Source organism: Dyella acidisoli, from assembly GCF_030160295.1.
GTDB classification, from domain to species: Bacteria; Pseudomonadota; Gammaproteobacteria; order Xanthomonadales; family Rhodanobacteraceae; genus Dyella_B; species Dyella_B acidisoli.
The window spans coordinates 1-54,963 of the sequence record NZ_BSOB01000025.1 but is presented as its reverse complement, the minus strand read 5'-3'; the positions used below and the strand labels follow the sequence as shown (position 1 = coordinate 54,963).

The following is a 54,963-nucleotide window of genomic DNA, read 5'->3' as shown; positions in this document are numbered from 1 at the left end:
GCCCTTGCGGCACACCAAGCCCGGTGCCATCGATCGTAGCGGTCTGGCCAGGCGCGGAGGTCAAGGTGATGTAGCCCGCAGTCGCCGAACCCGAATGCGTGATCGTCACCAGTTCGTTATACGTACCACCCGCCACTTGCACTGTCGCACCAGCCGGCACTGTGTTCATCGCATGCTGGATCGTCCGCCAGGGCGCCGCAGCACTGCCACTCGCACTATCGCTGCCGGTGGTCGCGACGTAGTACATCGAACCACTATATGTGGATGCGGCCACCACCGCGGAGGCCGCGGCGGTCGACAGCGGCGCGGCTTCGGCTTGCGCCGTCACTGTCGCAGTAAATGACGTTGGTGCATTGGCCGGCGCGGTATAGACACCACTCGTCGAAATCGTGCCCAGACTCGGCGCTCCACCCGGCACACCGTTCACCAGCCAAGTCACGTTTTGATCCGTACTGCCCGTTACCGTAGCAGTGAACTGTTGCGCGCCATTTGCAGGCAGCGAAACTTGCGAGGGGGATACGGCTACGGTGACCGCAGCAATGGCGGGCGTGGTCAAGGCAAAAGCAGACGACATCATGGCGACCAGGACAGTCGCACGCAAAGCGGGGAATGTGCGCATACTTTCTTCGTCCTTACGAAAGTGGGGAATGATCTGGCGTTTAAGCGGATACAACTCGCGCACTATGAACTATGTCGGCCGCGCAAGCTGCGATGGTCTTCGCAATGGCGGAAGAATGCAGATCGAGTGTTGTTATCGCGTGTGAAAGCAATGTGACAACCATGCACATCAACTTGTCGGTGGGATGACAATCTCGGCAACAGGAAACTTGAAAGCGCTGGGATTAGCATCCCAGCCTACGCGCTAAAGCTTTCTAAGCATTTGCCGATCTATCTTCGTCAATCTCGGCCAGACCTCTTGCGCTCGCAGCCAGAGAGCAAGGCCTGCATTGACCGATACAGGCGGCACTCTAAGTTTGAGTACCAAAGAAAGAGCGATGGTCACAGCTTATCGCGTTTTACGTCACTGCATCGTTCTGATCTAAGTGTTCGTTCTGGGCAAAGCGCCCTGCCAATTTAAGGATGATCCAATGAAAAAGCTCATTACGCTGGCCGCCACGCTTATCCTGGCTCAATCAGCAAGCGCCAAGAGTCTCAACGGAAATGTGGACGCGACCTTCTCGACAGAAAATGGGAATGTCTTTTTGACATTGGTCAATAAGAAAACAGATACGCCGGCTACCGTAACGGGAGTTGATCTGCTCATTCCGCAAAAGAATAAGAAAGAAGCCCAAAAAGTCGTGATCTTCTCGGGTAACAACCCTATTGGCTCAGACACAAAAATTCCCCTCGGCACTGTCGAGAAATTGGTTTCTCTCCTATATCCAACTGCATCACAGGATCAAATCAAGGCTGCAGCACCAACAATTTCAGACGACCAGGCAGCAACCTGCACCAATTGTCGGCAGAAGATCGATGGAATTGGATTTCACCTCGCTCTTACCTACGGGAGCGGTGTGTCTCAAAGCATCTTGACTGGTTCGTTTCTTCACCTCACCCAACCGTTTAGTGTCAAAACTTTCGTCTTACCTGCACCAAATAACTAGCTGCCTACAGAGAAGCCTCGTAGCTGAATCACCGCCCGGCCAAATTATGGCTGAGCGCTAACCATAAATTGGCCACTCTCAGGCTCTTGGCCTTAGGTGTCCACACTCGTAGTGTGACTCTTTAGCCCGCTAAACCATTTATTGACCAGCTTGGGCTTAGACAATTTTATTCACGCTACTGGCGTGCGATCACCCAAAGAAGAAGGCGGCCAAAAGACCGTCTTGCTCCATTGAACACGCAGTCGAAAGCGAACATCGTACGTTTGCAGATCCAGCCAGTCCGACGTTTGCACGGTGAGCATGGCGCCCGCTTGCCTGAGCCTTCAGCGAGAATCGATCTCGCTGAAGGCCCCTTGTCGTCAAGAGCCGTGCATCACCACCCAATCGGCAATCATGCTCAGGGCAATCGTTGACATGGTCTCCTCGATGCTGGCGGATTCTGCTGGCGTTCCGATTTTGGCCGTCTGGAACATGTGGTTGATATTCGGTAGTTCGACAATCGTCGCACCTGGGTTGCCCTTCAAGGCCGCCTTGATGGCACTCAGATTGTCTTCGGGCGGCACGTAAAGATCGCGACTGCCATCAAGGACAAGGACCGGTGTCCGGAGGGCGCGAAGGGTCGGGATGGGGTCGTAATTGAAAGCCTGCCGCGCCCAAGGACTGGTGATCTGATGAGCGAGCGCGTCCTCATTTTCAGGTTGGATGAGCTTGTCGGTAACTCCCTGCGCAATATCCGCCTTGGCCACTGACAGCGCCGCAGTGTTGCTGGTCGCGGTCGCGAGGTCGGCATAGAGCTTGTTGAAAAAGGCGCTTCGCTTTGCGATCTGTTCCTCGGGAACGCCGGATGCCCTGGCAATTCGGGCGTCCTGTACATTCAAGAGCCGGCCGATGCGCATACCCGGTCCGGCCATGAGTACGGCGAATCGCGCTGCCGGATTGCGAACGGCAATCATGGGCGCAATGGCGCCACCCTCCGAGTGGCCGATAAGGCCGATATGGTTCGCCTCGATTTCTGGGCGTGACATCAGGAAGGTCATGGCCGCTTCGGCATCGGAGGCAAAGTCGGGGATCGTCGCCGCAGCAAAGTCACCACCCGATCCGCCAACACCTCGTTTGTCATAGCGCAACACAGCTATGCCGCGACGATTGAGGGCATCGGCGAGGACAACGAACAGTTTGTGGCCGAATACATTTTCGTCACGCGTTCCAGGTCCGGTGCCGCCGATCAGCACGACGGCCGGAAAGGGACCGGTACCATCGGGCACGCTAAGCGTGCCTGCCAGCTTTATCCCTGCCGCTGCATTGTCGAAGATGACCTCCTGCTGCCGGTAAGGACGAGGGCCGGCAGCAATGGCTTCTTCCTGTGGACGCTTCGGAAGCACGGCATCCGACGTCTTGCCAGTCATCCGGGTCAGAACAAGCGGCATGGTGGCGCCCTGCGCCCAGGTTCCGATCCAGCTCTTTTTGCCGGCGTCCCAGCGTCCCGCATAGGTGGCACTGATTTTGGGAAGAGTGAAACTCAAATGGTCGGAATCGGTCACGACATCAGCGGCGGATAGAACAACGCTTCCTTGATCGGGACTTTCGAGCGTCGCCGTGTAGTGACCCGATCCATCTTTGGCTACGTGCACCACGATGTGGTACTGGCCGGCCAGGAGGCCGCCCCAATCACCTGCTGCGTCTTCGGCCGATGCTGCGCAGACAGCCAGAGCCAACAGGCTTCCGACAGCAAATAGGCGTTTCGCCACCGATCGTTTCGTCCCATGCATGTTCACGGTCATGCCCCTCTGCAAGAACGCCGGATTGGCGTCAGACTTGCAGTCGAGGCCCGGACACGAGTCTTACAGCGCAGGCCACGATTTTTTTTTGCCTGCCTTGTAAGAAGATCCCGGCTCAAGCGACTAAGGCCCCCAAAGGGATGGGATACCAACGCCGTGCTGAGCCTCGAAGAGATCGTCGATAAGCACGCCGGCATGGTTCGCCGCATTGCGATGGTCTACGAGCGCCATCCCGACCGTATTGACGATCTCGTGCAGGAAGTCTGGCTGGCGGTCTGGCAGGCGCTGCCTCGCCTGGACAATCCGTCGATGCTCAAACCCTATATCGCTCGCATCACCCAGAACATTTGTGTCACCCATGTGCGTCGCGCACTTGTGCGCAAGGACGAGCCCCTAGGCGACAGCATTCCGGATATGTCCATGCCCGTCGATGAGGTGACCGACCACGCCAAACAGCTGGCCCGCCTGACCGAGGTGATACGTCAATTGCCAGAGCCTCTGAAGGCTGTGGCTGGCCTCTATCTTGAGGAGATCCCGATCAAGGAAATCGCGACGATCCTTGGCATCAGCGAAAGCAACACGTCCGTGCGGCTGCATCGCGCCAAAACTTTCATCCGGTTGAACTTCGGAGCCGAGACATGAGCGAGCCATCGCAAACCGACCCATTTGCCACGCTTTGGCAATCCACTCCAAAACCGGACACCCGGCAGCTCTTGCTGGACCTGCAGCGATTGCATAAAGCGCAGCAGTGGCACAGCCGAATCCTCATCATCATTCTCTGTGGCGTTGCATTGTTTTTGGTTTTCGAGGAAGCCACCGGGCGGTCCGGTACACACGGGCTCCTCAGCGCGCTGTGGATTGCCTTTGTTGCCGGTGCGATCGGATATCAGCGCGCGCGCTGCCGCGCCGTGGATCCGCTCGACCTCGATACGGTCAGCCTTCTGAAGCGCATGATCGCCCGGGCAGAGCGAGGACTCTTCCAGGCGCGCTGTCTTTATCTGGGAGCACCCATGGGCGCAGTGGCGGGTGAGGTTCTGATGAGGGTTCTGGCACCGAAGTCGGTGCCAGGCGGGCACGTCGTCCAACCCAGTCTGGTGTTGATACAAACGATCGTCGGCCTGATAGCCCTGGTCGCCATGATCATCGCGGGTCTCGCGCTGGCTCGCGCCAGACGGAGCCAACTCCATGAGCTCACTGGGAAACTGAAGTCATTGGAAGAAAGTTTGTAAGAAATCCCACGTGGCCGCGACTTTGGTTGCGACGGCTGAGACCAACACAGGTCGATCCGGCACCCACTCTTGGAGGAACCATGTCGAACGCCCGCATTGCGTCCATCCTTTTCGGTCTTGCCGCCGCCTGTGTCCTGATCGCCCTGGCTTGGTATCAGGCTCATGGTGGCCGGATGATTCTGTCGACATCCGGCGCTATCGCCGCCGTGGTGATGGTGCTTGCACTGACGCGCTTCATACCTGCACTGATTCGCTGCATGTCCAAGGAGAGCTGCGCCACGCGCCATTGCAGGATCAGGTGACTGGATTCTCGCATCGTTCAAACGCCGATATCTGGCCCTGTGTCCCTTTGGGTTACAGATTCAGCTGGTGGATGCAACACACTGAATCTAAAGCTTAGCGATTTACCAAGGAGCATTTCGGTATTTGGAAAGCTGATCAAGTACGCGTGGCTTTATGGCAGAAGACCAAACTCCATTGAGAAGTAGTCGGAACGATGGACTTTGCCTCGCCGCCAACTCAACTTGGCTCACACAATGCTCACCGTTGTAAACCAACAGATCTTCGAGCGGGCCCGCGGCCAGAACCTGAAAGTAATGGTCCGCCGGATCGGATGGAATCCTTTTGAGTATTTCCAAAATAGCTATTAAGCAGAGCTCCGGGTCGTCCCTTGGAATTTCGTTGTCCAAGCCAGACGCACGTGAATTTGCGGTATTAACTGCGTTGGCAAGCGACCACTTTTCGATCCACTCGATTGCAATGGAGACTGCTCGCTGGTCAGGTTCCATAAGAAATCCCATGGACAGATGTCTGCAAAGGGTCGAAGACGCAAGTGTCCTACTACTTTATGGTTCTGCCACGTCAACGCCCCACCGAGCGGCTAAGCGATCGCCTGCAACAGGAATAGCCGCATTCGGAAGATGTTTAGCAGTGCGTAAATCAGCGCGGGAAACATCCGCTCGGAAAGAGCGGACAATTTATGGTTTAACGTACAAAGGGGTAACGCCAAGAAAAAGATGGCGCGCCCGGAGGGATTCGAACCCCCGACCAATGGCTTCGGAAGCCACTACTCTATCCGGCTGAGCTACGGGCGCGTAGTGATGCGCTGACGCGGGTGATCCATGTGGGATGGGCGTCGAGCGGAAGGGGAGTATAGCGGAGGTGGGTGGGGATGCCCATGGTGAGCATCGCGCGAGGGTGGCCCCTCACCCCAACCCTCTCCCCGGAGGGGAGAGGGAGCAGATCAGGTCCCTCTCTCCTTAGGGAAAAGGGACCGTTGCGATGATCAACGCGCCTTGATGAGCTGACTCAAGGTATCCGGCTTGCTGGTATCGCGCTCAAGATGCGGATACTTCAGGCCACCGTGATAGTCGATGCGCACGGTCTTGTACTCATCGAAGTTCTTCACCAGCAGTTCCACTGGCTGATTGCTGTCCTTCGCAGAAGCGGTGACCGCATCTTTGATGGCATCCGAATCGTAGCTGCGACCGTTGACGGCGACGATGGTCATGCCGGGCGAGATGCCGGCCTTGAAGGCGGGGCTGTCCCACAAGACGTCGTTGATGGAGCCTTCCTTGCCTATGGACAGGCCGAGCGAATACATCAGGTCCGTGCCCTTGCGGAACGCTTCCACAGCTTTGACAGCGTCGGACGGCTTGTCGTTGTAAACCAGCTTCCAACCATGTGCTTCAACACCGCCGATCAGCGGACCGTGTCCGTCGAGGCGCGTGCGCAGGTAGCTCTTCCAGTCGTACGGCGCGATGCCGTTGAGCGTGTTCACCACATCTTCGAAGGTGTAGGGATCGACATCCCACGCACCCGGATTCACGCCGAAGAATGCCTTGGCGAAATCGTCGATGCTCTTCTTGTTGCCGCTGAGTTCGCGCAGCTTGGCGTCCACTTCCAACCAGATCATTTGGCCGGCGGAGTAGTAATCCTCACTGGCCTGGTAGTTGCGATAGGGCAACGGGCGACGCTGCGCGATGGTGGGATCGTTGGTGGTGTCCTGCACGTTGCGCCAGCTGGCCAGGCCCGGGCGGCCCTTGTCATACGTGGCAGCGACGGCGGCGAGCATGTCCTTGAACTGATTGTCGGTCCACAGGCCGGAACGCGCGGCAATGACATGGCCCCAGAACTGGGTCTGGCCTTCGTACACCCACAGCAGCGAATCGCCCATCGGCACGTTGAAGTTCGGCGTGGACAAATCAGCGCCGCGACGATACTTGCCATCCCACGAGTGATTGAATTCGTGCGAGAGCAGATCGCGCATAATCCAGCTCTTTTCCCACTCGGTGAAGTAGCCCGGCGGCGTGCCGTTTTCGCTGGAGCGATGATGCTCCAGACCATTGCCGCTCATCTTGTCGCTGAGCGACAGCAGGAAGTCGTAGTGGTTGTAGTGATGCGCGCCGTACAGCTTGTACATCTGCTGCACCAGCTGCTGATGAATCTTGATCTGCTCGGGCTTGATTTCCAGATACTTCGGATCATCCGCCACGATGTTCAGATGCACTGGTGTGCTTGCGCCCGGATCGAGATCGATCTGCTTGTAGTATTTGCCGGCGTAGATCGGCGAGTCGACCAAGTCATCGTAGTTGATCGGCTTGAAGTGCACGGTATCGCCGTCATGCGAGGCAACTTCCAGTGCGGAGCCGAACTGCCAGCCGGCCGGCAGCTTCACGCTGGGCTCGGTCTGGATCTGGCGTGCGTAGTAACCGGCCGGATAGAGGGCGACGGTGTTCCACTGCAGGTTGAGCATTTCCGGCGTCATCACCACGCGGCCCTGACGCATGTCCTGCGGCGAGAGGAACTGGAAATCCACTTCCACCGTCGTAGCACCCTGCGGTACGTCGACGTGGAAAGCGAAGACGTTGTACTCGTCGCGCGTCCACGGCAACGTCTGGCCATTCGCTTTCACGGTGAGGCCGGCAAACTTGTCGACCGGGCCGGTGGGCGAGTGATGGCCGGGAATCCATTCCGGATACAGCAGCGTCAACGGACCGGCCGCCACCGGGATCGTTTCATGCACGCGGAACACCCGACGGGCAACGTCGGTGGCATCCACATCGATCTTCAGCGCACCGGCGCTGTAAGGAACGTTCTGCGGAGCGGCCACGTCATCAGCGTGAACGACAAGAGCGGTGCATCCCAGCACGGTGGCAAGGATGGCGGCGGCAAGCGGAGTGCGTTTCAAAGGAGTCTCCCTGGTGCGACAAGGCCGCCAACATGAACGTGAAGGCGGCGTAAGCCTCGATCCTAGCCATGTGCACGTTCCCCGCTCCCCTGCCAGAGGTCACGCGCAGCGCCTGGGCTTCCTTGAAATTAGGACGCCAGGAGATGCCCTAAGCACGCCCATAAAACTGAACAGTCAAGTCCACTATTAAGACTCTGGAAAAGTTGGGTTCAGGACGGTTGTTACAATCTTGTTACGTTGCGTATCCCCGCGCGACCCCTCGCCCCGACTTCCCCATCGCGGCGACGGTCTATAACAAAAGAGATGGAGTCCTCCATGAATAAGCTAGCCCTGTCGGCCGCTGTGGCCGCTCTTGCCCTGTCCCCTGTGCTGAGCCAGGCCGCCCACGCGGATGACGCCGCCAGCACCGCCACCTACGGTTCGAATGTCAATCCGAACTGGCAAGACAACTTCTTCGTCGCCGGCCAGCTCGGCCAGACCAAGTACCGCACCGATCTGCTCACCCATGACAAGGGCACGTTCCAGAACGTGCGTTTCGGCTGGCGCTGGAACGGTATCGTCGGTGCGGAAATCGGTTATGCCTACCTTGGCCGCCCGAAGGCCGACCTCGGCAATGGTTTTGCCTCGCTGTCGACCAAGCCGAGCGCTGTCACCCTCGGCGTGAACGCCAAGTACAACGTGTATGAGAACTGGTTCGTGACCGCACATGCCGGTTACCTGCGTTCGCAGACCAAGTTCGCCTGGTCCGGCGCCATCGACAACCGCTACAAGACCTTCAACAACGGTCTGTACGCGGGCCTGGGCGTTGGCTACGACCTGACCAAGAGCTTCAGCGTCGGCCTGAACTACGACAACTACCGCATCAACAGCGGCAACAGCACCAGCGAGAACTACGTTGGCGTGGGCCGTAATCGCGTGAACGTGGCTGCATACTCCGCTTCGGTGGAATACCGCTTCTGATAACGCGTTACGCGTAGCTGCAAGCTGTTCGAGAACCCCCGGGGCAACCCGGGGGTTTTCTTTTGGGTCTTCGGGGAAATCAGGCGTTCCTAAAGTTTGTCCCGCGCAAGCCGATAGCGCTTCCTGGCTGCTCTTTCGACGCACACATCCCTTCCCCCTGAGGACTCATCTATGAAAACCGTACTCGCCGCGACCTTGCTGCTGGTCGCTCCTATCGCCGCCCATGCCGCCTGTGCCGCCAGCGATTTCGCCATCCAGGACGTCAAAGTCGCTGCGGTTGGCAGTGGTGTCGCCACTCGTCTGAGCGTCAAGGGCAAGCTGGTCAACAATTGCGCTTCCGCTGCCGCCGCGCAGGTTCGTCTGGATGCCAAAGATGGCTCCGGCAACGTGCTGGCCTCCAAGATGGGCTGGCCGGCAGGTACCACCAATGTCAGCCCCGGCCAGTCGGTGGAATTCGATCTGGGTCGCCTGCTGCATTACCAGGCGGATATGCAGAACTACTCGCTCAGCGTGGTCGATGTGAAATCCTGGTAAGACACTCCAATATCACTACTTGTTAGTGAATCTGCCGACGGCCCTCACGCCGTCGGTTTTTTTTGCGACGAAAACCATGCTTGTCGGTACACGCTGAGGATGGCCTGCAGTGCGATGACGCGTGCGCGGGCTGAATCCGAACATCTCTAAAGTTTCGTCCCACTCAGGCCGATAGGGATTACAAGCCGTGCTCCTGGCGATCCGACCCTGAGGACTGACACATGAGAACCGTACTCGCCGCGACCTTGCTGCTGGTCGCTCCCATCGCCGCCCATGCCGCCTGTGCAGCGACCGACTTCGCGATCCAGGACGTCAAAGTTGCTGCGGTCGGTAGCGGCATCGCTACTCGTCTGAGCGTGAAGGGCAAGCTGGTCAACAACTGCGCCGCAGCCGCTGCTGCGCAAGTGCGCCTCGATGCGAAAGACGGCTCCGGCAACGTGCTGGCTTCCAAGATGGGCTGGCCTGCCGGCACCACCAACATCAGCCCCGGGCAGTCGGTGGATTTCGACATGGGCCGCCTGCTGCATTATCAGTCGGACATGCAGAGTTACTCGCTCAGCGTGGTCGACGTGAAAGCCTGGTAAGCCATTTCAAGCATTACAACTTGCGTGTGAACCTGCCGACGGTGTTAGCCCACACCGTCGGTTTTTTTGTGTAACAGCGAAACGCAACCGGCTATTTCGGTGGCTTGGTGGACTTGAGCACCCAGAAGCGGACTTTGCTGAATTTCGGCCCGGCCCAGGCATCCCACACTGTCTTGTCGCCATCGCTCTTGGCACCCGGCCAACTTCCCAGCGCACGCGACATGGAACGCGCATACAGCCCATGCGAGCGCATGATCAGCGTCTTGCCGTTGGACGAATAAGCGTAGCCGCCAGACTCTTTCACATCCCCCGGATACACCACGAGCACGTGCCCGTTGGGATGATCCTCGCTGCCTCCCACCACCACCGCCCCCGCCTTGGCGAGATCGGCCATCGTGCGACTGTCGTTAGCATCCAGCTCTTCCCAGTCAGCACTGCGCGCCAGAAACTTCACCAGATCGTTGGCGACCATGTAAGGCTGATCCGGCACATAGGCTTGAATCACGTGCCAGACGAAATTGCTGCATGAGCGCAGCGAGTCAGGCATGTTGTAAGCGGCTTCCAGTACCGTTTTCAATTCCGGCATGTCATATCGTCCTTGGTGTATTCGTCGGTATTGTTCTGCGCGATGTAGGCATGCTGCGCGGGCATCCAATGCAATACAGGCAAGTCGTAATCCCCACCTACAGCCGGGTTGCTGACGTGCACGCGAATTTCGGCTGGCATGCCATCAAGCGGCGACCCATAGCGCAAGCTCAGGGTGCGCGGTTCGTCGAATGGAAACAGTTCCGGCAAACGCGCCAAGCAATGACCGTCGGCGGTGACGAGCAGCGGGCGAGGAAAATTCGGCCACGCCGTTTCAGCAGGATGATCATCCAGATAAGGCTGCGCGAATACCGTCAGCAACCATAGCTTGGCCGGCGCTTTCGCCGACGTTAGCGGGCACGCCCTGACATAGGGTTTATAGGTATCCCACGTTGCCGCCAGCGGTCCGTTGTAACCTGCTTTGGACGGCGGCGCGCATTGCGCCGGGGACAAAGTATGAAAGGAGGATTCGGGACTGGGCGATGCCAGAGCGCATGCCGTCAACGCCGCGCTCCAGACAACCAAGCATCCCTTCACCGCGCCTGATCTAACAAGCTGCCAGCACATCTCATGGTCCTTCACGTTATGCAGGCCTACAACTCTATCCGATAACCCCGCTCCCTGTGCAAGACCGTGCGCATCGGCGCATGTCGATGCGCCATGTCACATCAGTGCAACGTAAACAACTTATCGAACCCCGCCACCCGCAGCGTACCGCGCAACGCACTATTGGCATTGACGATACGGATCTCAGCCCGATCGCCACCGGCGTGTTCGCGCAGCAGCAGCAGCATGCCCAGTGCGGAGCTGTCCATGCTTTCCACTTCGCCCAGATCGATCACGTAGCTGCGCGATGGTTTGCGTGCGCCCAGGCATGCTTCGTGGAAATAGCGATGCACGCTGAAGTCGAAGTGATTACCGAGTTGTAGGGTGAGGCAGTCCTGCTCGGTGTCATGTTGAACGTTGAGACTCATAACGTCGACTCCTTAGAACAATTCGATCTCGCCAGCATCCATCGTGTTCTGCAAAGCAGGACCACGCGAACGGATACGGGCCTTTTCACGCTGCAGCGCCAGTCGCTCGCGCACGCGTTCGGAATGCTGACGCAATACCTGCGCGTCGAAGGCTTCGCAGGCCAGTGTTTCGATATCGCGCGTGGTTTCTGCCGCAACACCCTGCAGTTCCACCAAGCGCATGCGTGTCTGGTTGAGCAACTGGCTCAGGATGTCTTCGAACTGCAGCGAACGGATGGTGGTGGAGACGTCGTTGCCGAGGCCGCGGTTGATTTCCACCACTTGATCAGCCACGGCGCTGGTGCGTGCATCGCTTTCGGTGACGTGCGCCATCATGGCATCGATGCCGCCCTTGGCGGACAGCGCCACGTTCAGATCCTGCGAAGCAAGTTCACCGACCAGGCCACGCACTTGTTCCATAGCGATGCGTGCACGCTCCACGTGACTGCCGATCTGTTCGTTGAACTGATTGGAATGACTGGCGAGATTCCGGATCTCACCGGCCACCACTGCAAAACCGCGGCCCGCCTCGCCTGCACGCGCGGCTTCGATTGCCGCATTGAGCGCCAGCAGATTGGTTTCCTCGGCGATGGTGTTGACGTTCTTCAACAGCGTGAACACCGCATCCATTTCTTTCGACATGCCGTCGATGCGATAGACGATGCGCAAGCTCTCACGCGAAAGCTGCACGATCAGGCCCACGAAGTGCTCCAGCAGGTCGCCGGTGCGCGCGGCGAAGTCCTGCACGGAGACGCCGCCGTTTTGCACGTCGATGATCTGTTTCAGCAGCGATTGCTGCATGCCGGTCTTCTGCGACAGGCCGTCGAAGCCGCCGCCGAGTTCCGACACCGCATCGCGGAGCAAATCCAGCGCTTGATGCAGTTCGCGCGAGGCATGGCCGAGTTCATCGACCAAGGCGCCGCGCACGTCTTCCAGTGCTTCGCGCACCGGTGCGTGATCCGGCTCGGGCACCACTTCCACCACTGTGGCGGCGGAAAGGCGGCGGCATTCGAAGATCCACACCGCACAGAGCACGGTGATCAGCACCGGCGCCAGCCACATCGGATCCCAGATGAGGCACAACAGCAAGGCAACGAGGCTTGCACCGATGCCGATGAAAGGGCGTGGAGCAGAGGTGGGCAAGATAGCGGACATAAGCGATTCCGATACGTCAGGATACGGCGCGCCGTGCGGCGGCAATGGGTTGTTGCGCGAGCATCAGCAAGCGCGCGGCAATGTTTTCGAGCGGCAATTTCTCGTCGGCGGCACCGAGTTTCCACGCGGCGCCCGGCATGCCCCATACCACGGAGCTGTCTTCGTCCTGCACCAGCGTCGGTGCGCAGGTCTCGCGCATTTCCAGCAAGCCGCGCGCACCGTCATCACCCATGCCAGTGAGCAACACGCCGATGGCAGCAGCGCCTATGCTCGCGGCCGTGGAGCGAAACAACACATCCACGCTGGGCTTGTGGCGATTCACCTGTGGGCCATCGTGCAGGCGGCACACGTGCTTGGCGCCATCCCACATCACCAGCAAGTGTTCGCCGCCTGGCGCGATGTACACGTGCCCCGGCTGGATCGGCTGACCGTCGCGCGCTTCGCACACGCGCATGGCCGAGCAATTGTTCATGCGCACCGCAAACGGACCGCTGAAAGCGGCAGGAATGTGCTGCGTGATCACGATCGGCGGTGCATCCGGCGGCATCGCTTCCAGCAAAACGCGAATGGCTTCGGTACCGCCGGTGGATGCGCCCACCGCGATGATGCGCTGGCTGCCGCGCGTGCCAGGCGACTGCGAACGCGGCAAGACCGCGTCTGCGGAAAACCGTGGCGGCACGTCGATCTTCTGCACTTGCGTGTAGGGCCGCGGACGCGTGCGCGCCGCCAGCTTTACCTTCATGCAGATTTCCTGCGCGCTTTCGGCAAAGCAATTGGCCAGGTCGCTCGACGGTTTGGTGAAGAAATCCACCGCACCGATCTCCAACGCACGCAGCGTCACTTCCGCACCACGCTCCGTCAGCGACGACACCATCACAACCGGCATGGGACGCAGGCGCATGAGATTTTCGAGAAAAGTCAGCCCGTCCATGCGCGGCATTTCCACGTCCAGCGTCAGCACGTCGGGACTGAGCTGTTTGATCTTGTCGCGCGCGATCAACGGGTCGGCGGCGACACCGACGACCTCGATCCCAGGATCGGAATCGAGCATGGCAGACAGCAACTTCCGCACCAGGGCGGAATCGTCGACAACCAGGACACGGACTTTTTCCATTACCGCTTTCTCGCTTTGTGCTTCTACGGAGGAAGTGCTGTTAGAACAGCTCCACCTCTCCCTTTATCGGATCATTCGCCAAACGCTTGAGGTAGCGTTGCTCGTTGGCCGCCAATTCCGCATCGCGCTGGCTGCGCAGCTGCCTGACGCGAACCCGTCCGCTGGCCGGGAAAAACTGCAGCTGGCGTGGGTAGATGTCGCCCACGTCCTCGGCCATGATCGGCAGCCGCTCGGTTTCCAGATAGCGCTTCACGAAGGCGATATTGCGCTGGCCCACATCGGTCATCTGCGCCAGCACGCGGCCACCGCCGAAGATCTTGACGGTCAGCGATTCACGCCTGCCGCCGGCCTTCAGCACCGCATTGATCAACTGCTCCATCGCGTCGCTGCCGTAACGTGCTGCGCGACCTACTGCCAATGACCAATCATTGCGCTCGCCGCTCATCGGCTCGGGCAGCATGAAATGGTTCATGCCACCGACGCCACGATCCGCATCGCGAACGCAGGCGGACACGCAGGAGCCGAGCACGGTGGAGATCATTTCCTCCTGCGTGCTCACGTAGAACTCGCCGGGCAGCACCTTCACCGTCATGCAGCCGTGGGTGGGATCCCAGAATCGACGCATGTGCTCGAAACCAGGCAGAACGGGCGCGCTGGGATTAGGCGCAACGGCGATGCCACGAACCAGGGCCGTCATGACACGCGCTTCCGATAGACCGTGCGCCCGACCAAGTCGAACGCATCACTGAGACCGTGCATCGATTCGGAATGGCCCAGAAACAGATAGCCGCCCGGCTCAAGCAAGCCGGCGTAGCGATCGAACAGACGCTGTTTGGTCGGCTTGTCGAAATAGATCACTACATTGCGGCAGAAAATGGCGTCAAACGGCCCACGCATGGGCCAGTCGTGCAACAGATTGAGCGGCTGGATAGCAACCAGCTCACGCAGGCGCTGATGCACACAGGCGTAACCTTCGTAACGCCCCTCGCCGCGCAGGAACCAGCGGCGACGGCGCTCATCGCTAATGCCACCCATGCGATCCAATGCATACATACCGGCACACGCGTGTTCCAGCGCCTGTGGCGAAAGATCGGTGGCAAGAATGCGCGCATCGACCTTGCTGCCGGTGCGCTCCAGCGCTTCGGCCAGCACCATCGCCAGTGCGTAGGGTTCTTCGCCGGTGGCGCAGCCGGCGGACCAAATGCGCAATCGTCCGCCGCCTTTCTTTTCTTCCAACCAACGCGGCAACAGTTGCTCCACCAGCAGATCATAGTGGTGCATCTCGCGGAAAAACGACGTGACGTTGGTGCTGATCGCACTGGCCAGTTCACCCAACTCGCCAGCGGGATCTTTACGCAGCAATTCGCAATAGCTGGCGAATTCCTTCAATCCCAGCGCGCGCAAGCGCCGCAGCAAGCGACCTTGTACCAACTGACGCTTCTGTTCGCTCAGCGCGATGCCGCAGTGGCGATAGACGAAATCGCGCAGAAACTGGAACTCCGCATCGCCGAGCAACGGACCGCCCGCGCTCGCCGCGACACCGAAATTCGAGGCAGTTGCCGTATTCATGTCCGCGACTCCATGCGTCCGTTCGCGTGCGGCGTAGCGATCACATTGAGAAAAATGGCACGGCCAACCAGTATCACGACGTTTACCCCGTATCGTTATGGGAACGAATCGCTTCGCTCCAGCATTCGTGGTGCATGCGTTCCTGCTGCGTAGATGCCATTCCCCTGTGGTTGCTCTCCCAAGCAGCCATGACAACTTTCATACCGCTTTTCTCTGTTCGCCCTCGCCTGCAAGCGGGAGAGGGCGCAATGCGATCTCAGAATTCCTTCCACACATCGGCGTCGGCCGTCGCCGGCACACTGCGACGCTGCGGTGCGACGGGCGCCGCGGACTGACGCACGGCTGCAAACACCGCTTCCGTTTCAGCAAGGATCTCCGCCGCCTTCGGCTTAGCAGCGACCGGCGCAGCCGCTTCGTCGCTCATGCGGAAGAAGCCCACCTGCCGCGACAGCTCACCAGCTTGCTCATGCATGGCACGCGCGGCGGCGGAAGCCTCTTCCACCAGGGCGGCGTTCTGCTGCGTCATCTCGTCCATCTGCGACACGGCGTGGTTGACCTGATCGATGCCGGCCGATTGTTCCTGGCTGGCCGCGGCGATCTCGGCCACGATGTCGGTAACCTTCTTCACGCTGTCGACGATATCCGCCAGCGCCTTGCCGGATTGATCGACCAGCTCCGAACCCGCGCGCACTTTTTCGGCACTGTCGTTGATCAGCAGCTTGATTTCCTTCGCCGCACCCGCGCTGCGCTGCGCAAGGTTGCGTACTTCAGTGGCAACCACTGCGAAGCCGCGACCCTGCTCACCGGCACGTGCCGCTTCCACTGCAGCATTCAACGCCAGCAGGTTGGTCTGGAAAGCGATCTCGTCGATCAGGCTGACGATGTCGGAAATCTTGCGACTGGATGAATTGATCTCGCGCATGGCGGTCACGGCCTGCGCCGCGACTTCACCGCCGCGTTCGGCCTGCTCGCGCGCACCGCGGGCAAGCTGGTTGGCGTGACTGGCGTTTTCGGCGTTCTGCTTCACGGTGGAGGTCATTTCCTCCATCGACGAAGCGGTTTCTTCCAGGCTGGAAGCCTGCTCCTGCGTGCGCTGGCTGAGATCGTCGTTGCCGCGTGCAATCTGCTGTGCGGCCGTGCTCACCGCATCGGAGCCATTGCGCACTTCGGAGACGATATCCACCAGGCGCTGATCCATCGTGCGCAAGGCACCCAGCAGTTGCGCCAGTTCGTCCGTACCCTTCACTTCGATCGCGTGGCCCAGCTTGCCGCCAGCGATTTCATTGGCGACCTTCATCGCATAGTTCAGCGCGTGCGAGATCGAACGGATCAGTAAAGTGGAACGCAGCAGCGCGAACAACAGACCGGCAATCAGCGCGATCAACGTGATCATGCGAACGCGCTGATAGCTCTTGATCTGGTCGGCAAAGATCTGGCCGGCTTCGTCGCTCTGCACTTTCACCAGCTTGGCCAGTGCATCCTGGCGTTGCATCAGCAGCGGACGCAGCTCCATTTCCACCAGGTCGGAAGCGCCGGCATCGGCTTGCTTGATGGCATCGAGCACGTCCTGCTTGGCCTGCTCATAGTCCTTGTCGGTGGAATGCCATTCCTTGTTTGCCGCGGCTACCGCTGGAGTCATCTCCAATTTGCTGAAGCGTTGCTTGTAGTCATTCATTTCTGCCTGATAGCGGTCGAACTCCGCCATCTTCTGCTTCACCTGATCGGGCTTGCCGACCAGCGCGGCGGCCTCGCTCATGGTGAGGAACGACTTGAGCGAATCGCTGCGCACGATGTCCAGGTACTGGGTGGGCACCAATTCGGATTCGTAGATGCGCTGCGTGCCAGCGTTCTGCTGCGACATCGAATACAGCCCGATGGCCGCACCAGCCAGCAGCATGAAGCCGAGCAGGCCGACCAGCATGATCAGCCGCGCCCGCACAGTGAGTGATTTGAACTTGAATGTCGAGAAACGCAATTTCATGGGTGTTATTCCTTCAGGCTACGGCTTTCACATTGCCGGCTGCATCAAGAGCGGCGTCGAGCATCTGCGCGTCCTGCGGTTGCAGCAGCTTGTCTGCGTCGAGCAGCAACACCATGCGGTCGCCGACCGAGGTCAATCCTTTCAGGTATTCGGTATCCACCGTGGTGCCCATGTCGGGCACGGGACGGATCGCATCGCCCGCCACGTCGAGCACGTCGGATACGGCATCCACAACAACGCCGAACTGGCGTCCGGCCACGGTGATGATCACGGTGACGGTGGTGGCGTTGTAGTCCTCGCGAGTGAGGCCGAAGCGCAAGCGCAAATCGATCACCGGCACGATCGCACCACGCAGATTCAACACGCCGAGCACATAGTGCGGTGACTGCGGAATGCGCGTCACGGGTGTCCAACCACGGATTTCGCGCACGGCCAGAATGTCGACGCCGTATTCCTCGTGCGCGAGGTTCACGGTGAGGTATTGCACTTGATCGGACATGTTTCGCCTCGTCGTGGGAGCGGCCAAGTGGCGCTCCGGTTCGAGAGATAAATCGGCGGGCGGGGGGAAAACTTGAGATTCCTTCCTGCTTCCTCTCCCCCACGGGGAGAGGATTGAGGTGAGGGGGAAACCTCGCGCCGCCCCCGCATCGAAGCACTGCTCTGAAGTTGGTTTACCGCAAGATTGGCCCCTCACCCCAGCCCTCTCCCCGAAGGGGAGAGGGCGCGCGTTGAGGCAAGATTGAATATGCGGCCTATTCGGCGATGGCGGCCAACGCGCCAACGATCGGCTTACGCGCAGAGATACCCTTCGCCGCGGCATGCACTACCCCATGCACCCGGAAATACTCCATCTGCGCATGTAACCGATCCGCCTGCTCCTGCATGGCGCGAGCAGCTGCAGCGGCTTCCTCGACCAAGGCGGCGTTCTGCTTGGTAGCCTCATCCATCTGCATCACCGCGCGATTCACCTGCTTGATGCCGCCGGATCGCTCCTGACCGGCCGCAGCGATATCGTCCACGATGTCGACGACCTTTTTCACACTGGCGATGATCCCGGCCAGCGCTCCGCACTCTGCTTCACCATGGAAGTCATTTTCTCCATCGACTAAGCTGCCTTGCGTCGCGACTGCAAACGAATCAATCCGGCCACGTCGACGATCAGGGCCACCGAGCCGTCGGCGAGAATGGTGGCGCCGGAAATACCGTCGACACGCCGGTAATTGGCTTCCAACGACTTCACGACCGCTTGCTGCTGGCCGACCAGTTCATCGACGAACAAGCCGATCTGCGTACCGTCTGCTTCAACCACGATCACCAGACCTTCTTCGATCTGCTGCCGCGCATCCGCGCAACCGAATTGCTGATGCAAGCGCACGATCGGCAGGTATTCGCCGCGGAAGCGGAACAACTCGCCGCCGCCGGTCACGCTACGTACCGCATCGGCGGGTAACTGCACCGATTCCACGATCGACACCAGCGGCACGATGTAGCACTCACCGCCCACGGCCGCGCGCAATCCGTCGATGATCGCCAACGTCAGCGGCAAGGTGATGGTGAAGGTCGTGCCCTGCCCCGCGCGGCTCTTGATGGCCACGTTGCCACCCAGATCCACCACGTTGCGGCGAACCACGTCCATGCCGACACCACGGCCAGATAGATCCGTGGTCACTGCCGCGGTCGAAAAACCCGGCTGGAAAATCAGCTCTCCAACTGCTTCGTCGCTCAATCCTTCGCCGCTCTTGATCAAGCCTTTTTGCAAAGCCTTTGCGACGATCGCTTCGCGATTGAGGCCGGCGCCGTCATCGGAAATTTCCACCACGATGGAACCGCCGCGATGGAACGCTTCCAGGCGCAGCGTGCCCACTTCGTTCTTGCCGGCGGCGCGACGTTTGTCTGGCATTTCCAAGCCATGGTCGATCGCATTGCGCACCAGATGCACCAGCGGATCACCGATTTTTTCCAGCACGGTCTTGTCGAGTTCGGTGTGTTCGCCGACCAGATCCAGCTTCACCTGCTTGCCCAGCTTCTGGCTGAGATCGCGCACCAGGCGCGGAAAACGGTTGAACACCGAACCGATCGGTAACATGCGTATGCCCATCACGCTTTCCTGCAGCGAGCGGGTGTGGCGTGCAAGCTGCGCCAAGCCATGCTGCAGCAGCGCCAAGCGTGAAGCGTCGAAATCTTCGCGGAACTGATCGAGCATGGCTTGTGTGATCACCAACTCGCCAACCAAATCGATCAGACCGTCGATCTTGTCGATCGCCACGCGCACGGAGCCGGCATCGTTACTGCTTGCTGCAGCATTGCGCGCGGTTCCCGCCGCGCCGCCCGCACCGGCAGCCGGCGCTGCAACAGCTTCGACCGCGGGTGCGGGCGGTGGCGCAGCAACAACGAGCGGCTCGATAGTGAGATCGCATTCGTCCTCGACCCATTCGAACACCGTTTTGATGGCGTCCTGGCTGACCGCACCGGTCAGTTCGATACGCCAGCCCAGGTGGCATTCGGACGGGTCGAGTGCATCCAGCGTGGGCACACGATCCAACTGTGCCTCGACGACCAGCTGACCGAGCGCAGCCAGTTCACGCAACAGACGCAACGGGTCGTTGCCGCCGGCCAACATGCCAGCGTGGGGACGGAAGTGAATGATCCAGCCGCTGGAAGCGGCCGGTTTTGCTGCAATTTTGGCCGCCGCGGCAGGCGTGTTGTGTCCTACCGCCGCAGCAAGCTGCTGCTTCAGGTTTTCGCTGTCTGCGTCAGCCAAAGGCTGGCCGCTTTGCGCACGGTCGAACATGCCGCGCAGGCAGTCCACCGTGCGCAACATCAGTTCGATGATCGACTTGTCGATCGCACGGCGGCCATCGCGCACCTGATCAAGCAGCGATTCGGCTTCATGCGTGAGCGCCGCCATGTCCGGAAAACCGAACGTGGCCGAACCGCCTTTGATCGAATGCGCTGCACGGAAAATGCTGTGCACCAGTTCGGCATCGCCACCGTCGTCGAGCGCTAGCAGCGCCGATTCCATGGCATCGAGTCCTTCGAGGCTTTCTTCGAAGAAGACTTTGTGGAATTGGGCGATGCTGATGCTGCTCATAAGATAGAAAGTCCTACAGATATCTCATATCACCGTGCCGTCATTCCCGCGAAAGCGGAGGCGCTTTTCAACAGCGAAAGCTGGTCAATCCATTTTGCTCTGAAGCAAAAGGCGAAGATGGATTGACCAGCTTTCGCTGTTGAAAAGCGCCTCCGCTTTCGCGGGAATGACGACTAGGAACACTTACGATTCCAACGTGAGCGGGGGATACTCAACCAAGCACACGCTTCACCGTCGCCAGCAACTGCTCCGGATCAAACGGCTTCACCAGCCAACCCGTCGCACCCGCCGCTTTGCCTTCCATCTTCTTGTCCGTGTTGGATTCGGTGGTCAGCATCAGAATCGGCACGCCTTTGTATTCGGCACGCGTGCGCAGCTCGCGCACCATGCTGATGCCATCCATCACCGGCATGTTGACGTCGGCCAGCACCAGGTCGAACTTCGACGACGAAGCCGTATCCAGCGCCATCTGTCCGTTTTCTGCTTCGCTCACTTCATAACCCGCGCTGCGTAGCGTAAATGCCACCATGCCGCGCATCGACGCCGAATCGTCCACTGCAAGAATCTTTGCCATCTTCCACCTCGAGTTCAGGCCGGCTTCTTGGCCGGCAATGCCAATGCTTCTGCAAGACCAAGCTGGCTCGCCGCGTCGTACAGCGGCGCGCTCACGCCCGCCCATTGCACCTGACGCTCCCGTTTGCGGGCCTCGTGCTGAAACACCACCAGCAACTGCAGGGCCGCGGTATCGACGCGATCCACCGTGGTACCGTCCAGCACGATCTGCGAACCGCCCAGCGCACTCTTCAGTTGTGTGTGCAGTTCGCCGACATCGGCCATGCGGCAGTCAGCAGGCATGCTTACCCGCGTTTCGCTTTTGCTTTTGGCGCCCATGGCAGATGCCTCGCTGGGTTGGTCTGTTGTGAGCTTTATCGGCGCGGCAAGGGGCAGCTTTAGGGCCGGATTTCGTAGGTTGGGTTAGCGCAGCGTAACCCAACATTTTCGAGCGATTTTGTTGGGTTACGCTGCGCTAACCCAACCTACGCGACGCTCTACACTTCGGGCCTAAAGTTCTGCAGCGGCACGCCGATACCTTCCCCCAAAGGCCCATGAAACCGTGTCCAGACCCGCACGACGTGGGCCAAGGAGCCAAGCGTGATCATCCAGCCAACCAGCGTTGCCGCACTGACCTGGCTCGGTGCCGCCGCAGGTGCCAGCTCCGAAGGCTGGCGCATTGGCAACGTGCTGTCCGCACGCCCGCTTGGCGTGAATCAACAAGGCTTGCTGGTGCTGCAAGTAGGCGGACTCACGGTCGAGGCCGAAGCGCCGGGCACCAAGCTGCCACCGCAATTCCAGGTGCGCGTACTCAGCGTGGGCGCGCAGCCACAGCTCGAAATTCTCGGTACCGACTCGCATCTGGACAGCACCGTGCATCAAGCCTTGCGCGAGCGGCTGCCGCAACAGAACGGTTACGCGCCGCTGCTTGCCACGGTCGATGCGCTATCCCAATGGTCGATCGCCAAGCAGTTGCCACCGTATCTGCGTTCCGCGCTCGCGCTGCTCGAACACAGCATGAGTACGCCGCGCGAACTCGCCACGCCGGAAGGATTGCGTCAGGCGATGAATCGCAGCGGCTTGTTTCTGGAAGCACAACTCGCGCAGGCGCCGTCCAACGACGCCACCACCGCGCACGACGATATGAAAGGCGCACTGCTGCGCTTGACGGCGATCCTGCAAGGTCAGGCCATTCTCAGCGAAAGCGCCGACGACGAAGTCGACCCGCCGTTGCTCTATCGTGGCGTGGTGCCGCAAGGTCGTCTGCCGCTACCGCCAGAATTGGCCAATACCAACGATGCCACCGAACTGCTGCCGCGCCTCAACACGGATGTGCAGGCTGCGCTGGCACGTCTGGAAGTAGCGCAATTACAGGCGAATCCAAACCACTGGATCGTGGAGATTCCCGTACAAGGTCCAGAAGGCGCCGACGTATTGCAGCTTTCGCTGAAGCACGAGCCGGACGCCGAACGCGACTGGACGATGGGCTTTTCGCTCGACCTGCCGTCGCTCGGCCCTATCGTGGGCGAATTGCAGCTGCGCGGCCTGCGCCTGTCGGTACGGCTATGGGCGCAGCATCGCGAAACAGTGGATCGGCTGGAAGAGCAGTTCGCAGATTTACGCCAGCGTCTGGATGCCGCCGGTTTATTCCTCGATCAATTGAGCGTGCAATTCGGCCTGCCGCATACCGGCAATGGCATGAGCGCCGTTTTTCTGAAGGCGACCGTATGACCGCGCCCGCACTGCCAGCCCCTCAACGCAAGGTGGTATTGCGGCTACCTGGTGGCAGCGACGCGAACCACGGTTCGCCCGGCGTTCCCGCGCACGACGTGGAGAATCTGTTTCGCCACGCGCATGCACTTGGCTTGCCGTTGCATCACGATCCGCAGATCGCTGCGCTATTGGTATCGCTGCGCATGAGCGCGGACGTTCCGCCGTTGTTGTACGCGGCAGCGGCGGCGGTGTTGGCGAGCATCTACGAAGCTTCGCGCAAGGCCTGAACTTGCATCATCACGACCGGGCGAAAGCAAGCAGCGCGGCAAGATCGTGCGCATCGGCTTTTCGTAACGCATCCACATAACGAGCCCGCACATCGCCAGCGCTGACCAAGTGCGCTCTTCCCCAGGTGAATCGGGGTTCGCCTAAATTCACCACCAAGCGATCGGCCAGCAGACGAGACAAACGGCCGTTGCCGTTCGGGAAAGGATGTATCCACACCAAGCGATGATGAAATCGAACGGCAAGTTCGTCGGCCGGATAGATGGCATGTTCGATCCAGTAGCGGACGTCATCCACGAACACACGCATTTCCTGGTGAATCCGGTAGTAATCCACGCCGATGTTGCGATCGCTCTGGCGGTACTTGCCGGCCCAATCCCAAACGTCGCCATACATCCGCTTGTGGACCTGGCAGATGAAACCTTGATCGACAAGGTCCGGAGTGGCAAGACGTCGCGCGAATAGCCACTTTTCCGCCTTCAGGATGTTCTCCTGCTCCTCTCGATTCAATTCGGAGCGATAGGTGATGTATGCCGGTTTAAGACCTTTGCGCTCCTCCAAACTCAGCTCGGTCTGCCCGTCATCCGCATCAAACAGATCGGCCATGCAACTACCGCCACAACTTGCTGAAGTCGATCTCGTTTTCGACATAGCTTTGCAAGAACTCTTCGCGCACTCCGCCGTGCAGAGACTGGTTCTCCAGCAGCATGGTGTGTTCGACCGGCTTGAGCTGTTCGGCAGCGACCTTCCTCGCTTGGCCTTGCACGATGTCCTCCAACGACGTGTTGGGCACGAGGGCATAGACCAGCGTGCAATTCATCGCTTCGGCCGCCTTGCGCAGCGTCGCCAACCGGATCGCGCCATTGATTTCGGACGCCTCCAAGCCACTTAGCGTGGCCTGGGTGATGCCCATGCGGTGGCCCAATTGTTCCGCCGTCATGCCCAGCGCCTGGCGGATCGCACGGATCCACCCTTGATTGGGGCGCGCCAGTTTCTGACGCAGGGCTTGCCCTTCGCCAAGCCGAATGTCCAGGTTTTTCCTGGCCTTGGCCGCTGTTGAGATTGCTTTTTTCATAGCCCATGACCTATGAGAAGGCGCGATAATAATAGGCTATAAGCTATATCTATTTCAAATTTTAATAGGCTAAAGCCTATTAAAAAAACAACATTTAATCGGCTATACCCGATAAAAGAATTCGCAAGCACAGGCGAAAGAGAGCATCGAAAGCAGGCCTGTGACCTAGGCGGCTTCTTTGATGCCGCGGTCCAACCGGCACAACTTCGGTACATCGAGCAACGCCACGAAGCCCCCGTGCCACCCCATCACGGCTTGCACGGGGTCGTCCACGCGTCCCGAACGCGCGGGCGGCAGTTCGATCGCTTCGAGTTTCGGTTGCAGGAGGTCGCCTACCGCATCCACGCGTATGCCAACGCGATGTGTTTCGTGCGAGCAAACGACAATGCGCGTAGTAGCTGCATCGCTTGCGGAGTTTCCGGCCAGGCCAAGGCGCCGGCGTCCGTCCATCACCGGCACGATGTTGCCGCGCAGATGGCAGATGCCGAGCAGATCGTCCGCGGCGCCGGGCACTGGCGTCGGTACGCAATCGCGGATCACCTCGCTCACGCGGCTGAGCAGCACTGCGTAATGCTGCCCGTGCAGCTGAAATGACAGCCAGGGTTCGCGTGCGATTGCTTCAAGGTCGGGCACAAGACTCATGACGTTATCCCTTGCCGTCTGGCGTGTTCGCATGCGGCGCCGACTCGGCTGGCGTCGTGATCAGCGAGGCAACCGGCGTGATGGCGGGCGTCGAAGGCAGTGTGGCGGGCGGCGTCACGACGAGTCGCGGCGTCGCCACAGGCGCAGTGGGTTGCCCGGCAACGGCGGGTGATGGCGCAGTCATCGCGTTCTGCCCGTCGCTCGTGTCGCTTTGCGTGTCGGCGGTTTGGTTGATCTGATCGCTGTTGGTGTAGAAGCGGCGCGGTGCGGCCTTGTCACTCAACACCACCACCAGCACGCGGCGGTTTTTGTTGCGGCCGTCTGCACTCAGATTGTCGGCCGCAGGACGGTATTGCCCCCAACCGACGATACCCAGACGTTCCGGATCCACGCCGTGCTCCGCGAACAGGCGCGCCACGCTCGCCGCGCGCGCTGCAGAAAGCTCCCAGTTGGAAGGATAGACGGCCGTATTGATCGGCATGTCATCGGTATAGCCTTCCACGCGCAGCGGATTGCCGAATGGCGCAAGGATGTCGCCGAGGCTGGTCAGCACCTGCGTGGCCGACGGCGACAGGGTGGCGACGCCGCTCGGGAACAAAATGTCCGTGCGGATTTCGATTTCCAGCCAGGTCGGCGTGCGTCGCACCACCACCAGGTTCTTGTCGATCAGCGGCTGCAGTGCGCGTTCCACCTGGTTGCGGATGCGTTCCAGATTCTGTTGCTCTTCGCTGAGCTTGGTCTTGTTCTGGTCGGATGGCGTGCCCGGTGTCGTGTTGGGCGTGGCAATGTGCTGTGTAAGTACCGGCAGCAGAATCTGCGCAAGCGGCGTACGCGGAATCGGTGCTGGCTTGTTGGTCGGCACCGGCACGCTCGATTGCGGCGAATTCGGCGTGACCGGCTGGATCACCGCACGCGAGCCGTTGAATGCTGACGAGATTGCCTGCGCCAATGCGCGGTATTTGGTGGTGTTGACGCTGGACATCGCATACAGCACGACGAACAGCGCCAGCAACAACGTGAGCAGATCCGCGTACGGAATCACCCACGCTTCGTGGTTGGGATGTTCCTCATGCTTGTGCCGGCGGCGTCTCATACGAGATAACCCTGCAGCTTGCTTTCGATCTGCCGCGGGTTGTCACCCTCGGCGATCGAGATCAAGCCTTCGATCAGGATTTCACGCACCTGCGTTTGCTTGGTGATCAGCGCCTTCAAGCGCGCACCGATCGGCAGCAGCAGCAGATTGGCCAGGCTGATGCCGTAGATGGTGGCGACGAACGCTGCCGCAATACCGTGGCCGAGTTTGGCCGGGTCGGTGAGATCGCGCATCACCGCCATCAGTCCGAGCACGGCCCCGATGATGCCCATGGTCGGCGAGTAGATGCCGCCTTGTTCGTACACTTTCGCTGCGTGCAGGTCGGCTTGCTCACGCGTTTCCACTTCGAGTTCGAGCACTGAGCGGATTGCTTCGGGCTCACTGCCGTCGACCAGCAATTGCAGGCCTTTTTTCACCAGCGGATCGTCTTCCGCATCGATGTGCGGCTCCAGGCCGAGCAGACCCTGGCGGCGAGAGATCTCGCTCCAACCGATCACACGGCTGATCAAATCGGACGGATGCAGCACCGGCGGCTTGTACACCATCTTCAACATGCCGGCCGCGCGCTTGAGCACCTTGCCTTGTGTGTGCAGCAACAAGGCAGAGATAGTGCCGATGAACACGATCACGAAAGCCGCCGGATTCCACAGCGCCGAAACGTCGGTGCCTTTGAGGATCGCACCGACGATCAGCACGACGAAGGCGAGGATGGTGCCGACGATGCTTACGACGTCCATATCACCCGCCCTCGCAGCTCATTCTTCTTGCCGTCATTCCCGCGAAAGCGGGAATCCATCTTCGCTCTTGCCTCACGGCAAATGGATTCCCGCTTTCGCGGGAATGACGACAAGGCAAGATTTGCCATCGCGCGAAATTGAGGCTTGCGAACAAAGGTACTCATCAAGCCGACACCTTCAAAGAGGGAAGCAAGCTCCCGCCTTCTTGCGACAACGCAGCGAGATCCAAAACCAGTGCAAGCCGCCCGTCGCCCGTAACCGTCGCACCCGCCACACCCGGCACACCTTCGAACAGCGGACCCAGCGGCTTCACCATCACATCTTCGCGACCGATTACTTCATGCACCAGGCAGCCAAGATGCATATGACCAACATGCAGCACCACCACGTTGCGTCCGCCCTGACCGTTCACACCGACCCAATCAGCCAGATCACCCAGTACCAGCGCACGCCCGCGATGTGCGGCGACGCGACGGCCATCGAGCATGTGATCGTGCTGCGGGCTTAGTTCGAAGACTTCGCTGACGTTGCCCAACGGCAGCGCGAACAGGCGGTCGCCCACACGCACCATTAGCACGCGCAAGATGGCGAGCGTCAGCGGCACGGTAAGTTCCAGCGTGCTGCCGGAACCCAGGCGCGAATGCACCTGCAAGGTGCCGCCGAGTTCAGCGACGCGTGTTTTCACCACATCCATGCCGACGCCGCGGCCGGAGATGTCGGAGATCGTCGCGGCGGTGCTGAAGCCGGGACGGAAAATCAATTCATAGCATTCGACTTCCGACAGGCGCGCAGCCTGCGTCGCATCGATGACGCCTTTCTCCACCGCCTTGCGCCGGAGCACGTCCGGATCCATGCCGCGACCATCGTCGCTCACTGAGATCACGATGCGCTCGCCGCGCTGACTGGCGGAGAGTTTTACTTTGCCCTTGCGTGGCTTTCCGGCACGTTCGCGACCAGCGGGATCTTCCAGACCATGATCGACGGCGTTACGCAACAAGTGAATCAGCGGATCAGCCAGGGCTTCGACCAGGCTGCGGTCGAGATCGGTGTCTTCGCCCTCGGTGATCAGCTCGATGTCTTTCCCGAGCTGGCGTGCAAGATCGCGCACAATGCGCGGGAAGCGTTGGAATAGACGGCCGACCGGCTGCATGCGCATGCCCAGCACGGCATTCTGTAGATCGTCGGACACACGATCGAGATCGCCCGCCATCGTCGCCAGCATTTCGTTGTCGCTGCGCGAGGCAAGACTCAACAGGCGATTGCGCAGCAACACCAGCTCGCCTGCGCGACTGACGAGCGCGTCCAGGCGCGTGGTGTCCACACGTACAGTGGTTTCGGCAGCCGGTTTGGCCGCAGTTGCGGGACGTGCCTCTGCAACCGCAACAGGAGCAGGTGCCGGTGCGGGCGCAGGCGTTTCTGCAACAACTTGACCCGGCGCACTGCCTTTGCCGTGCAGATTGTCGAGTAACGTTTCGAATTCGTCGTCGCTGATCTCTTTCTTTTCAGCTGCTTCAGGTTTGGCCGTGCCGGGTGCACTGCCTTTGCCGTGCAGCGTATCGAGCAGGCTTTCGAATTCGTCGTCGTTGATGTCGTTGGAGATGTGCTTGGTTGCGCCCGGCGCACCGCCTTGTCCGTACAAGGTATCGAGCAGCGCTTCGAACTCCGCTTCGATCGGATCGGCGGAACGCGCAGGCTTGGCAGATCCTCGTGCAAGCGAAGAAGTCTCGACGACCGGCTGCAAGCGTTCCAGCAAGGCCGATGGCGGCGGCGACATCGCGTCGCCATTGGCCAGCGCTGCCATCATCACGTTGAGCAGGTCCAGCGCTTCCAGCAACGCATCCATATGTGTCGAATTCAACACCAGCTTGCCGTTGCGCGCGTCGTTGAGCAGTTCTTCTGCGCAATGGCATAGCTGCACCATGGGTTCGATGCCGAGAAAACCCGCGCCGCCCTTCACTGTGTGGAAGACGCGGAATACCGCATTGAGCAGCTCGCGATCGTGCGGCGAGGCTTCCAGCTCGACGAGCTGCTCGCCCAGCCGTTGCACCAATTCCCCGGCCTCGACCAGGAAATCGTCACGCAGCTCGCTGTCGAGGTTGGCGTCCATCAATGTGTTTCCTTGATGTCCGGGTAACGGTCTGCAGGGATGCTCATCTCCTCCTGGCCGTCATTCCCGCGAAAGCGGGAATCCATTTTCGCTTTTTGCATCAAAGCAACATGGATTCCCGCTTTCGCGGGAATGACGGCAAGAAGAGCTGAGCGGCCCGGCATCTGCATGCTCAGAAGCCGAATTCGCTCAGCAGACGATCCACTTCGTCCTGGCTGTTCACCTTCGCCACTTCCACCGGCGCTTCGCGTCCGGCCAGCGCACCGGTGAGGCGCACCAGTTCCAGCAGTGACGATTCCACGCTTTCGATGAAGCCGACCACTTTCTTCACGCGCTGCCCGGCCAGGTCCTGCCAGGACTGCACCAGCACCATGTCGTTGAGGCCTTCGCAACACGCGCTGGCAAATACCTGCGCCTGGCGCGCCAACACGGCGGCCGGATCGGTTTCGCTGCTATTGAAATCCAGCACGGCGTTGGCGTTGTTGGACAGCGCTTCCGCTTCCGGGCGAATACGGTCGACAAAATCCAGGCTGCGATGCGCGGCCTTGGAACTCATCTCCAACACTTCGGCCAGATGATTGCGCGCGTCGGCCATGCTGTCGGGCACGCCCTCGTTCGCCAGATCGCTGCCCAGACGAGACACCGCACCATGCAGATCGCGCGCGAGCACGCCGAGTGCGCGGAACAAATGCTGTTCGCGCTGACGCACCATCGCATCCAGTGCCTGCTCGAAGGCGGTGCCATCTTTGCTGTTGAGCAAATCCAACACTTCAGGCGGAAGGCCTTCGTCGAAGGCCACGGTCATAGTTGCACTCATGCGGATGCTCCACTGGCGGCCAGGCGCTCGAAGATCTTGTCCAGCTTTTCTTTGAGCGTGTTCGCGGTAAAAGGCTTGACGATGTAGCCGTTCACGCCGGCCTGCGCGGCAGCGATGATCTGCTCGCGATTGTTTTCGGCAGTGACCATCAGCACCGGCAAGCCTTTCAGCTTGGGCTCCGCGCGGATCGCCTGCAGCAATTCGATGCCGGTCATGTTCGGCATGTTCCAGTCGGTCACCACCATGTCGAAGGCGTTGGCCTTCAGCATCGCCAGGGCGTTATGGCCGTCGTCGGCTTCCTGGATCATCGGGTTACTGAAACCCAGTTCGACCAGCAGGTTGCGAACGATTCGCCGCATGGTGGAAAAGTCGTCCACCACCAGGATTTTCATGTTCTTGTCCAAACGCTTTTCTCCAGCAAAGCAATGGTGTGGAAGAGGCGCCCGCCGCTGCTTCCTTTCCCCTCCGGGGAGAGGGGATATGTTTTGTTGCTAACCGCGCCAGTCACCCATGCGCGCGCGCAGCCTGACCAAAGCCTGGCCATGGATCTGGCACACGCGCGATTCGGTCACGCCAAGCACCAGCCCGATTTCTTTCAAGTTCAGTTCCTGCTCGTAGTACAGGGACATCACCAGTTGTTCGCGCTTGGGCAACGTGCCGATCGCCTCGGCCAATGCTTCGCGCAATCCGTCCTGCTCGAAGCTGTCCTGCGGCCCCAAGCTGTCGTGGTCGACCACGTCCAGTGCGCCGCTTTCGCCACCCTCGCCGTCGTCCGGCGCGGTAAGGCTGAGCAGTCGCGCGCTGGTCGCGTCGGACAGCACCTGGTGATACTCCTCGGCGGTCATACCAAGTCGCTTCATCACCTCGGCGGTATCCGCGTCCGCGCCGGTTTCGTTTTCGATCTGCCGCACTACCTCCGCTACTTCACGCACCTTGCGGTGGACCGAGCGCGGGGTCCAATCGGTACGCCGGAGTTCGTCCAGCATCGCGCCACGAATGCGGATGCCCGCATACGTTTCGAAGCTGGCCGCGCGATCGGTCGTGAAATTTCGCGCCGCCTCCAGCAAGCCGATCATTCCCGCTTGCATCAGGTCTCCCACATCAACGCTAGGAGGCAGTCGACCCATCAGGTGGTAAGCGATACGCCGCACGAGCGGCGCATGCTTGCGCACCAGTTGATCCGCATCCTCGCGTTGCAGCTGCAGATATTCCGAAGCTACGTTCATGTCACCACCCCGCGGCCGGCACGCTCTGGCCGCTGAAAAAGGCAATTCGGCCCAGGTCCGGGTACGCGGGTTTCCCCCATGTATCGACCGCACATGCCAATTGCTTGAATCCCATCGCCGCGCGGCTGGATGGCCACAAGTCGACGACAGCCCCCTGGCGACGAATAGCCTGACGCAGCCACTCGTCGTACGGCAGCATGCCCATGTAGTCGAGCGCTACATCGAGGAAGCGCCCGCATACACGCGCCAGTTTTTCGTAGAGTTTTTTCGCGTCGCCCGCCTGGCGGACCATGTTGGCGACGATATGAAAGCGCCGCACGCCGAAGTCGTGGGCGAGAATCTTGATCAAGGCATACGCATCGGTGAGCGACGCCAGTTCGTCGCACACCACGATCAGCACGTCGTCGGACGCGGCGGCGAACATCGCCACGTTGTCAGCCACGCCGGCTGCGGTATCCACCACCAGAAATTCCGGCGGCTGGATCAAGTCGTCGAATGCGCGGATCACTGCGGCATGCTCACCGTTGCCCATCTTGGCCAGGCGGCGGATGCCCGAACCACCCGGTATCACCTTCAAGCCGTGCTGCGCCGGGATGATCAGATCCTGCAGCGTGCACTGGCCTTCCAGCAGATGGCCCACGTGGCGCATGGTGTTCAAGCCCAGTTGCACGTCCACATTGGCCACGCCCATGTCCGCATCCAGCAGCATCACGTCGCGGCCGGCCATCGCCATCGCCATGGCAAGATTGACGGCCACCGTGGTCTTCCCAACGCCGCCCTTGCCGCCAGCGACCGCAATGGTGCGCGTGATGCGCGTGCGGGGAACGATCGGGCGCAAGCTTGCAGCCTGATGGAACACGTCCACCTCCTCGAGCGGCGTAGGGGCGGCGGAAAACAGGTTGTGCAAACCGGCTGCCTGATTCATGTGCACTGCCTTGTTCATAGACCCGCCACCGCCATGCCGAAGCGCTCGGCCATATCCAGCTCATCGCCCGCGAAGCCGAGCCGGCGCTGCTGCTGCGCGGCGCGGCACACGAGCACGCGCGCGTCGGCAGCACTGATGTCTTCGGGAACGCGTTGGCCGTCGGTGGTGCAATCCAGCGGAATGCCGTGACGGACCAGAACCGAGAGCAAGCCACCCAGGCTCGGTGCTTCGTCCAGCTTGGTGGCGATGCACGCACTCGGCTTGATCGGCAGATACGCGCGCACCGATTCGTCCAGCGCGGACGCTTGTGCATTCGCGGCCAGTACCAGGCACGTACGCAACTGCGAGGCACCGTGCGCGCTGGCTTCGCGCAATACGTCCATCTGTTGTTGCAGACGCGGATCGCTGCCGGACACACCCGCGGTATCGACCAGCACGGTGTGGTGATCGCGCAACAGGTGCAGCGTCTGCGCCAAGCCGATCGCGTCGTAGGCGGGATACACGCGCACGCTCAGCAAGCGGCCATAGTGTTCGAGTTGCGCGGCGGCGCCGATGCGGTAGTGATCGGTGCTGACCAAGGCGACTTTGGTCGGGCCGTGATGCTTCACCGCGCACGCGGCGAGCTTGGCGATGGTGGTGGTCTTGCCCACACCGGTGGGACCGACCAGCGCCGTCACGCCGCATACGTCAGCAAGGCTGCGGCCGCTCACTTTCAGGCTGCGGCTGAGCAGACCCAGCGGCAAATAGCGCGCCTGATCAGCATTGATGTTTTCAGGCAGCTCATCGATGAGCTGGCGCGCCACATCGGTATCGATCCCCAGCCGCGACATGTCGCGCAACACACGAGCGCGCATGGGGCTGCGGCGCTCCATGTCGTTCCACGCAAGGCTGGAAAGTTGCTGTTCGAGCAACTGGCGCAGGCCACCGAGTTCGGTGCGCATGCGCGCGGTTTCCAACGCGTGCTGTTCGATCATCGGCTGCAGCGCGGCGATTTCGCTCGTCGGTAACGGCAACGGCGGCGGCGGCGGTGGCGTGACCGCGCGCACCGGCTCCTTCACGACTTCTTTGACGGGTTCTTTGGCGACATCCTTCGCGCGCTCTTTCAGCGTTTCGCGCGGTGTCTCCTTGATGGTTTCCTTCACCGGCGGTTTCGTGACGGCCGGCGCTGGCGTGTTGACTCGTGCAGCTTCGCGCATCAGCGCTTCGTCGTAGTCGACGGCGGCGATGATTTCGATACCTTCTTCGAGACGGCGCGTAGAAAGAATCACTGCGTCAGCGCCCTGCTCTGTACGCACGTCGCGCATCGCTTGACGCATGTCGGGGGCGAGGAAGCGTTTGATTTTCATGTGGCGCTCCCTGCTTCTGCCCCCTCTCCCCTCCGGGGAGAGGGTTGGGGTGAGGGGATGCTCTTGCGCAGACGGCTAATCGAAGCGTGCTTCGAATAAAGTCCAGTACGAGACTGGCCCCTCACCCCAGCCCTCTCCCCGGAGGGGAGAGGGAGCAAAGCTCGCATGCATGACGTCATCGTCCACCTCATCATTTATCGCCCAATCGCCTGCACCAATCGCACACGCCGGTTATCCGGTACTTCGTTGTAGGCCAGCACATGCAGGTTCTGGGCCACGTGGCGTGTGAAGCGCGAAAGCCACGGACGCAGTTGCGGTTGCACCAGCATCACCGCCGGTTCGCCGCTGGCCTCCTGCCGACGCGCCGCTTCGGCGACGCTCTGCTGCAGGCGGTCGGCGAGCCCCGGCTCTACGGCCGCACCTGCTGCACCACTGCTCGAGAGGGATCCGAGCAAGATCTGTTCCAGCTCCGGCGCCAAGGTCAGAACCGGGATTTCCGTGCCTAAACCCGCGATTTCCTGGACGATCTGGCGACCCAGCGCCACCCGCACATAGGCCGTGAGGGCGCCAGGATCCTGACTCTGGGCGGCGTGCTCCGCCAAAGACTCGACGATGGTGCGCATGTTGCGGATCGGCACCCGTTCGGCCAGCAGGTTTTGCAGCACTTTCACCACCACGCCCAGCGAAAGACGCTTGGGAACGAGGTCCTCCACCAGCTTGGGCGTGGTCTGCGCCAGGCGGTCCAGCAGCTGCTGCGCGTCCTGGTGGCCGAGCAGCTCGTGCGCGTGGTTTTGCAGGATGTGCGAAAGATGCGTGGCAATCACCGTGGCCGGATCGACCACTGTGTAGCCAAGCGCCTGCGCATGGTCGCGCTGGCTGTTCTCGATCCACACCGCTTCCAGTCCGAACGCGGGATCACGCGTGGTCACGCCCTGCAACGTGCCATGTACGCGTCCGGGATTGATGGCGAGATGACGCTCGGTATACACCTCCGCCTCGCCCATCGGCACGCCCATCAGAGAGATGCGATACGTGTTTGGCCCTAGGTCCAGGTTGTCGCGGATATGTACGGCCGCAACCAGAAAACCGAGTTCCTGAGACAGCTTGCGGCGCACCGACTTGATGCGCGACATCAACTCACCGCCCTGATTCTTGTCCACCAGCGGAATCAGGCGATAACCCACTTCCAAGCCCACCGGATCGACGCTGGCGACGTCTTCCCAACCTAGCTCAAGACGCTCGGCGGCAGCGGGCGCCGGCAGCGCTTCGGTCGCTGCCTTGGCCAGGCGTTCCTTGGTTTCTTTTTCGCGCTTCACCATCAACCATGCAGCGCCGCCGCAAACCGCACCCAGCATCAGGAAGGCGATGTTCGGCATGCCGGGAATCAAACCCATCACCCCCAGCACCACACCGGCCACTGCCAGCGCGCGCGGTTGCGCAAATACCTGCCCGACCACCTGCTTGCCCATGTCCTGCGACTTGGACACGCGCGTCACGATCACCGCGGTGGCAATCGACAGCATCAGCGCCGGCACCTGCGCGACGAGGCCGTCGCCGATGGTGAGCAGCGTATACGTGCGCGCCGCCTCGCCTGCGCTAAGGCCGTGTTGCAGCATGCCGACGAAGAAACCGCCGACGATGTTGATGAACAGAATCAGGATGCCCGCCGTCGCGTCGCCGCGCACGAACTTCGAGGCACCATCCATCGAGCCGTAGAAATCCGCTTCTTCGCGCACTTCCTGGCGACGTTCACGTGCCTGTTCCTGCGTCAGCAAACCAGCGTTGAGATCGGCGTCGATCGCCATCTGCTTGCCGGGCATCGAATCCAAGGTAAAACGCGCCGTCACTTCCGATACGCGCGTAGCGCCCTTGGTCACCACCACGAAGTTGATGATGGTGAGGATGGCGAACACCACCAGGCCGACCGCGAAATTGCCGCCGATCACGAATTCGCCGAAGGCCTCGATCACCTTGCCCGCCGCGCCTGCGCCATCGTGGCCATGCAGCAGAATCACGCGACTGGAAGCGATGTTGAGCGCCAGGCGCAGCAGCGTGCCGAGCAGCACGACCGTGGGAAACGCGCCAAATTCCAGCGGCCGCAACACGTACACCACCGCCAGCAGGATCACCAGCGACAACGCGATGTTGAAGCTGAAGAGAATGTCCAACACGAACGGTGGCAACGGCAGCATCAGCATCGCCAACATGGCGAGCATGACCACTGGTGCAGCTGCACCGCGGCGGCTGACCTGTTTGAAGCTATCGAGAACGCTTGCGGTTGCCATGCGTGTCGCCTTGTTCAATTACGGTTGGCGGTAACGGCCTTGCAGCTCGGGATCAATATCCGGCCGCGGCGCATCGGGAATGGGGCCACCACGTTCGACGGCCTGCTTGAGCTGGTAGACGTAGGCGAGAATCTGCGCGACAGCTACGTAGAGCGCAGACGGAATTTCGTGCCCGATCTCCGTGGTGGCATACAACGCGCGTGCCAGCGGTGGTGCTTCCACCATGGGAATGCGATGCGCGTCCGCTACCAGGCGAATCTGCTGCGCGAGCACATCCACGCCCTTGGCCACGACGCGCGGCGCGCGCATGCGTGCATCGTCGTAACGCAGCGCCACGGCGAAGTGCGTGGGGTTCACCACCACCACGTCGGCCTTGGGGACGTCCTGGATCATGCGCCGGCGCGCCATCTGGTGCTGCATCTGGCGAATGCGGCCTTTCAAATGCGGATCGCCTTCGCTTTCCTTGTGCTCGTCCTTCAACTCCTGCTTGGACATGCGATGACGGCGGTCGTAGTCGAAACGCTGCCAGAGCGCATCGAGGCCGCCGATCACGCCAAGAATCGCGGCGAACACCAGCGCGGCATGCGCCACCAGCGACAACGCACGGCCGACGCCTGCACTTATCTGTTCGCGTCCCGTCGCCATGACGGCGGCCTCGTCATGCCGCAACAGCAGCACCAAGGCAATGCCAATGACGGAGACTTTCAATAGCGACTTCGCCAGCTCGATCAAGCCATTGAGCGAAACCAGCCGGCCCAGCCCCGAAATCGGATCGAGACGGCCGAAGTTCGGCACCAAGGCTTCCGAGCTGAAATTGAGACCGCCGATCAATACGGTGGAGCCGACTGCCGCCAGCATGGTGGCAGCGAAGATCGGCATCAGCAGCGCTAGCATGTCGCCCAACGCGATATGCAGCACGCGCGACATCAGTTCGTCGCTGAACAATGCATCGCGCGAATAGCCCAAGCCCAATGCATAGATGTGCCGCATATGCATGTACATGCTGGAACTGTAGGAAAGCAGAATGCTGGCGCCGGCCAGCACCACCATCGCGCCAGAGAGATCGCGCGATCGCGGAACTTCGCCTTTTTCACGCGCTTCTTGTAAGCGTTTTTCTGACGCTCGTTCGGTGCGGTCTTCGTTTTCGGTCTCGGCCATGGCTTACTCCACGGCACATTTGAGCCCCTCTCCCTTCGGGAGAGGGGTTGGGGTGAGGGTGCGATCAGCGCGCGACATCCAATTACGCTGCAAGAGTCGATAACGCGCTCTGCCCGAACCCTCACCCGCCTTTCGGCACCCTCTCCCGAAGGGAGAGGGGCTCACTAAGACGGAACGCGAATGAATGTGGGAGCACATGATCAAAGCCCCGCCAAATGCCGCATCAAATCCCAACCCACCGCCTGCAGCGCCGAATACGCGCTCGACAGTCCGCGCATCGCCAGCCACAACGCGATAAAGCCCATGCTGATGCTGATCGGAAAGCCCACCGCAAACAGATTCATCGCCGGCGATGCGCGACTGGTTGCCGCAAAACCGATATTCACCAGCAGCAGTGCCGTCATCGCCGGCAAGGCCACACGCAGTGCACCGGAGAAGAGATCGCCACCAGCCATCACCAGTGCCCACAGGGATTTGCCATCCATGCCCGTGACACTGGGCGGCACGCTGCGAAAGCTGTCCGCCAGCAACTGGATCACTTGCAGATGGCCATCCATCGCCAGGAACAGCAGGCTCGCCATCACCATGTAGAACTGGCCCAGCACCGGCACGCTGGTGTTGCTGGTCGGGCTGATCAATTCCGCAAAGCCCAAACCCATGCTTTGCCCGATCAAAATGCCACCGTACGAAACCGCCTGAAAAACCAGCTGCAGCACGAAGCCGATGCTGGCGCCGATCAGCAGCTGCATCGCCATCGTCGCCACGCCGGTGGCGCTGAATAGATCCATCTCGGTGGGTGCGAGCGGCGATAACACCATCGTCAGTACGACGATGATGGCTGTGCGGATGCGCGCCGGCATCACGGTGGCATTGAAGATCGGCGCCGCCATGCAGAAGCCGCCCACGCGACCCAGGGCCCAGAGCATGCCGGATACCCAATGGATCAGCGTAGCCAGCTCGATCGTCATTTGATCGCTTCCGGCAAGCCGACAATGATGTCGTGCGTAAATTGCACCAGGGTGTGCAGCATCCACGGACCGACCAGCAATCCCACCGCCGCCATCGCCAGCAACTTTGGAATGAAGCTCAGCGTCATTTCGTGGATCTGCGTGGCAGCCTGGAGAATGCCGATAAGCAAGCCAACCAGCAGCGCAGTAAGCAGCAGCGGCGCGGCAACGAGCATGCCGATGTAGAGCGCATGCTGGCCGAAGTGGATCACCCATTCCGGCGTCATGTGTAGAAGCTCCCCGCCAAGGTGCCAACCAGCAATGACCACCCATCCACCATCACGAACAACATGATCTTGAACGGCAGCGAGATGATCGACGGCGACACCATCGCCATGCCCATCGACATCAGCACACTTGCCACCACTACATCGATCACCAGGAAGGGAATGAACAGCAGAAAGCCCATCTGAAACGCTGTCTTCAGTTCGCTGGTGATGAAAGCCGGCATGGCCACGCGGAACGGCACGTCGTCCTTGCTGGCATAGGGTTGTTCCTTCGCCAGGTGCGTGAAGAGCTGTAGATCCGCGTCACGCGTCTGATTCAGCATGAAATGCTTGAATGGTGCAGCGGCAGCGGGAATAGCAGCTTCCGCGCTGATCTGATGATCCATGTACGGCTTCACGCCATCTTCGTAAGCGCGATTGAGCACCGGCGACATTACGAACAACGTCAGGAACAGCGCCAACCCCAGCAGCACCTGGTTGGGTGGCGTGGATTGCGTGGACAACGCCTGCCGCAGAAAGCTCAGCACGATGATGATGCGCGTGAACGAGGTCATCATCAGCAACACCGCGGGCAGCAGGCTCAGCACTGTCATCAGTGCCACCACCTGCAGCGAAACGCTCCAGTTCTGGCCGTTGCCTGCGTTTTGTACGGTTAGTACGGGGATGCCGGCTTGCTGCGAGATCGGAGCGATGGGAGTGATCGGCGCAATGGCCGATGACGTCGTGGTTGTTGTGCTGTTGGCCGCTTGTGCGTTGAAAGGAATCAACATCAAAGCCAACAAAAAGAATGCGACGTATGCCAGCTTGCCCATTACCTTCCTGATCCCGTCATCCCAGCGAAGGCTGGGATCCAGTGACTTTTGTGGAGCCAAGGCGCTGGATCCCAGCTTTCGCTGGGATGACGAACTTTGAAACTCACGACAAGCATGGATATTCATGACTTGCGCCCCAAGCGACCCAGCAACTCCGCAAAAGGCGGCACCTGTGCAGGCACCGGCGCGGCGTCCACCGGCACCGTGCCTTCGTAAACATGCAAAGCCCGTACACCACCGGCACCAACGCCGACCAGCAAGCGCTTGCCATCGGCTTCGATCAACAACACACGCTCACGCGCGCTGATCGACATGCTTTCAATGCAGCGCAAGCGTCGCCCCCCAACGAATTGCCGAGACTGCAAACGCCGCGTCAGCCAGCCTGCGGCGAAGATCAGCGCAACGATCGCGCCCAGACTCAACACCACGCGAATCAATTCGCCGGTCACGTTGATATCGGGCACGCTCGCCGCAGGCGCGCGCGCCAGCATGGACATTACGATGCTCATCTCAGCTTGCGCACCCGTTCTGCGGGGCTGATCACGTCGGTGAGACGAATACCGAACTTTTCGTTGATCACCACCACTTCGCCGTGCGCCACCAGCGTGCCGTTGACGAATACGTCCAGCGGTTCACCGGCGGCGCGATCCAGTTCCACCACCGAACCCTGATTGAGCTGCAGCAGGTTGCGAATGCTGATGCGCGTGCGGCCCACTTCCATCGCCAGCGTCACGGGCACGTCCAGGATCATGTCGAGACTGACGTCAGCCGGGTTCTCGCCGGCTGCTGTCAAGGCATCCAATCCCATGTGATGGTCACCGTTCTTGTGGTCGATGTTCTGATTCATGCGATTTTTTCCGGAGCAAAGTCGAACGTGGAAAGCGGGGCACGGCGCCCGGCCGCGCGCTTGTAGCGAACCGCGTAGCGGCCATTGGATTGGCCATACTCGCCGCGGAAAATCGGTATGTCTTCGGCAAACACGGTGGTGACATCCGGCAGGCCGATGGGAATCACGTCCCCGACGCGCAAGCCCAGGAAGTCGCCGATGCTGATCTCGGTTTCCAGCAGCAGCGAACTGAGCTCGACTTCCGCGTCCATCACTTCCTCATGCAGGCAGTTGATCCAGCGCTCGTCGCGCTCGCCCATACGGTCGCTCTGCACACCGGCATCGAGCATGGTGCGGATCGGCTCCACCATCGCGTAAGGCAGAGTGAGATGCACTTCGCCACCACCGCCATCGAGTTCCACGTGGAAGCGCGAGACCACTACGGTCTCGGTGGGGCTGACAATGTTGGCGAACTGCGGATTGATCTCGGAATTGGTGAATTCGAACTGCACCTGCATAGCCGGCGCCCAGGCTTCGGTCATCGCGACAAACACTTCGGCGAGCAGGATCTGGATGACGCGGTTTTCGGTCGGCGTGAAATCACGACCTTCGATGCGCGCGTGATAGCGCCCGTCGCCGCCGAAGAAGTTGTCGATCACGGTGAACACCAGCCGCGGCTCCATCACCGCGAGCGCGGTACCGCGCAGCGGCTTCACCTTGATCAGGTTGAGATTGCTCGGCACGTTCAGTCCGTGCACGTATTCGCTGAACTTCTGCATCTTTACGCCGAGCACCGACACTTCGCAGGTCTTGCGCAGTACGCCGAACAACTGAGTGCGGAAGAAGCGCGCGAAGCGATCGTTGATCATCTCCAGCGTCGGCAATCGGCCGCGCACGATGCGGTCCTGCTGGGTAAAGTCGAAATCCAGCACCGAACCCGGCGGCGGCGGCATGTCGCTTTCGGTTTCGATCTGGCCTCCGTCGACGCCGTTGAGCAGGGCGTCGATTTCTTCCTGGGAAAGCAGGTCGCTCATCGCTTGTTCCCCGTTACTGCATGACGAAGCTGGTGAAATACAAGGCATCGACATCCGGCTTGCCGGTCTTGTCGGCCACGATCTTGCGCACAGCGTCCAGCGCCTCGGCCTGCAGCTTTTTCTTGCCCGCGATGTCGCTCAGGCCGGCATAGGTCTGGCTACTGAACAACATCACTAGCGCGTTGCGGATCACCGGATCGCTTTCTTTCATGGCCTGTACGGCAGCCGGATCGTGCGTCATCACGGTCACGCCCACCTGCAGATAGCGCGTGGAATCCTGATCCTGGAAATTCACGACGAAGGCAGGATCGAGCGGCAGGAACAATTCCGGTGCCTTGGGCGCGGTTGCCGTCGCGGCATTTGCCTGCGCGCCTTGCCCGCGGCTGTACAGATAACCGCCTGCGCCCAGCAGCGCGACGACAGCGATGCCGATGTACAGCTTTGTCCCGCCCTTTTTCTTGGCAGTCGCAGTTTCGTTTCCATCGAGAGACTCGGCGTTAGCCATGAACAACCCCGTTCCATAACAAGACGTGATGCCGCGCTTCGCGAAGCGGGCTTAGCTAGGAGTGTTTTAGCAAGCGGCGTGCCATGCTTAGGAACCGCGTGGCGGCGCGGTTTGTGCGTGATGTGAAGAGGCAGGGCGGCGTTTTATTGACGCGTGTCGGGATGTAGGCGGGGCGTGTGCGTGGTGATTTCGTCGGTGCGCGATGTGCTGCCGCCACCTATCCAACGCTGATGAAAAAGCCACAGCTCGTCGCCCCGGCGAAGGCCGGGGCCCAGTGTCTTGACGTCGAAGCACAGTCGCTGGGTCCCGGCCTTCGCCGGGACGACGACAGTAAGGCAAGTTCTCAGGACGCTCAGTCAGAGCGTGCGCATTGGATCAAGCAAACGCGTCGACAAGACCTACGGCGACACGCGCAGCCGTAGCCACAGGCGTATCAACAACGTCGTCATTGGCCGTGCCTGACGCTTGCGCCTGCTGCCCCTGCTGCCCGCCAAACTGCTGCTGCGCGTGCTGCCCCACCGTCGCATGCCCGAGCGAAAGCCCCTGCCCGCTCAGCATCTGATTGAGCTGATCCAACCCTTGCTGCACGGCGGTGGTCGTGGCGGCATGCTGCGTCATGAAACTTACGTCCACCCGGCCGTGCTCCACGCTTACCTTCACGTCAAGCGGACCGAGGTTTTGTGGATTCAGGCGTATCTGTGCCTGCTTCACATCCTGGCCACTGAGCCAGGTGATTTGTTGACCGAGTTCCTTCGCGAAGCCGGAGGTACCCACCGGCGCGTTCATCGCGAGATTGTGTGTAGCTCCGGTTGTTGCGCCCGTCGAAGCAGCGGATGCTGCTGCAGTAATACTGCCCAACGCAGCGAGGTCCGGTGAATTCTGCGAACCATTGTCTGTTGCCGCCGATGCCGCAGCCGGAACGCTTGCATGACCGATGGCTGCAAGGCCAGCGGCAAATGTCTGGAGATTGTCGCCACCGCTTGGCGTTGACGCGCCGCCATCCGCCGTAGCGGAAGCATTGTTCGTATCGCTGGCAACGGCGTTGTCGGCATTTGCGCTTGCGAAAGCTGAGGCTTTTTGCGACAGGGCACCGATGCCATCGGACATCTGCAAGCTGCCGTTGGCTGAGGTTGTGGTGGTTGGTGAAATGCCCATCGCCGCCGCAAGCGGCGTGGGAATTAACGCCGTCGCCAGCGCGTCAGGCTGCGCGGCGGCGATTGGTTTGTTGCCGGGTTGCGCGACTGGCTTTGCAGGTGCCGCATGCGTGCTTGCTGCCGTGCCACCAGGCGTATCGCCCGCGGCATGATCGATCAAGCTGAGCACGACGCTGGCCAGCGTGCCGACGCCCCCTGTAAGGTCGATGCCGCTATCGCTGGTGTTTGTTGCGTCATCCTGCTTGGATGCGTTGGCATCACCCGGCTTGTCGGTGTTGCTCGACGGATTGTCGGCCTGTGCAGTGGATGTCTGCCTGGTGTTGTCGTTCTGTTCCGCGTCGCTGTTCTGCTTGGGCGTCTGCGTTGAATCCGACGATTGCCGCTGCGCGGACTGCAGATGCGAGGTGAAGCTGGCGCCGCTGTGCTGTTGGCTCTCCCACCTTGGAGCGCCGGCGTGCTGCGTCGAGGTCGACGGGGTGATGGGTAGAGAAGGTAGTGGCGTGGCGCTCATGCGCGAATGCTCTTCAGGACGTTGGCCTTGGAAACGACAGCAAGAAGCGAGCCATCAGCTTCATGACGGGCCCATCCTGTTGCCGCGATATTGCATCCGCTCGTCTACTTCGGCTTGCTCAAGCCGTTGTTCGCGCTGGCTTTCCTGCTTACGCAAGCGCTCGACCACACTATCGAGTGCGTTTTCGCGCGCATGTGCCTGCAACCAGCGTTCACGCGCACCATCGAGCTGGCGCTGCAAGCGTTCGACGAGCTTGATCTGCTGCACGATCGCCTGATCGATGCGGTCGACGAATTGTTGACGGTTGAGCAAGGCGCTCACCGTCAGGCCGCCGTCGCCGAGGCTGTATTCACGGCGATAGCGCTTCAATTCTTCCAATTGCTGCTCGGCATGCGCGAGTTTCTGCTGATGGTCGGCCAGGCGCTGCAGCGCATCTTTTTGTCGCCGTTGGGCTTGGTCCACAGCCGGTTGCAGTCGATCCGAACGCGATGGCATGGCTTAGATCTCCGCAATGATGGAAGCCAACCTTTCTTGTGCAGCATGCAATTCGACAGGCTCGTCGACTTCTTGCTGCAGGAACCGGACCAGGCGCGGATACATCGCGATAGCCTGATCAACCTGCGCGTCGGAACCTTTCTGGTACGCGCCTACGGCGATCAGATCCTGCCGCTGGCGATACGCCGAATAGATCTGGCGGAAGCGCTGCGCGGCGCGCATCTGCTCTTTCGCCACCACGGCCGGCATCACGCGGCTGATCGAAGCCTCGATATCGATGGCGGGGTAATGGCCCGCTTCGGCCAGGTCGCGCGAAAGCACGATATGGCCGTCCAGAATCGCACGCGCCGCGTCGGCGATGGGATCGTGGCGGTGATCGTCGCCCTCAGTAAGCACGGTGTAAAACGCGGTGATGGAACCGCGCCCTTGGGCATCATTGCCTGCACGTTCCACCAGGGCAGGCAGCATGGCGAACACGGACGGCGGATAGCCCTTGGTCGCCGGCGGCTCGCCGATCGCCAGGGCAATTTCACGCTGCGCCTGCGCGTAGCGCGTCAGCGAGTCCATCAGCAACAGCACGCGCTGGCCGCGATCGCGAAACCACTCGGCGATCGCGGTGGCATATTGCGCACCACGCAAGCGCTTGAGCGGCGGCGCATCGGCCGGCGCAGCCACGATGACCGCGCGTTCGCGGCCTTCATGCCCTAGCGTGTGTTCGACGAACTCTTTCACTTCGCGTCCGCGTTCGCCGATCAGTCCGACGACCACGACATCGGCATCGGTGTAGCGCGTCATCATGCCAAGCAAGGTGGACTTGCCCACGCCGGAACCGGCGAACAAGCCAATGCGCTGGCCGCGCCCTACCGTCAACAATGCATTGATGGCGCACACGCCGGTGTCCAGCGGCGTATCGATCGGTTTGCGTGCCATCGGGTTGATGGGCTCGCGCTTGAGCGCGGCATGGCTATCCGCACGCAACGGACCTTCACCGTCCAGCGGCATGCCGTCGGCGCCGACCACGCGACCAAGCAAAGCCTCGCCCACTGGTAGCCCGCCTGTACGTAAGCAAGGCCGCACGCGCGCATTTGGCAGCACACCGTGCATTTCGGTTACCGGCATCAGCAGCAGCCGCTCATCGGCGAAACCCACCACTTCGGTATCCAGTTCGCTGCCGTCGGCAGCGTCGACCAGGCAGCGCGCGCCCAACGGCGCCTCACAACCTTCGGCTTCCAATGTCAAACCCACTACGCGACGCAAGCGTCCTTCCACAGTCAACAATTGCGCGGCGCGCGCATGCTGGGCGCGCAGGCCAAGTTGCCGGCGCCAGCGCTGATGCTTGCCTGGCGCGGCGTTGGTCATGCGGAAACCTCTTCCGCGCCGTCATCGAGATCATCGCCAATAACGGCATCGACGACGGCGGCCAGTCGCGTGCTGACGCGTGCATCCAGACGCGAGCGCTCGCTCTCCAGCACGACATCACCGCGTTGCAATGCGGGGTTGGCGCCAAAACGCCAATGCGGTTCGGCCGCGGCAAGCTCGCGCAACAGATCCAGATCGCTGGGATTCACCCACACGCGCAATTCGCGCGTGGCTGATGGCAAGGCCGCGGCGGCTTCGCGCACGGCGCGCTCGATCAGTGATGGATCGAGTTGCAGTTCGCGTATCACCACACGCTGCGCAATGACTGTAGCGAGCAGTGCAAGCTCGTGTTCGACGGCATCGTCCATGCCCGTGAGCGGACGTGCGGCGGCGGCGCAAAGCGCTTCGAGGCGCGCAAGGCGCTCGTCCATTTCTTTCTTTGCCGCTGCGCGGCCTTCGGCCAAGCCCGCAGCGTAGCCTTCCTCGCGCGCCTGGCGTTCGATTTCTTCCAGTTCGTAGACCGTCGGGCCGGGTGGTGCCGCAGGTTCAACTGCGGCTTCGCTGCCGACCGAAGGCGGTTCCCAACGATTGAAGCCTGCAATGGTTTCGCGAGTGAGGACGTTGGGCATCAAAGCACTCCTCGCGCGACATGCTCCCTCTCCCCTTCGGGGAGAGGGTTGGGGTGAGGGGCTGCGCTTGCGTAGGACGTCACGCTTGCGTTGCTGTGCTCTTTTGATGGTTCGTGCCACAAAGAGACATCTCGCGAGGTTGACCCCTCACCCCAGCCCTCTCCCCCGTTATCGATCAAAGACGGGGGAGAGGGAGCTGGTTTACGGCAAGACAACGCAACGCGCCCCATCACACAAACTCATCGCCACTGGCCGAAAGACTGATCTGCCCCGCATCTGCCAGCTTGCGCGCAATCATCAACACTTCCTTCTGCGCGGCATCGACTTCGCTGAGCTTGACCGGGCCTTTCACTTCCAGATCGTCGCGCAACATATCGGCGGCGCGTTTGGACATGTTCGCGAAAATCTTTTCGCGTATCGCCACCTCCGCACCCTTCAGCGCCACGATCAGGCCTGCGGAGGGCACTTCGCGCAGCAAGGTCTGCATGCTGCGATCGTCGATGTCGGCCAGATCGTCGAACACGAACATCAACTCTTCGATCTTGGTGCTGAGGCCAGCGTCATGCGTGCGGATCGCACTCATCAATTCGTTTTCGCGCGAGGTTTCCATCGCGTTGAGAATGTCGGCTGCCGCTTTGAGTCCACCCACCGTCGCCGATTTCAGCTTGCTCGACGTGCCGGAGAACTGGCGCTCCATGATCTCGTCCAGTTCGTTCAACGCCTGCGGCTGCACACCATCAAGATTGGCGATGCGCATCACGGCATCGCTGCGCACGCGCTGCGGCAGGTAGCCGATCACTTCGGCAGCCTGGTCCGGTTCCAGATGCGCCAGCACCAACGCGATGATCTGTGGATGTTCCATGCCGATCATCTCGGCAATGGCGCGGCTTTCCATCCACTTCAGTGATTCCAGGCCCTTGGTGGAGCGCCCCAGCAAAATGCGATCGATCAGGCTGCCGGCCTTGGTTTCGCCCAGCGCGCTGACCAGCACCTTGCGAATGTATTCCTCGGTGCCAACGCCAAGTGCGGTCTGACGACCGATGTCATCGTTCAAGCGATTGAGTACGTGCTCTACTTGATCGCGCGACACGTTGCTGAGTGTCGCCATGGCGGTGCCGACGGCTTGGACGTCGCGCGCGCTCAAATGCTTGAGCACCTCGGCTGCGTCTTGCTCGCCTAGGGTCAGCAACAGGATGGCTGCACGTTGCGCGCCGTTGAGCAGAGTCTCAGCTGCCATCGTCGCCCACCCAATTCATCACGACTTGCGCGACTTGCTTGGAATTCTCCTGCGCCAGCTTGCGTGCAAGCCCGATCTTCTGCTCGTACGCCATGTTCTGGATTTGCGGCGAAGTGATGCGCACCGAGTCTTCGCGATCACGTTCATCATCAGCGATGCGCACGGAAACGGTCGGCATGGGTCCGGCCAACGCGGTCATCGGTTCCGGCCCGCGCAGCAGGCCCTTGAGCAACGGCCGCAACAAACCGAAAGCGATCAATACGGCAATGAGAATGCCCGCGCCTTGCTTGATCAGATCCAGCATGCCCGGACGCATCCAGAATGGTTGCGCAACCGGCGCGGCGTCGACCGGCGAATCGGAGAACGCCTGGTTGATCACGGTAACGTTGTCGCCACGCTGCTGGTCGTAGCCCACCACGTTCTTGGTGAGGTCGGTCAGATGTTCCAACTCTTGCTGGGTAAGCGGAATGCTCTTGCCTTTGCCGTCCGGCGCAGGCTTGTTGTCGACCACCACCGCTACTGTCAGGCGTGTCAACTTGCCGGCGGGATTGCTGACGTGGCTGACGGTGCGACCGAGTTCGTAATTGCGCGTGGCGCTGGACGATGTGTCGGTTGGCGTTGCGTTGGCGGTATTGCTTGCCGCGGCATTCGCGGCAGGCGGCGTGCCGGCGTTGGGCTTGGCTGCGGTCGGCTGCGCCACGGTGTTCGGTGGCTGATTGCTCAATGCACCCGCGATTTCGCCGGCGGCGCCATCGCGCTTCTGTTCACTGTTCGTCTGCTCGCTGCGCAAAGCAGGTTTGTCGCTGTCGTAGCTTTCGCTGGCTTTTTCGGTCTGGCTGAAATCCAATGCGACGTCGACTTGCGCGCGCACACGTCCTGCGCCCATCAAAGGCGTGAGCAAGGTTTCGATGCGCTGCGCGTAACTGTTCTCCATGCGCGTGACCAAGCGCATATGCGCATCGCCCACCGCACCAGGACTATCCGGATCGGAAACCGTCAGCAGCGTGCCCTGCTGATCCACCAGTGACACCTGCGAAGGATCGAGATCCGGCACGCTGGACGACACCAGATGAACGATCGCCTGCACTTGGCTGCTGTCGAGCTGGCGACCGGGATAAAGCGTGAGCAACACCGACGCACTCGCCGGATGATTATCGCGAATGAACGCAGACGGCTTGGGCAGCGCCAAATGCACCCGCGCTGCGCGCACGAACTGCAAGCCGGCGATGGTGTTGCCAAGATCCGTTTCCAGCATTTCGCGATAGCGCGTGCTTTCGGCCAGATCGCTCATGCCGAACGGCGAATCGTTTTGCGGAAGCATGGCACCGGCGGTACTGCCTTGCGGCAGGCCCTGGCTCGCCAGCTTCAGGCGAGTGTCGGCCAGGACGTCGGCCGGCACCGAAATGGACGCGCCATCTGCGCCAAGACGAAAAGGCGTATTGGTGCTTTGCAGGGCTTGCGTGACTGCGGCGGCATCTTTCGGGTCCAGCCCCGCATACAACAAGGCGAAATTCGGACCGCGCGACCACAACACGATGCCCACGCCCAACGCCACTGCCGCAGCGACGCCTATCAGCAGCATCAACAAGCGGGCGGTCGGATTGCGCAGGAGACTCTTGAGCTGGTCCGGGCGCGCGTTGGTGGTAGCGGGAATGTTGTCGGCCATGAGTCGTCGGTGTGAACGTTATGGGTTACGCGACTGCTCTCTCCCCGTAGGAGAGAGGGAACAAAGCACTTCAAACCGGCATGTTCATGATGGTGGTGTACGCATCGACCAGCTTGTTGCGTACTTCCACCAATCCACGGAATGCGAGATCCGCCTTCTGCCCTGCGATCGACGTCTTGACGATGTCGGCGCCGGGATCACCGCGTTCGAACGCGCTGACCTGTGTCTGCGCTTCATTCTGCTGCGTAACCACTGATCCGATGCTCTGCTTGAACAAGGTGCTGAAATCCACGCTTGGGCTATTGGCCGACGCAGGCAACGAAGCCTTCGGCGTCGTACCCGCAGCTTGCGCGCTGAGTGCGCGCAACTGCGAAAGCACACTGTTGACGTCAATCTGACTCATGTCGGTTTTCCAACGCTTACGCGGTTACTGAGTGCTTTATGCAACGGCCGTGCCACTCTCCGCCGCCGGATCATTGCTACGGCAAGCCGACTGCAAACCGTACTTGCGCAGCTTCTCCACCAACGTGGTGCGCTGCATGTGCAACAGCTTCGCCGCATGCGCCACTACGCCGTCGGTGATGTCGAGCGCTTGGCGGATCAATCCCACTTCGATGTCGGCCAGGTGATCCTTCAGATCCACACCGCCCTCGGGCAGCAGCACTTCGGCATCCATCAAATGGCGGTTGTGTGCGGGCGCCGTCTTGCTCTGACCGTCGAGCATGGCGCGCACGACGCTGCCGCCGGTTTCTTCGATCGGTTGCGTGCCGCGGTATTTCTCCGGCAGATCGCTGGCGCGCACTTCGCTGTTCGGATAGAGAATGGCCAGGCGTTCGACCAGGTTGGACAGTTCGCGCACGTTGCCCGGCCAGTTGTGCTGGCGCAACGACTGCATCGCGCTGCCGCTGAAGCGCACACTGTTGAGACCGCGGCGCTGCAGGCGTTGATTGAATTCGGTGATCAGCTCCGGCATGTCGTCCAAGTGCTCGCGCAGCGACGGCATCTCCAGCGGGAACACGCTGAGGCGGTAATAGAGGTCTTCGCGGAAGCGGCCTTCGGCCGTAGCTACTTCGAGATTGCGATGCGTGGCGGCAATGATGCGCACGTCGCAGCGCTGGGTACGGTTGCTGCCAACACGTTCGTACATGCGTTCTTGCAGCACACGCAACAACTTCACTTGCATCGGCAGGCTCATGTCGCCGATTTCGTCCAGGAACAGGGTGCCGCCTTCGGCCATCTCGAAGCGGCCCTTGCGCGTGCTGATGGCGCCGGTGAACGCACCCTTCTCATGACCGAACAGTTCGCTTTCCAACAGTTCGGCCGGAATCGCGCCGCAGTTGATCGCCACGAATGGCTTGTCACGACGCGGCGAACAATCGTGAATGGCGCGCGCCACCATTTCCTTGCCGGTGCCGGATTCACCCAGCACCAATACGCTGGAATCAAACGGCGACACTTGGCGGATCAACGCGTTGACGCGGCCCATCGCCGTGGAGTTGCCGACCAGGCGCAGCGGCGCCGGATTGCTCTGCGTGCGCAGCGTGGGTGCACGACGCATGGCTTCGGCCAGACGTTCGTAGCGCAGCGGAAAATCCAGCACTTCAATTTGCGCCGCATGCGACGAACCGCCTTTGGTCAAACGTTCCAGTTGCGGCGAATCGGAGCCGACCAGCACCAGCAATTGTTCGACCGGCACTTCGAGCGAGGCCAGCAATTGGTCGCAAAGGGTTTCGTCTTCAATACCGCCTATATAAACAGCTCGCCAATCGTGCGTCATCGAATCGGTAGGCAGCGACGCATCCCAGCGCTGCGGAAAGAAGCCCATGAATTGCATGGCCGAGGTGATGATGTCGGCGCGTGTTCCGTTTGATTCGATGATGAGTACGTTGCTGTTTGGCATAAGCGCGGATCCTGCTGCATTGACTGCGACTGCTGTGACGAACAACGACCATTCCAGTCCCAATGTCGTGTTGTCCCCTGTGTGTCAGCTATCCGTCGTGACACGTGCAGCAGTCCAGCAAGAAGAACGCCAAAAATTTCGCAGCAAGTTGGCCCGTGGCATACGTCGCGGATGCGATGTGACGGATTTCTCGCACCATACCTGCACGAATTCACATTCCTGACTGAAGCAAGAAATCGTTTACTTATTTGATTTGGATGGATTTTTTTGCCCGACAAATACTACTTATCGATGGCGCCCAAAATCGTTATGGATACGTATGCGTGGCGGGAATTCGCCGTTACTGAATGTGCAATGGCGTGATAGGCATCACACTCTGTATTTGCCCCCTGGCACGTTTTCCGCCATTCCCGTCAGACGTGCTTCAGCCACTTTGCGTCTGTGGTGACAAAAAACGAAACGTTCCAACCCATCCTCGACCACGTCGCTCAACGCACAAAAGTAAACGAAAGTATTGTCATCGTTTAGTAGGCGCCCGCGTTGCGCTGGTAGCTCCAATGGCAAGGCCCGACAAGCATCGAAATGCAGGCGTACAAGCAGACTTTCGGCCGCTGGAAGCGCGCTTTCCGGCACGATCATGCCCACTGCGTTGAAACTCACCGGCTGGCGCGGTGGCAGCAGCGTGGCCGGCAGCAGCAGGCGATCGACGATATCCAGCAGTACGTTGATCTTGCTGTCCATCCGTTGCAATTCCAGCATCAGTGGGCTGTCGTCATCGCTGGTGCTTTCGGATCGGCGCTCATCCAATGCGGCGAGCGATCTCAATACGTGAAGGTTGCGCTCGTTCAGACGCGTGATGTCTTCCAATGCTGGATCGAAGGCACCGATGTCGACATGCGGCTGGCCTTGATACGTCACGCGTTCGGAAAACGCCTGCCATTTCGCTTCATCTTGTTGGGTTTGCATGAACTCCCCTCTCATGTGCCGGCTTTATGACGGCATGCCGGTATCAGTGTGGATTATTCATAAGGCGTGCCAGTGCCCATGATTCCTTTCCGCGGAGGGCATAGGTATCTACACATTTTCAGGGAGGCTCGATTTTGCCTCACCGTCATTCCGGCGAAGGCCGGAATCCAGTCTAAATATGCGTCCGAAGGACACGTAATTGGTTTTGAGTGCTTCGCACGACGCATTTGAACTGGATTCCGGCCTTCGCCGGAATGACGACAAGGTACAGTTCAGCCCTATCGAAAGTTATACCCATGCTCGCGGGGAAAGGTAGCAATAGCGACGTCACCGCGCCGACATCACATACGTCTGCAATGCCCGATGGTTGTACTGATGTTGGCTGAGCTGCTGCTCAACCTTATCGCGCACCTGTTCGGCACACTCCAGCAATGTGCGGTTATGGGCCTGTAAAACCTGCAGAGTTTCACGACATTCCGAATCGAGCGTTCCGGCTTGCAATTGTTGCAGATGAAACTGGCGTCGCTCATCGAGTTCGGTAACCAGTGCCCAATTGTCGTGCGCAGCAGCGTCGATCATTTCGACGGTAAGCGCCAAGGTGTGCTGCAAACTGATCAGTGCCGCGTCGTTCATAGCGCCGCAGCTTTCGCCTTTGCCTGGGCCTGTTCCGCCAGATAAGGTTCGCGAATCGCATGCCAGGCTTCGCGGATCGGCGCGATCAGGCGTTCGCATTCATCCAGCGCACGCAAATCATCGTGGATCTGTGCATGCAGTAGGCGCCGGGTGATGTAGTCGTATAAAGCATCAAGGCGACCGGTAAGCGTAGGTTCCACGCTGTGATCGAGACTCTCGCGCAAGGCGACGAGAATGCCGATGGCCTTTCCAAAAGCCTGGCCCTTGGCCGGAATATCCTTGTGCAGAATATGGCCGCGTGCCTGGCTGATGCGATCGACCAGGCCATCGAGCAGCATCGCCAACAACTGGTGACGATCCGCACCTTCCACACTGCCTTGCGCGCGTGTTTGTGCGTAGAGCGCGCTTCCATTGCGGGATGGGTAACTCATGATCAACCCTTGCTGCTACTGCTGCTGGTGCCGGTAAGCGCGTTCATCGCCTGGGTGAGATAGGAACTGGTGTTGTTGAGCGACGACATCAGCGAACTCAAGTTGGTGTACTGCTGGACCAATTGCTGCTGGTAAACCGCCATGCGCGCGTTCAACGCCGTCTGCGCCGACGATTGTGTGGTCAGATCGCTATTGAGGTTGTTGATGCGCGTCTGCAGCACGCCAGAACTGCTGTTGAAGTTGGTCACCAGGGTATTGAGCCGCGTAGCGATACCATTGGTGCCCGTGAAAAGCTGCTGCACCGATGAGGGGTTGCTGGACAGCGTGTTCGCCAACGTGGTCGAGTTCAGCGCCAGCGTGCCGTCGGCATTGCGGGTGATGCCCAGGTTGGCCAGGCTGCCAAGGCTGCTGCTCGAAACCTTGCTGCCCAGCACGCTGGAGATTTGGCTCTGCACTGCCGACAGCGTAGCGTCGCCCAGCAGCACACCCGCAACTTTGGTGGTGCTGTTGTAACTTTGCAGCTGGCTCACCGTGCTGGCGTACGTGTTGTACGCGGAGACGAAGTCGTTCACCGCCGTGCTGATCGGCGTGGTGCTTTGCGCGACGGTGAGCTGGGTGCTGCCCGTGGTGGAGAGGTTGAGCGTGACACCGGTCAGCGCGCCGCTCACGCTATTGGTGGGGCTGCTGACGGAAATGCCGTCGATCGTCAGCTGCGCATTGCCCGCCGCGGTGCTGGGCGTATTGAGCGCACTCGCCAGCGCGCTGACGCCGCTGCTGCTGCCGCTGCCCGCGCTAACGCTGAAGGCGTTGGCGGTGCCGGTGCTGGTGGAAGTAAGCACCAGCTGATTGCCGTTCACGCCCGACACGATGGTGGCGGTCACGCCCGGATTGCCGCTGGCGTTGTTGATATTGCTGGCGATGGACGAAAGCGTGTCGCTCGCACCCACCGACACATTTAAGGTCTTGCCGCCCACGGTGATGTTGAGCGCGCCGGTACCTACCGTAGCGGTGCTCGACTGTGCTGCGCTCACGCTTTTCTGCGCGGTAGCCAGCTGCGTCACGTTGATGTTGTAGCTGCCGGGCGAAGCATCCGGCAGCGTGCTGGCCGTGCCGAGCGAGGTGTTGGAAAGCGTGGTGGTGTACGTGGCGTAGGTGGAGCTGGAGGTCAACTCGCTCAGCGCGGACTGCACGCCGGACAGCGCTGTCTGCAGTGCGGTAAGTCCGGCGATCTGGTTGTTGTCCTGGTTGGTCTGGTTGGTGATCTGTGCCTGTGGACCGGCTTCCTGTGCATTGACCAGCGCCGTGATGATGGAGTTGACGTCCAGACCCGTACCTAGACCCAGCGAACTGAGCAGGCCGGTACCGCTGATGCTGCTGCCGCTGGAGCTGCCGGTGCTGGAAGTGGAACTGGCACCGCTGATCGCACTAGCAAGCGCGCTCGAGGTACTGCCCAGGCTGGAAATGCTGCTCATGAAGGCCTCATCGAAGGGTTTCTGGCGCCATCGAACCGCCGGCAAAGCTCACGTTCCTACTGTTGATCGAATGAGAGCTTTGCCCACCGCTCGCGTGGGTTTTCTGACGGCTTGAAGGCCGTCAGACCCCTTGAAGCAAAAACCCGGCCATGGCTTGCGCCATGGCCGGTCATACCGATTAACCCAGCAGCTTGAGGATCTGCTGCGGCTGGGCATTCGCGGTGGCCAGCACCGAAATACCTGCCTGTTGCAACACCTGCGACTTGCTCAAATCCGCGGTAGTCGCCGCAAAGTCGGTGTCCTGAATCGAGCTTTGCGAAGCCGTCAGGTTGGTCTGCTCCGCACTCAACGTGGCGATCGTCGACTGGAAGCGGTTCTGCACGCCGCCCAGCTGGCTCTGGAAGTTACTGACCTGGGTCAGCGCCACATCCACGCGTGAGATCAGGTTGTTGGCGTCGTCCACCGTCAAAACATCGCCGCCTGCCAGCGAACCGGAGGCCGTGATCACCGAACCATCGGTGTAAGCCGCACCCGTGGCGGCAAAGCCGGTGGCCGTGGAGCCTGCACCGCTGGCACCGAAAGCAACAGCACCCGTGGTGAGGTTGAACGCCGTGCCTGCTGCACCGGTGAGCGCCGAGCCGGAAACGGCCAGCTCGCCAGTGGAATAGACATTGATGCCACCGTTCTTGTTTACAGCTGCACTCACGCCCGCGATACCCGCCGCGTTGATTGCATCAGCCACGCCCTGTGCGCTGTTGGCGCTGGCACCGCTCAAGCTGTAGCTCTTGCCATCCGCACCCTCGATGGTCAGGCCGCTCAGGCTGATCGACTGGCCCGACACACCACTGGCATTGACGAACGCACCACTGAGATCGGCCGTGGAGATTTCCGAGGTCTGGCCGAGCTGCGACGTAGTAGCGCCCTGACCGAGGTTTACGTTGATCTGCTGGCCAACGTTCGAGCCGATCTGGAACGACAACTGGCCGACCGATCCATTCAACACGTTGGTGCCGTTGAAGCTGGTCTGGTTGGCGATACGCGTGATTTCCGACAGGTACTGCTGCACCGAGGTGTCGATCGCGGCGCGGTCGGAAGCCTGGTACGTGCCGTTGGCGGACTGCACGGCCAAGTCACGGATGGACTGCAGGTTGGAAGTGATCTGGCTCAGTGCGGAACCCGCAGTCTGCGCCAGGTTGATGGCATCGCTCGCGTTGGTGCTGGCCTGACCCAGACCGCCGATCTGCGTCTGGAAACGGCTGGCAATGGCGAAGCCGGCAGCGTTGTCAGCGGCGCTGTTGATCTTCAGACCCGAGGACAGGTCACGGGTGGCGGTGCTCAACTCGCTGCCCGACTTGGACAAGTTGTTCTGGGCCTGCAGCGAAGCGATGTTGGTATTTAAAACGAGTGACATTGGATGTCTCCTGAAACCGGATAGGTGGTACTCAAACCGGCGGGGTCCAGTCACGTTTTGCTGTGCCGACCGCCTCAGGGACTTTTTCGGCGCTGGTGGGGATTACTTGAGATTTTTTTGTTGTGCGGCCAAGGAGATGGGTGCGAAAAATGTGATGGGGAGCGCTAAAGGTTTTGCTGGTGCTGTCGAAGTGCGGTGTGTTGTGTTGTTGGCTCATCGGCGAGTGCGTGGCATTACCTGCGGCGCTTCCGGTCGCGAAGCGACCGGGTCACTTTTCTTTGCTGGCCCCAGTACTGTCCGGTAAAAACACCCGTCACCATCGTTAACCGACTGATATTTC

Annotated in this window: 60 protein-coding genes, 1 tRNA gene and 1 pseudogene (1 of these 62 only partly in view); 9 read left to right on the top strand and 53 right to left on the bottom strand. The window is 60.6% G+C overall.

Going from position 1 to position 54,963, the window contains the following annotated elements:
• On the bottom strand, positions 1-619 hold the 5' portion of the coding sequence (locus tag QQJ86_RS13580) for a right-handed parallel beta-helix repeat-containing protein (RefSeq protein ID WP_284321494.1). The gene continues 1,178 nt to the left of window position 1, outside the view; only the first 619 of its 1,797 coding nucleotides appear in the window; its start codon is at positions 617-619; its stop codon lies off the left edge, out of view.
• A 469-nt stretch (positions 620-1,088) separates the two neighbouring features.
• On the opposite strand from QQJ86_RS13580, the gene QQJ86_RS13575 reads away from it, so the two are divergent.
• A complete protein-coding gene (locus QQJ86_RS13575; RefSeq protein WP_284321493.1) occupies positions 1,089-1,604 on the top strand; it encodes a hypothetical protein in 516 nt (171 codons plus the stop codon).
• 359 nt (positions 1,605-1,963) lie between these two features.
• Here QQJ86_RS13575 and QQJ86_RS13570 read toward each other — a convergent pair whose 3' ends face one another.
• Positions 1,964-3,385 (bottom strand): alpha/beta hydrolase family protein, encoded by a 1,422-nt coding sequence (locus QQJ86_RS13570; protein ID WP_284321492.1) that lies wholly within the window; start codon positions 3,383-3,385, stop codon positions 1,964-1,966.
• Positions 3,386-3,538: 153 nt separating this feature from the next.
• On the opposite strand from QQJ86_RS13570, the gene QQJ86_RS13565 reads away from it, so the two are divergent.
• The 3 genes from QQJ86_RS13565 (at position 3,539) to QQJ86_RS13555 (ending at position 4,913) form a co-directional block, all read left to right on the top strand.
• Positions 3,539-4,024 (top strand): RNA polymerase sigma factor, encoded by a 486-nt coding sequence (locus tag QQJ86_RS13565; protein ID WP_284321491.1) that lies wholly within the window; start codon positions 3,539-3,541, stop codon positions 4,022-4,024.
• Positions 4,021-4,611: a hypothetical protein gene (locus QQJ86_RS13560; protein WP_284321490.1), complete on the top strand. Its 591-nt coding sequence runs from the start codon at positions 4,021-4,023 to the stop codon at positions 4,609-4,611. The genes QQJ86_RS13565 and QQJ86_RS13560 overlap by 4 nt, the downstream gene beginning before the upstream one ends.
• 80 nt (positions 4,612-4,691) lie before the next feature.
• A complete protein-coding gene (locus tag QQJ86_RS13555; protein WP_284321489.1) occupies positions 4,692-4,913 on the top strand; it encodes a hypothetical protein in 222 nt (73 codons plus the stop codon).
• A 102-nt stretch (positions 4,914-5,015) separates the two neighbouring features.
• On the opposite strand, the gene QQJ86_RS22845 is transcribed toward QQJ86_RS13555, so the two are convergent.
• The 3 genes from QQJ86_RS22845 to QQJ86_RS13545 form a co-directional block, all read right to left on the bottom strand.
• Entirely contained in the window at positions 5,016-5,399 is a 384-nt protein-coding gene (locus QQJ86_RS22845) for a DUF6869 domain-containing protein (protein ID WP_425604588.1), read from the bottom strand.
• Between the two features lie 229 nt (positions 5,400-5,628).
• Positions 5,629-5,705, bottom strand: a tRNA-Arg gene (locus QQJ86_RS13550).
• A 191-nt stretch (positions 5,706-5,896) separates the two neighbouring features.
• Positions 5,897-7,801, bottom strand: a complete 1,905-nt coding sequence (locus QQJ86_RS13545; protein WP_423372856.1) for a M61 family metallopeptidase — start codon at positions 7,799-7,801, stop codon at positions 5,897-5,899.
• A gap of 315 nt (positions 7,802-8,116) precedes the next feature.
• On the opposite strand from QQJ86_RS13545, the gene QQJ86_RS13540 reads away from it, so the two are divergent.
• The 3 genes from QQJ86_RS13540 to QQJ86_RS13530 all read left to right on the top strand — a co-directional run bounded on the left by QQJ86_RS13540 (position 8,117) and on the right by QQJ86_RS13530 (position 9,879).
• Positions 8,117-8,761 (top strand): outer membrane protein, encoded by a 645-nt coding sequence (locus tag QQJ86_RS13540; protein ID WP_284321488.1) that lies wholly within the window; start codon positions 8,117-8,119, stop codon positions 8,759-8,761.
• A 171-nt stretch (positions 8,762-8,932) separates the two neighbouring features.
• Positions 8,933-9,295, top strand: a complete 363-nt coding sequence (locus QQJ86_RS13535) for a hypothetical protein (RefSeq protein ID WP_284321487.1) — start codon at positions 8,933-8,935, stop codon at positions 9,293-9,295.
• A gap of 221 nt (positions 9,296-9,516) precedes the next feature.
• On the top strand, positions 9,517-9,879 hold the full coding sequence (locus QQJ86_RS13530; protein ID WP_284321486.1) for a hypothetical protein: 363 nt from the start codon (positions 9,517-9,519) through the stop codon (positions 9,877-9,879).
• A gap of 91 nt (positions 9,880-9,970) precedes the next feature.
• Here QQJ86_RS13530 and QQJ86_RS13525 read toward each other — a convergent pair whose 3' ends face one another.
• From QQJ86_RS13525 to QQJ86_RS13465, 13 genes and pseudogenes are all read right to left on the bottom strand, one after another.
• Positions 9,971-10,465, bottom strand: a complete 495-nt coding sequence (locus QQJ86_RS13525; protein ID WP_284321485.1) for a hypothetical protein — start codon at positions 10,463-10,465, stop codon at positions 9,971-9,973.
• Positions 10,453-10,968, bottom strand: a complete 516-nt coding sequence (locus QQJ86_RS13520) for a hypothetical protein (RefSeq protein ID WP_284321484.1) — start codon at positions 10,966-10,968, stop codon at positions 10,453-10,455. Before QQJ86_RS13520 ends, QQJ86_RS13525 begins: the two co-directional genes overlap by 13 nt.
• A gap of 164 nt (positions 10,969-11,132) precedes the next feature.
• The gene (locus QQJ86_RS13515) at positions 11,133-11,438 is read right to left on the bottom strand and encodes an STAS domain-containing protein (RefSeq protein WP_284321483.1); all 306 of its coding nucleotides are present in this window, start codon (positions 11,436-11,438) and stop codon (positions 11,133-11,135) included.
• 12 nt (positions 11,439-11,450) lie between these two features.
• A complete protein-coding gene (locus QQJ86_RS13510; RefSeq protein ID WP_284321482.1) occupies positions 11,451-12,632 on the bottom strand; it encodes a methyl-accepting chemotaxis protein in 1,182 nt (393 codons plus the stop codon).
• A 16-nt stretch (positions 12,633-12,648) separates the two neighbouring features.
• Entirely contained in the window at positions 12,649-13,746 is a 1,098-nt protein-coding gene (locus QQJ86_RS13505; protein ID WP_284321481.1) for a protein-glutamate methylesterase/protein-glutamine glutaminase, read from the bottom strand.
• Between the two features lie 40 nt (positions 13,747-13,786).
• Complete coding sequence (gene cheD / locus QQJ86_RS13500; RefSeq protein WP_284321480.1) at positions 13,787-14,443, bottom strand: chemoreceptor glutamine deamidase CheD; 657 nt, start codon at positions 14,441-14,443, stop codon at positions 13,787-13,789.
• Positions 14,440-15,315: a CheR family methyltransferase gene (locus QQJ86_RS13495; RefSeq protein ID WP_284321479.1), complete on the bottom strand. Its 876-nt coding sequence runs from the start codon at positions 15,313-15,315 to the stop codon at positions 14,440-14,442. The genes cheD and QQJ86_RS13495 overlap by 4 nt, the downstream gene beginning before the upstream one ends.
• A 256-nt stretch (positions 15,316-15,571) precedes the next feature.
• Positions 15,572-17,296 carry a methyl-accepting chemotaxis protein gene (locus QQJ86_RS13490; RefSeq protein ID WP_284321478.1) on the bottom strand — a complete coding sequence of 575 codons (1,725 nt, stop codon included), beginning with the start codon at positions 17,294-17,296 and terminating at the stop codon, positions 15,572-15,574.
• A 13-nt stretch (positions 17,297-17,309) separates the two neighbouring features.
• The gene (locus QQJ86_RS13485) at positions 17,310-17,795 is read right to left on the bottom strand and encodes a chemotaxis protein CheW (protein ID WP_284321477.1); all 486 of its coding nucleotides are present in this window, start codon (positions 17,793-17,795) and stop codon (positions 17,310-17,312) included.
• Positions 17,796-18,048: 253 nt separating this feature from the next.
• Positions 18,049-18,360 (bottom strand): annotated as a pseudogene (locus QQJ86_RS13480) (methyl-accepting chemotaxis protein); the annotation flags it as partial.
• Between the two features lie 41 nt (positions 18,361-18,401).
• A complete protein-coding gene (locus tag QQJ86_RS13475; RefSeq protein ID WP_284321476.1) occupies positions 18,402-20,387 on the bottom strand; it encodes a chemotaxis protein CheA in 1,986 nt (661 codons plus the stop codon).
• A 211-nt stretch (positions 20,388-20,598) separates the two neighbouring features.
• Entirely contained in the window at positions 20,599-20,961 is a 363-nt protein-coding gene (locus tag QQJ86_RS13470) for a response regulator (protein WP_192675358.1), read from the bottom strand.
• A 14-nt stretch (positions 20,962-20,975) separates the two neighbouring features.
• Positions 20,976-21,242, bottom strand: a complete 267-nt coding sequence (locus tag QQJ86_RS13465; RefSeq protein ID WP_284321475.1) for an STAS domain-containing protein — start codon at positions 21,240-21,242, stop codon at positions 20,976-20,978.
• A 297-nt stretch (positions 21,243-21,539) separates the two neighbouring features.
• Here QQJ86_RS13465 and fliK point away from each other — a divergent pair, with 297 nt between their 5' ends.
• Entirely contained in the window at positions 21,540-22,670 is a 1,131-nt protein-coding gene (gene fliK, locus QQJ86_RS13460) for a flagellar hook-length control protein FliK (RefSeq protein WP_284321474.1), read from the top strand.
• Entirely contained in the window at positions 22,667-22,939 is a 273-nt protein-coding gene (locus tag QQJ86_RS13455) for a flagellar biosynthesis protein (protein WP_284321473.1), read from the top strand. Before fliK ends, QQJ86_RS13455 begins: the two co-directional genes overlap by 4 nt.
• 10 nt (positions 22,940-22,949) lie before the next feature.
• Here QQJ86_RS13455 and QQJ86_RS13450 read toward each other — a convergent pair whose 3' ends face one another.
• From QQJ86_RS13450 to QQJ86_RS13280, 35 genes are all read right to left on the bottom strand, one after another.
• Positions 22,950-23,543: a mobile mystery protein B gene (locus QQJ86_RS13450; protein WP_284321472.1), complete on the bottom strand. Its 594-nt coding sequence runs from the start codon at positions 23,541-23,543 to the stop codon at positions 22,950-22,952.
• Between the two features lie 4 nt (positions 23,544-23,547).
• Positions 23,548-24,012 (bottom strand): mobile mystery protein A, encoded by a 465-nt coding sequence (locus tag QQJ86_RS13445; RefSeq protein ID WP_284321471.1) that lies wholly within the window; start codon positions 24,010-24,012, stop codon positions 23,548-23,550.
• Positions 24,013-24,177: 165 nt separating this feature from the next.
• A complete protein-coding gene (locus QQJ86_RS13440; protein ID WP_284321470.1) occupies positions 24,178-24,654 on the bottom strand; it encodes a chemotaxis protein CheW in 477 nt (158 codons plus the stop codon).
• A 4-nt stretch (positions 24,655-24,658) separates the two neighbouring features.
• Positions 24,659-25,747 carry a flagellar motor protein MotD gene (gene motD, locus QQJ86_RS13435; protein WP_284321469.1) on the bottom strand — a complete coding sequence of 363 codons (1,089 nt, stop codon included), beginning with the start codon at positions 25,745-25,747 and terminating at the stop codon, positions 24,659-24,661.
• Entirely contained in the window at positions 25,744-26,484 is a 741-nt protein-coding gene (locus QQJ86_RS13430) for a flagellar motor protein (RefSeq protein WP_284321468.1), read from the bottom strand. The genes motD and QQJ86_RS13430 overlap by 4 nt, the downstream gene beginning before the upstream one ends.
• A gap of 163 nt (positions 26,485-26,647) precedes the next feature.
• Positions 26,648-28,591 (bottom strand): chemotaxis protein CheA, encoded by a 1,944-nt coding sequence (locus tag QQJ86_RS13425; protein WP_284321467.1) that lies wholly within the window; start codon positions 28,589-28,591, stop codon positions 26,648-26,650.
• The gene (locus QQJ86_RS13420; RefSeq protein ID WP_284321466.1) at positions 28,591-28,761 is read right to left on the bottom strand and encodes a hypothetical protein; all 171 of its coding nucleotides are present in this window, start codon (positions 28,759-28,761) and stop codon (positions 28,591-28,593) included. The genes QQJ86_RS13425 and QQJ86_RS13420 overlap by 1 nt, the downstream gene beginning before the upstream one ends.
• Positions 28,762-28,763: 2 nt before the next feature.
• Positions 28,764-29,408, bottom strand: a complete 645-nt coding sequence (locus QQJ86_RS13415; protein ID WP_284321465.1) for a protein phosphatase CheZ — start codon at positions 29,406-29,408, stop codon at positions 28,764-28,766.
• Positions 29,405-29,812 (bottom strand): chemotaxis response regulator CheY, encoded by a 408-nt coding sequence (cheY, locus tag QQJ86_RS13410; protein ID WP_284321464.1) that lies wholly within the window; start codon positions 29,810-29,812, stop codon positions 29,405-29,407. Before cheY ends, QQJ86_RS13415 begins: the two co-directional genes overlap by 4 nt.
• Positions 29,813-29,899: 87 nt before the next feature.
• The gene (locus QQJ86_RS13405; protein WP_284321463.1) at positions 29,900-30,634 is read right to left on the bottom strand and encodes an RNA polymerase sigma factor FliA; all 735 of its coding nucleotides are present in this window, start codon (positions 30,632-30,634) and stop codon (positions 29,900-29,902) included.
• A gap of 1 nt (position 30,635) precedes the next feature.
• Entirely contained in the window at positions 30,636-31,559 is a 924-nt protein-coding gene (locus QQJ86_RS13400) for a MinD/ParA family ATP-binding protein (RefSeq protein WP_284321462.1), read from the bottom strand.
• A gap of 14 nt (positions 31,560-31,573) precedes the next feature.
• Positions 31,574-32,905 carry a flagellar biosynthesis GTPase FlhF gene (gene flhF, locus QQJ86_RS13395; RefSeq protein ID WP_284321461.1) on the bottom strand — a complete coding sequence of 444 codons (1,332 nt, stop codon included), beginning with the start codon at positions 32,903-32,905 and terminating at the stop codon, positions 31,574-31,576.
• Between the two features lie 194 nt (positions 32,906-33,099).
• On the bottom strand, positions 33,100-35,190 hold the full coding sequence (gene flhA, locus QQJ86_RS13390; RefSeq protein ID WP_284321460.1) for a flagellar biosynthesis protein FlhA: 2,091 nt from the start codon (positions 35,188-35,190) through the stop codon (positions 33,100-33,102).
• Between the two features lie 18 nt (positions 35,191-35,208).
• Positions 35,209-36,348, bottom strand: coding sequence for a flagellar biosynthesis protein FlhB (gene flhB, locus QQJ86_RS13385; RefSeq protein ID WP_284321459.1), 1,140 nt, complete (start codon positions 36,346-36,348; stop codon positions 35,209-35,211).
• A gap of 200 nt (positions 36,349-36,548) precedes the next feature.
• Entirely contained in the window at positions 36,549-37,316 is a 768-nt protein-coding gene (gene fliR, locus QQJ86_RS13380) for a flagellar biosynthetic protein FliR (protein WP_284321458.1), read from the bottom strand.
• A complete protein-coding gene (gene fliQ, locus QQJ86_RS13375) occupies positions 37,313-37,582 on the bottom strand; it encodes a flagellar biosynthesis protein FliQ (protein ID WP_284321457.1) in 270 nt (89 codons plus the stop codon). The genes fliR and fliQ overlap by 4 nt, the downstream gene beginning before the upstream one ends.
• Entirely contained in the window at positions 37,579-38,394 is an 816-nt protein-coding gene (fliP, locus tag QQJ86_RS13370; protein ID WP_284321456.1) for a flagellar type III secretion system pore protein FliP, read from the bottom strand. Before fliP ends, fliQ begins: the two co-directional genes overlap by 4 nt.
• Positions 38,395-38,516: 122 nt before the next feature.
• A complete protein-coding gene (gene fliO / locus QQJ86_RS13365; RefSeq protein WP_284321455.1) occupies positions 38,517-38,903 on the bottom strand; it encodes a flagellar biosynthetic protein FliO in 387 nt (128 codons plus the stop codon).
• The gene (gene fliN / locus QQJ86_RS13360; protein ID WP_284321704.1) at positions 38,900-39,202 is read right to left on the bottom strand and encodes a flagellar motor switch protein FliN; all 303 of its coding nucleotides are present in this window, start codon (positions 39,200-39,202) and stop codon (positions 38,900-38,902) included. Before fliN ends, fliO begins: the two co-directional genes overlap by 4 nt.
• Before the next feature lie 35 nt (positions 39,203-39,237).
• Positions 39,238-40,254: a flagellar motor switch protein FliM gene (gene fliM, locus QQJ86_RS13355; protein ID WP_284321454.1), complete on the bottom strand. Its 1,017-nt coding sequence runs from the start codon at positions 40,252-40,254 to the stop codon at positions 39,238-39,240.
• Between the two features lie 13 nt (positions 40,255-40,267).
• Positions 40,268-40,759 carry a flagellar basal body-associated FliL family protein gene (locus tag QQJ86_RS13350; protein WP_284321453.1) on the bottom strand — a complete coding sequence of 164 codons (492 nt, stop codon included), beginning with the start codon at positions 40,757-40,759 and terminating at the stop codon, positions 40,268-40,270.
• 375 nt (positions 40,760-41,134) lie between these two features.
• A complete protein-coding gene (locus QQJ86_RS13345) occupies positions 41,135-42,424 on the bottom strand; it encodes a flagellar hook-length control protein FliK (RefSeq protein ID WP_284321452.1) in 1,290 nt (429 codons plus the stop codon).
• A 60-nt stretch (positions 42,425-42,484) separates the two neighbouring features.
• The gene (fliJ, locus tag QQJ86_RS13340) at positions 42,485-42,919 is read right to left on the bottom strand and encodes a flagellar export protein FliJ (RefSeq protein ID WP_284321451.1); all 435 of its coding nucleotides are present in this window, start codon (positions 42,917-42,919) and stop codon (positions 42,485-42,487) included.
• A gap of 3 nt (positions 42,920-42,922) precedes the next feature.
• A complete protein-coding gene (gene fliI / locus QQJ86_RS13335; RefSeq protein WP_284321450.1) occupies positions 42,923-44,278 on the bottom strand; it encodes a flagellar protein export ATPase FliI in 1,356 nt (451 codons plus the stop codon).
• Positions 44,275-44,907, bottom strand: coding sequence for a FliH/SctL family protein (locus QQJ86_RS13330; protein ID WP_284321449.1), 633 nt, complete (start codon positions 44,905-44,907; stop codon positions 44,275-44,277). The genes fliI and QQJ86_RS13330 overlap by 4 nt, the downstream gene beginning before the upstream one ends.
• Positions 44,908-45,136: 229 nt before the next feature.
• Entirely contained in the window at positions 45,137-46,144 is a 1,008-nt protein-coding gene (gene fliG / locus QQJ86_RS13325) for a flagellar motor switch protein FliG (RefSeq protein WP_284321448.1), read from the bottom strand.
• On the bottom strand, positions 46,134-47,810 hold the full coding sequence (fliF, locus tag QQJ86_RS13320; RefSeq protein ID WP_284321447.1) for a flagellar basal-body MS-ring/collar protein FliF: 1,677 nt from the start codon (positions 47,808-47,810) through the stop codon (positions 46,134-46,136). The genes fliG and fliF overlap by 11 nt, the downstream gene beginning before the upstream one ends.
• A 70-nt stretch (positions 47,811-47,880) precedes the next feature.
• Complete coding sequence (gene fliE / locus QQJ86_RS13315) at positions 47,881-48,213, bottom strand: flagellar hook-basal body complex protein FliE (RefSeq protein ID WP_284321446.1); 333 nt, start codon at positions 48,211-48,213, stop codon at positions 47,881-47,883.
• Between the two features lie 36 nt (positions 48,214-48,249).
• Positions 48,250-49,710 (bottom strand): sigma-54 dependent transcriptional regulator, encoded by a 1,461-nt coding sequence (locus QQJ86_RS13310; protein ID WP_284321445.1) that lies wholly within the window; start codon positions 49,708-49,710, stop codon positions 48,250-48,252.
• 369 nt (positions 49,711-50,079) lie between these two features.
• Positions 50,080-50,676, bottom strand: coding sequence for a PilZ domain-containing protein (locus QQJ86_RS13305; RefSeq protein WP_284321444.1), 597 nt, complete (start codon positions 50,674-50,676; stop codon positions 50,080-50,082).
• A 327-nt stretch (positions 50,677-51,003) separates the two neighbouring features.
• Positions 51,004-51,309 (bottom strand): flagellar protein FliT, encoded by a 306-nt coding sequence (fliT, locus tag QQJ86_RS13300; RefSeq protein WP_284321443.1) that lies wholly within the window; start codon positions 51,307-51,309, stop codon positions 51,004-51,006.
• A complete protein-coding gene (gene fliS, locus QQJ86_RS13295) occupies positions 51,306-51,740 on the bottom strand; it encodes a flagellar export chaperone FliS (RefSeq protein WP_284321442.1) in 435 nt (144 codons plus the stop codon). The genes fliT and fliS overlap by 4 nt, the downstream gene beginning before the upstream one ends.
• A 2-nt stretch (positions 51,741-51,742) precedes the next feature.
• Positions 51,743-53,212, bottom strand: a complete 1,470-nt coding sequence (gene fliD / locus QQJ86_RS13290; protein WP_284321441.1) for a flagellar filament capping protein FliD — start codon at positions 53,210-53,212, stop codon at positions 51,743-51,745.
• Between the two features lie 178 nt (positions 53,213-53,390).
• Positions 53,391-54,623, bottom strand: coding sequence for a flagellin N-terminal helical domain-containing protein (locus QQJ86_RS13285; RefSeq protein ID WP_284321440.1), 1,233 nt, complete (start codon positions 54,621-54,623; stop codon positions 53,391-53,393).
• Positions 54,624-54,654: 31 nt separating this feature from the next.
• Entirely contained in the window at positions 54,655-54,840 is a 186-nt protein-coding gene (locus QQJ86_RS13280; RefSeq protein ID WP_284321439.1) for a hypothetical protein, read from the bottom strand.
• Between the last annotated feature and the right edge of the window lie 123 nt (positions 54,841-54,963).

Excerpts from the sequence above, each read along its gene's own strand:
- QQJ86_RS13350 (WP_284321453.1), bottom strand. The coding sequence starts at position 40,759 with ATGGCTAACGCCGAGTCTCTCGATGGAAACGAAACTGCGACTGCCAAG.
- fliF (WP_284321447.1), bottom strand. The coding sequence starts at position 47,810 with ATGGCCGACAACATTCCCGCTACCACCAACGCGCGCCCGGACCAGCTC.
- QQJ86_RS13470 (WP_192675358.1), bottom strand. The coding sequence starts at position 20,961 with ATGGCAAAGATTCTTGCAGTGGACGATTCGGCGTCGATGCGCGGCATG.
- fliI (WP_284321450.1), bottom strand. The coding sequence starts at position 44,278 with ATGACCAACGCCGCGCCAGGCAAGCATCAGCGCTGGCGCCGGCAACTT.
- QQJ86_RS13400 (WP_284321462.1), bottom strand. The coding sequence starts at position 31,559 with ATGAATCAGGCAGCCGGTTTGCACAACCTGTTTTCCGCCGCCCCTACG.
- fliR (WP_284321458.1), bottom strand. The coding sequence starts at position 37,316 with ATGACGATCGAGCTGGCTACGCTGATCCATTGGGTATCCGGCATGCTC.
- QQJ86_RS13430 (WP_284321468.1), bottom strand. The coding sequence starts at position 26,484 with ATGGACGTCGTAAGCATCGTCGGCACCATCCTCGCCTTCGTCGTGCTG.
- fliO (WP_284321455.1), bottom strand. The coding sequence starts at position 38,903 with ATGAGCATCGTAATGTCCATGCTGGCGCGCGCGCCTGCGGCGAGCGTG.
- QQJ86_RS13490 (WP_284321478.1), bottom strand. The coding sequence starts at position 17,296 with ATGAAATTGCGTTTCTCGACATTCAAGTTCAAATCACTCACTGTGCGG.
- QQJ86_RS13450 (WP_284321472.1), bottom strand. The coding sequence starts at position 23,543 with ATGGCCGATCTGTTTGATGCGGATGACGGGCAGACCGAGCTGAGTTTG.
- QQJ86_RS13445 (WP_284321471.1), bottom strand. The coding sequence starts at position 24,012 with ATGAAAAAAGCAATCTCAACAGCGGCCAAGGCCAGGAAAAACCTGGAC.
- fliP (WP_284321456.1), bottom strand. The coding sequence starts at position 38,394 with ATGGGCAAGCTGGCATACGTCGCATTCTTTTTGTTGGCTTTGATGTTG.
- flhB (WP_284321459.1), bottom strand. The coding sequence starts at position 36,348 with ATGGCCGAGACCGAAAACGAAGACCGCACCGAACGAGCGTCAGAAAAA.
- QQJ86_RS13425 (WP_284321467.1), bottom strand. The coding sequence starts at position 28,591 with ATGGACGCCAACCTCGACAGCGAGCTGCGTGACGATTTCCTGGTCGAG.
- QQJ86_RS13330 (WP_284321449.1), bottom strand. The coding sequence starts at position 44,907 with ATGCCCAACGTCCTCACTCGCGAAACCATTGCAGGCTTCAATCGTTGG.
- motD (WP_284321469.1), bottom strand. The coding sequence starts at position 25,747 with ATGAGACGCCGCCGGCACAAGCATGAGGAACATCCCAACCACGAAGCG.
- fliE (WP_284321446.1), bottom strand. The coding sequence starts at position 48,213 with ATGAGTCAGATTGACGTCAACAGTGTGCTTTCGCAGTTGCGCGCACTC.
- QQJ86_RS13305 (WP_284321444.1), bottom strand. The coding sequence starts at position 50,676 with ATGCAAACCCAACAAGATGAAGCGAAATGGCAGGCGTTTTCCGAACGC.
- QQJ86_RS13440 (WP_284321470.1), bottom strand. The coding sequence starts at position 24,654 with ATGAGTCTTGTGCCCGACCTTGAAGCAATCGCACGCGAACCCTGGCTG.
- QQJ86_RS13510 (WP_284321482.1), bottom strand. The coding sequence starts at position 12,632 with ATGTCCGCTATCTTGCCCACCTCTGCTCCACGCCCTTTCATCGGCATC.
- QQJ86_RS22845 (WP_425604588.1), bottom strand. The coding sequence starts at position 5,399 with ATGGAACCTGACCAGCGAGCAGTCTCCATTGCAATCGAGTGGATCGAA.
- fliQ (WP_284321457.1), bottom strand. The coding sequence starts at position 37,582 with ATGACGCCGGAATGGGTGATCCACTTCGGCCAGCATGCGCTCTACATC.
- QQJ86_RS13495 (WP_284321479.1), bottom strand. The coding sequence starts at position 15,315 with ATGAATACGGCAACTGCCTCGAATTTCGGTGTCGCGGCGAGCGCGGGC.
- QQJ86_RS13535 (WP_284321487.1), top strand. The coding sequence starts at position 8,933 with ATGAAAACCGTACTCGCCGCGACCTTGCTGCTGGTCGCTCCTATCGCC.
- QQJ86_RS13530 (WP_284321486.1), top strand. The coding sequence starts at position 9,517 with ATGAGAACCGTACTCGCCGCGACCTTGCTGCTGGTCGCTCCCATCGCC.
- QQJ86_RS13405 (WP_284321463.1), bottom strand. The coding sequence starts at position 30,634 with ATGAACGTAGCTTCGGAATATCTGCAGCTGCAACGCGAGGATGCGGAT.
- fliM (WP_284321454.1), bottom strand. The coding sequence starts at position 40,254 with ATGAGCGACCTGCTTTCCCAGGAAGAAATCGACGCCCTGCTCAACGGC.
- fliS (WP_284321442.1), bottom strand. The coding sequence starts at position 51,740 with ATGAGTTACCCATCCCGCAATGGAAGCGCGCTCTACGCACAAACACGC.
- QQJ86_RS13525 (WP_284321485.1), bottom strand. The coding sequence starts at position 10,465 with ATGCCGGAATTGAAAACGGTACTGGAAGCCGCTTACAACATGCCTGAC.
- QQJ86_RS13285 (WP_284321440.1), bottom strand. The coding sequence starts at position 54,623 with ATGTCACTCGTTTTAAATACCAACATCGCTTCGCTGCAGGCCCAGAAC.
- QQJ86_RS13415 (WP_284321465.1), bottom strand. The coding sequence starts at position 29,408 with ATGAGTGCAACTATGACCGTGGCCTTCGACGAAGGCCTTCCGCCTGAA.
- fliT (WP_284321443.1), bottom strand. The coding sequence starts at position 51,309 with ATGAACGACGCGGCACTGATCAGTTTGCAGCACACCTTGGCGCTTACC.
- QQJ86_RS13420 (WP_284321466.1), bottom strand. The coding sequence starts at position 28,761 with ATGCAGATGCCGGGCCGCTCAGCTCTTCTTGCCGTCATTCCCGCGAAA.
- QQJ86_RS13570 (WP_284321492.1), bottom strand. The coding sequence starts at position 3,385 with ATGACCGTGAACATGCATGGGACGAAACGATCGGTGGCGAAACGCCTA.
- QQJ86_RS13505 (WP_284321481.1), bottom strand. The coding sequence starts at position 13,746 with ATGGAAAAAGTCCGTGTCCTGGTTGTCGACGATTCCGCCCTGGTGCGG.
- QQJ86_RS13310 (WP_284321445.1), bottom strand. The coding sequence starts at position 49,710 with ATGCCAAACAGCAACGTACTCATCATCGAATCAAACGGAACACGCGCC.
- QQJ86_RS13560 (WP_284321490.1), top strand. The coding sequence starts at position 4,021 with ATGAGCGAGCCATCGCAAACCGACCCATTTGCCACGCTTTGGCAATCC.
- QQJ86_RS13575 (WP_284321493.1), top strand. The coding sequence starts at position 1,089 with ATGAAAAAGCTCATTACGCTGGCCGCCACGCTTATCCTGGCTCAATCA.
- fliD (WP_284321441.1), bottom strand. The coding sequence starts at position 53,212 with ATGAGCAGCATTTCCAGCCTGGGCAGTACCTCGAGCGCGCTTGCTAGT.
- QQJ86_RS13475 (WP_284321476.1), bottom strand. The coding sequence starts at position 20,387 with ATGAGCAGCATCAGCATCGCCCAATTCCACAAAGTCTTCTTCGAAGAA.
- QQJ86_RS13280 (WP_284321439.1), bottom strand. The coding sequence starts at position 54,840 with ATGAGCCAACAACACAACACACCGCACTTCGACAGCACCAGCAAAACC.
- QQJ86_RS13515 (WP_284321483.1), bottom strand. The coding sequence starts at position 11,438 with ATGAGTCTCAACGTTCAACATGACACCGAGCAGGACTGCCTCACCCTA.
- QQJ86_RS13555 (WP_284321489.1), top strand. The coding sequence starts at position 4,692 with ATGTCGAACGCCCGCATTGCGTCCATCCTTTTCGGTCTTGCCGCCGCC.
- QQJ86_RS13465 (WP_284321475.1), bottom strand. The coding sequence starts at position 21,242 with ATGCCTGCTGACTGCCGCATGGCCGATGTCGGCGAACTGCACACACAA.
- QQJ86_RS13345 (WP_284321452.1), bottom strand. The coding sequence starts at position 42,424 with ATGAGCGCCACGCCACTACCTTCTCTACCCATCACCCCGTCGACCTCG.
- fliJ (WP_284321451.1), bottom strand. The coding sequence starts at position 42,919 with ATGCCATCGCGTTCGGATCGACTGCAACCGGCTGTGGACCAAGCCCAA.
- fliN (WP_284321704.1), bottom strand. The coding sequence starts at position 39,202 with ATGGGATTGGATGCCTTGACAGCAGCCGGCGAGAACCCGGCTGACGTC.
- cheD (WP_284321480.1), bottom strand. The coding sequence starts at position 14,443 with ATGACGGCCCTGGTTCGTGGCATCGCCGTTGCGCCTAATCCCAGCGCG.
- fliG (WP_284321448.1), bottom strand. The coding sequence starts at position 46,144 with ATGGCAGCTGAGACTCTGCTCAACGGCGCGCAACGTGCAGCCATCCTG.
- QQJ86_RS13455 (WP_284321473.1), top strand. The coding sequence starts at position 22,667 with ATGACCGCGCCCGCACTGCCAGCCCCTCAACGCAAGGTGGTATTGCGG.
- flhA (WP_284321460.1), bottom strand. The coding sequence starts at position 35,190 with ATGGCAACCGCAAGCGTTCTCGATAGCTTCAAACAGGTCAGCCGCCGC.
- QQJ86_RS13540 (WP_284321488.1), top strand. The coding sequence starts at position 8,117 with ATGAATAAGCTAGCCCTGTCGGCCGCTGTGGCCGCTCTTGCCCTGTCC.
- QQJ86_RS13485 (WP_284321477.1), bottom strand. The coding sequence starts at position 17,795 with ATGTCCGATCAAGTGCAATACCTCACCGTGAACCTCGCGCACGAGGAA.
- flhF (WP_284321461.1), bottom strand. The coding sequence starts at position 32,905 with ATGAAAATCAAACGCTTCCTCGCCCCCGACATGCGTCAAGCGATGCGC.